Raw genomic sequence first — 56830 nt, forward strand, 5'->3', positions numbered from 1 at the left:
AAAAGGTGGTTATCTGTGAACGTACAGTCAGATGTTAACATAGGTTTAGTTGGTCACGTAGACCATGGTAAGACTACTCTTACTAAAGCATTATCAGGTATATGGACTGATACTCACAGTGAGGAAACAAAAAGAGGTATTTCAATTCGTTTAGGTTATGCTGACATTGAATTTAAAAAATGTCCTAAGTGTGATGAACCTGAATGTTACACTACTTCTGATAAATGTGAAATCTGTGGGAGTGAAACCGAATTAATTAGAAAAGTATCTTTTGTTGATGCTCCGGGTCACGAAACTCTTATGGCAACTATGTTATCTGGTGCTGCAATTATGGATGGTGCAGTGTTAGTAATTGCTGCAAATGAGTCTTGTCCACAACCACAAACTAAAGAACATCTCATGGCGCTTGATGTTATCGGCGTTAAGGATGTTATCGTAGTTCAAAATAAAATTGATATTGTTTCAAAAGAAAGAGCTATTGAAAGTTATAATGAAATTAAGGAATTTGTTAAAGGTACTTGTGCTGAAGATGCTTTAATAATACCTGTATCTGCTCAACAAGGCGCTAACATGGATATCTTAATTGAAACTATGCTTAAGCAAATTCAACCTCCTGAAAGGAATGTTGATGATACCGCATTAATGCATGTTGCAAGATCATTCGATATTAACAAACCAGGTTCTGGCGCTGATAAAATCAAAGGTGGAGTAATAGGTGGTACATTAGTCCAAGGAACCTTCAAACTTGGCGATACCATTGAAATTAGGCCTGGTCCTACTAATAACGGTAAAAGAGTTACCTTGAAGTCTGAGATTATTGGTCTTGAAGCTAATGGTAAGCAAGTTAAAGAGATAGGTCCTGGAGGTCTTGTCGGTATTGCAACTAAATTGGATCCGTCTTTAACCAAATCAGATTCATTATCCGGAACTGTTGCTGGTGAAGAGGGTACCTTGCCGGACGTATTGGACGCTTTTTCAATGGAAGCTAATTTACTTGACCGTGTTGTAGGTACTAAAGAAGAACGTGAAGTTGCTCCAATTAAGATTAAAGAACCGTTAATGATTAATTGTGGTACTACAACAACAATTGGTGTTGTTACTTCAACTAAGAAAAATGATGTAGATGTTACTCTTAAATTGCCGGTTTGTGCTAGCCCTGGCGATAGAGTTGCTTTAAGTCGTAGAGTCGGTGCTCGTTGGAGATTGATCGGTTACGGTATTATTAAGTAGAGGTAAATGATGAACTCTAAAGAAGTTGTGATTGATACCAATTTTTTTATGGTTCCTTTTCAGTTCAATGTTGATATTATCACTGAACTTGAAAATAAATTACCTTCTTATAAATTAACTACTCCAAGCTTTGTTATCAATGAATTGAAGGGTTTAAAAAATAATAATAAAGGTAAAGTAAGGCTGAATGCTAATTTGGCCTTAAAATTAGCTAATTCTTCAAAAGTTGAAATAAAGGATATTTCATTACTTGAAAACGAAACTGTGGATGATGCGTTACTTAGAGTTTCAGAAGTATTAGCTACAAACGATATTGAATTAAAAAATCGTGCAAAAGATAAAGGTATTACAGTTGTGTATTTAAGGCAAAAAAAATATATTGCTGTTGAAGGTAAAATATAATATTAATTAAACTTATTAAAAAAACGAGGGATTATTTTGTATTATAAAACAAAAATTGAGGATACTGTAAGAATACCACCTTACAGATTTGAAAATCCACTTGAAGAAGTTGCTATACAGACCTTGAATGAAACTTATGAAGGTCGTTTAGACAAAAAACTAGGTTTACTTATTTGTGTTAACGCAATAGACGAAATTAGTGAAGGAAGACTCATTATGGGTGATGGAGCATCATATCATAATGTTGTATTCGAAGCTATTTTCTTTAAACCGGAACAACATGAAATCTTTAATGGTGAAGTAATTGATATTGTGGATTACGGTGCTTTTGTAAGAATTGGACCTATGGATGGTTTGATTCATGTTTCTCAAGTTACTGATGATTATATTAATTATGATGCCAAAAGAGGAGCATTGCTAGCAAAAGAATCTAACAAAACCCTTGATGAAGGGGATTTGGTTAGAGCTAGAGCAGTCAGTGTTTCCATTAAAGACGAATCTACTAATAATATTGATAATAACAGGAATTCTAAAATTCCTCTTACTATGAGACAAAATAATTTAGGCAGATTCGAATGGATTGAAGAGGCAAAACAAAAAAGTGTGAAGGGTTAAAAAATGAAAGCTTGTACTGTTTGTAAAATGATTTCAAGTAAAGACCATTGTCCTAGTTGCGGAAACCCAACTTCAGATAATTGGAGTGGTCTTTTAATTATAACTGATCCTGAAGAGTCCAGAATTGCTCGTGAATTAAATATCGAGGTTCCTGGCGAATATTGTTTAAGAGTAAGATAAGGTGTTTTCGTGTTACGTTTAGATGCAGAATTAAATAAAGATATAATAATTGATCTCAAAAAGCCTTTGGGTAAATTATATCCCGACTTTGAAGATGCAATTGATGAGATTAAATCTTCCGAGTTTTTAATTTCTGTTGGTGATGCGACTTTTGCTAATCTTACCGAATACAAATTATATCCTAATATTGGTATAATTGATAATTTAATTCAAAGAAAAAATCATACTCATGAAATTATACTTGCAGATCACATTCTAAAAGCGGATAATCCTGCTGGAACCATAACTGATGATCTATGGGAAACCATAGGCGAGGCTCTTGAATTATCTAACAATGGCGAATGTTATGTAATTGAAGTGGCTGGGGAAGAAGATCTTGCAGTTCTTCCTTGCATCTTAATGGCAAATCCGGAAACTACCATTCTATATGGTCAGCCGAATGAAGGATTAGTGCTTTTAAAAGCTGGTGATTTAAAAAATAAAGCTCAAAAGCTTATTGACGGATTTATTAATGAATAAATTAAATGAGGTTTTATCATGGAAATTGAATTTATTGAAGAAAAAGAAAATAAATTATTTAACAGAAAAGAAATTAAGTTTTATGTTGATTACGATGGAGAAGCAACTCCTAAAGTATTGGATATCAAATCCAAATTAGTTGCTTTATTAAACACTAAAAAAGAATTAATCGTTGTTGACAATGTACAACCACACTACGGTGAACCTAGAGCATTAGGTTATGCTAAAGTCTATGATACAGTAGATGATTTAACTTACATTGAAACTGAACATGTAATTGCTAAAAATGCAGAACCGGAAGAAGAACCGGAAGAAGATGCTGAAGCTGAAGCTGAAGAATAGGTGATATGATGGTAAGAAAATCTGATTTATATGAAGTAGATGGAGACAAAATTGTAAGAAAAAACCAAATTTGTCCTCGTTGTGGTGAAGGTGTATTCATGGCTGACCATGGTGACAGAGTCGCTTGTGGTAAATGCGGATACACTGAAATGAAAAAATAGATTTTTCAAATCTTTATTTCTTTTTTTTATTTATTTTTATTTCTTAATTATTTTTTAGAAGGGATTTTTTTGGATAATATTAGAAATGGTCGTTTTAAAACTGGAATGACTGATGAAGCAGCTATTTACACTTCATCACTTGAAGCAGATAAACTTCTTTTTGAAGCTGATATCAAAACTAACTTTGCACACACTTCAATGCTAAAGCATGAGGGAATCATTGATGAAAAGATTGCAGACAATATTTTATGTGCCCTTGATAGCCTTAGGGAAGAGGGTTACGAGGCATTAGTGTTTGACCCTTCAGTTGAAGATGTTCATATGGCTATTGAAAATTATGTGACTTCTAAAATTGGTCCTGAAGCCGGTTTTATGCATACCGCCAAATCTCGTAACGATCAGGTTGCATGTGATGTCAGACTGGTTTTACGTGAAAAAATCATTGAGCTCCAAATTGGTATCCTAGAGTTCATTGAAGGTATAAATGAAATGGCCGGAGAACATTTGGAAGATGTATTCATTGGTTTTACTCACCTTCAGCATGCCCAGCCGATTACAATTGCCCATCATTTGATGGCTCATGTACAGGCTTTAAAAAGGGATTATGAACGTTTTGAGGATACATATAAACGTGTTAATTTAAATCCATTAGGTTCAGCTGCAATGGCCACCACTAGCTTTCCAATAAATAGGCAATTAACCACTGATTTGCTTGGTTTCGATGCGTATTTGGAAAATTCCATGGATGGAGTTTCAACAAGGGACTTTATTGCTGAAGCAGTGTTTGACATGGTTTCACTTTGTACCACATTATCTAAAATCTGTGAAGAGCTTGTTTTATGGAGCACTTATGAATTTGGCGTTATTGAAATGGCTGATGAGTATTCATCCACTTCTTCTATTATGCCTCAAAAGAAAAATCCTGACGTTGCTGAACTTGCAAGAGGAAAATGTACAATTGTCAATGGGGAATTGGTAACAATTTTAACAATCTTGAAAGCCATTCCGTATACATATAATAGGGATTTACAGGAAATCACTCCTCATTTATGGAATTCCATTAAAGTGACTCAAGACACATTATCTATTGTAACAAAAATGTTGCTTTCTGTTGAATTCAAAATCGATAGGTGCGCTGAGCTTGCAGGCAAAAACTTTGCAACTGCAACAGATTTAGCTGATATCATGGTTCGTGAAAAGGAAATACCATTCAGAACCGCTCACAAGATTGTCGGAAGAATTGTTAATGAGGCTACAGCAAAGGATATGGCTGAAGAGGACATCACTTCCGCATTCATTGATGATATTGCAGTTGAGTTAGGTTTCGATGAATTGAATTTATCAGATGATTTAATTCAGAATGCTTTAAATCCTGCCGAAAACGTTAGAATCAGAGCTGTTCCAGGTGGTCCTGCACCTGAAATGGTTGATATGGCCAGGGATAATATCAAATCATTCTTGAATGATGAATTTGAAAGGAAAGGAATTTAATAATTCCTATATTTTTTTAATTTTAAAAATTATTTAGGTTTACCTAAACTTTAAATACTCTAATAGACAAAAATAGTATTGCTAACATAATCATTGATTATGTGGCATAAGTGGGATATTTTTAGAATTACTTAATAAATTCATAAGTAAGGCTCAGCTTCTATTAATATCTCACAATATTTAAAATCTGATTTTAATTTTTTCATTTGACTTTGTTGAAGCTCCATATTAAATCAAGAGCTTCGCCAGGTTCCAATGCACCTGATCTGGTTTCTCTCAGTATTCTTTGAATTGAAAATTTTCTCATGTGGGGAAACTTTTTGTGAACTTCATAAAGTAGTGGACAACCAAATCCTTTGAATGTCTGTAAATTATAGTTTGCAATTAAGGATTTTATCTCTTGCTTACCAACACTTAAACTTGCCGGAAGGTTCAAGCGATATAATGAATCGTCCTGCAAATTTATGCATTGACTGCCTGTTGCAAGCATATCACCAAAGACAATTATTGGAATTTCGTTATCTTTTGCATATTGCTTCACTAATTTCCCAGTATTTTTAGAACACCTTCCGCAAGGATGCACATTGCCGCTGAAAGATTCGCTTATGATGTCGGAATAATCTGCATTAATGTATTCATGTTTGACATTTAGTGATTCAACCAAAACTCTGATGTTCTTTTTAAATTGGTTTGGCAAAATGATAGTTCCCGGATCAACTGTAACTGCCACAGGGTTAAAACCAAGTTTTTTAGCTAAAATAAGTGAAAAGCTACTGTCCACGCCGCCTGAAAGGGCAACAACAGCTTCAATATTTGATGACTCATCAAATTCGTTTTCACTGAAATACTTATCAAAATTGAAACTGTAAATATTTTCTAATTTATACTCAATAGTTTTTTCCAGGTTCTTCAAACCAACTAAATCCAAATCAAGGTTCCGGATTGTTTTTTTGGATAATTTCAATTTGTAATTCTTATTTAAAAAATCGCCATAAGATTCAACATGTATACTATCCAGGCCTAACTTTTCTTTGAGTTTGCCGACGACCCAACCTCCTTTTCCAATTATTGCTGATTTGTCTGGCCTATCTTCTGTAATAATCCACAATTCATTATTTTCAATGTAAAATTCCTCGATGAAGATATTAACTTCGTCATGACCTATTTCATCTCTAATGGCATTCACTTCATCTAAAATAAATTCTTTAGTATACATCTAATATGTATCTTTAATTTAGAAACTTTTAAAGATTTCTTAAAACATATTTTACATTGAGGGAAAATATGGAATATAGAAAGTTAGGTAACACTGGTATTGAAGTATCTGAAATTGCTTTTGGTGCGGAATTTTTAGTGGAAAGACCATATGAGGATACTGAAGCATTAATTAAGGCCTGTGAAGAGAATGATATTAATTTTGTTGATTGTTGGATGAGTGAACCTGATGTTCGCTCCCATTTGGGCCGTGCAATCAAGCCGAATCGTGAAAATTGGGTTATTCAGGGTCACATAGGATCAACTTGGCAAAACGGCCAATATGTAAGAACACGTGAAATGGACAAGGTAATTCCAGCATTTGAAGATTTTATGGAGCGTTTTCAAATTGATACGCTTGATTTTGGAATGATTCATTATGTTGACCAGGTGGAGGATTATGAAAATATAATGAACGGACCCTTCATTGAATATGTAAGGAAGCTTAAGGATGAAGGAACAATAGCACATATTGGGTTAAGCACTCATAATCCTGAAGTGGGAATATTGGCGGCTAGAAATCCTGAAATTGAACTTTTAATGTTTTCAATAAATCCTGCTTTTGATATGTTTGGGGCAATGGATGATATTGAGGAGTACAGAAAAGAGGATGCCTATAGCGATGATTTGTCAAGCCTGAACCCTTTAAGGGCAGAAATTTATGAAACTTGTGAAAAAAATGGAACTGCATTGACAGTAATGAAGGGTTTTGCAGGTGGAAATCTGCTTTCGGATGAAACTTCTCCTTTTGGAGTGGCTTTAACTCCTGTTCAGTGTATACATTATGCTTTAGAGCAAAAGGGTGTTTCAAGTATTTTTGTTGGTGTTAAAACAGTAGAAGAGCTAGAAGAATCTTTAAAGTATTGTGATTCAACAGATGATGAAAAAGATTATGCTGAAGTTCTAAAAAATGCTCCAAAACATTCATTTGAGGGGCAATGCACATACTGCGGACATTGTGCGCCATGTGCATCTCAAATCGATATTGCAATGGTGAATAAATTGTTTGACCTTGCAAAAAATCAGGATGAAGTGCCTGCAAGCATTCAGGAGCATTATAACAATCTGAAATTTAATGCAACAGATTGTATCGCATGTGGGGAATGTGAACCTAGATGTCCTTTCAATGTTCACATTGTGGATGTTATGCTTGACGCACAAGATTTATTCGGCTTTTAGATGAAGATCTTATAGTTCTCCATCTAACGCATCCCATAAATCCACTGCCCAGCCTTGCTTGCCGTCAATTACCATGTCGAGCAATCTCACTTTGCCGTCTCTAAAACGGAATAGTCTGTAGTCCAGTTGGGGTTTTTTAGCATTGCCTTCTTTGTTGCAGTCAAGATAAATTCCTTCACTATATTCTTCTTCAAAATCTCCTGCCTGTACAAAGTCTCCAACTAATGAATAACCATTTTTTACACTTTTGTCTAATTGATCCACGGTTTTTAACCATCCGCCATGTGCTCTGAATTTTATGTCTGGGTCAATTCTTGTTATTTCATCTTTCCAATTAATTATCATATTAGCAAATCCTTTTTAATTTTAATTTGGAATTTCATATATAAATGAAAAGTGCGAGAGCATTTGAAAAGTAATATTTATAACTATAGTTATATATACTTATATATAAGTTCAAGGATATATTAAATAATAATATTAATATTAAGTCTGGGCTTTAAATGAATTTATTTGAAAAATTTGATATTGAAACTGAAAATGAACATTTATATGAAATTGCATTCACACATGCTTCATATGCAACTATTCATGATTTGGATTACAATTATGAAAGATTGGAGTTTTTAGGAGATTCTGTCTTAAGTTTGATTGTATCTGAATATTTATTTAAAAAATATCCTCATTTTGAGGAAGGAGAATTAACTAAGAAAAGATCAAACTTTGTATGTCAAAATGCGTTAATTTATTACTCTCAAAAGTTAAAATTAAAAGATTATCTTCGTGTTTCTGCCGAAGAGTCAAATTTAACAAAAAATGAGGTAATTTCCATTACGGCGGATATTTTTGAATCATTTTTGGGAGCGATATTTATAGATCAAGGCATTGAATTTGCAAAAGACTTTGTTTCCAAATGGATTTTTAAATATATAGATCAGGAAAGAGTTTTCTTTGAAGATTATAAATCAGCAATGAAAGAATATGGCGATGCTAATGAAATAGCTATCGAATATCAGATTTTAAAGGAATATGGAGTTCCTCATGATAAGACATTCATTATCGCTTGTCTAATAGACGGCCAGGAAATGGGTGTTGGAAGAGGCAAAAATAAAAAAGAAGCTGAACAATCAGCTGCAAAGAGTGCAATGCGTAAATTACGTCTAGGGAGAAATTAAATGAACAAAGAATCTGTTGGTAATGTTGAGACAAAATATTTCCACATTGAAGAACCAATTGACTTGGATAGCGGTGAAGTTCTGGAAAATGTTACTGTAGCCTATGAGACATATGGCGAGCTTAACAAAGAAAAGTCCAATGCTATTTTGATTTGTCATGCTCTTACAGGCGATGCCCATGCTGCAGGATGGCATGATGGGGACAAAAAGCCTGGTTGGTGGGAAATTGTAATAGGTCCCGGTAAAGCCTTGGACACAGAAAAATATTTTATAATATGTTCCAATGTTCTAGGAGGATGTAAAGGAACAACTGGTCCAAGTTCAATAAACCCTAAAACAAAAAAGGAATATGGTCTTGATTTCCCGGTTATTACCATTGGGGATATGGTTAAGGTTCAAAAGAAACTTGTCGATTCATTTGAAATTAATCAGTTGGCTGCCATTATTGGCGGTTCAATGGGTGGAATGCAGGTTCTTGAATGGATGGTTTCATATCCTGAAATGATGAAAAAAGCGATTCCAATAGCTACAGCTGCAATGTCTTCACCACAGCAAATTGCATTCAATGCGGTAGGTCGCCAATCAATATTTTCCGATCCTCATTGGAAAGGCGGAAACTATTATGAATCTGGAGTAATCCCAAGAAACGGATTGTCTCTTGCTCGTATGATTGCTCATATTACCTATTTAAGTGATGAATCAATGGACATTAAATTCGGACGTGGCCTTCAGGATAAGGATGAAATCAGCTATGACTTTTCGGTTGATTTTCAGGTTGAAAGTTACTTGAAACATCAGGGGGAAGCATTTGTAAAGCGTTTTGATGCAAACAGTTACCTGTATATTACAAAAGCGGTTGATTTATTTGATTTGTCAATAAATGACTCACTGATTGACGGATTCAAAGATGTTGAAGCAAAAGTCCAAGTACTTTCTGTTGATTCTGACTGGTTATATCCAACAGAACAGAGCACTGACATTGTAACTGCTCTTAATGCCAATAATGTTGATGTAAGCTTTTCAGAAATTAAATCCAACTATGGGCACGATGCATTCCTGCTTGAAAGAGGCCAACTCAATTATCTTCTTGCTAATTTCTTATCAGAAAATGTTGTTGAAGACATGATGATGGAAAATATTGCAACAATTAAAGCTAATGCCAATGTTCAGGATGCTGCAAAATTGATGTTGGAAAAGCATGTGACACATATTCCTGTTGTCACTGATGAAAATAAGCTTATTGGTATTGTAACAAGTTGGGATTTATCCAAATCCATTGCAACTAATTCAAATCATCTAACCGATATTATGACTACTACAGTCAAATATTGTAATGCTGGAGACACAATCGAGGAAATTGCTCGTAAAATGCGTAAATTTGATATATCCTGTCTTCCAGTTGTTGATGAAGATATGGTTGTTTTAGGTTTGATTACAACAGACCAAATCAGTAATTTACTTAGTTAAATTACATATTTTTTTTAATTTTTTTTGGGGAGATATTATTTCAAGAACTGCTAAATTCATTGATGGTGCTAAAAAGGGTATTCCGATTACTTTTGGATATGTTCCAATGGGTATTGGATATGCTGCAATTGCTATAAAGGCAGGCATGACTCCTCTTGAGACCATATCCATGTCATTTTTAGTATATGCTGGAGCGGGCCAGATTATTGCGGCATCAATGGTATTAAGCGGAGCAACTGCAATGGCAATAATATTGACCAATTTTGTGGTTAACTTAAGGTATTTTGTAATGTCCACATGTGTCCTGAACAAGGTTGAGGACTCAAACACTCCGTTGAATATCCTGGCGGCCCATGTGACTGTCGATGAATCCTTTGCGATGTTTTCGTTAAGTGATGATTCAAGCATATGGACCTATCTTGGAATTGCAATTACTGCATGGCTGAGCTGGTGTTTGGGAGCTGGAATTGGTGTTGTCCTTTTGGATATGCTTCCGGTAATTGTCACAAACAGTTTCAACATTTCATTATATGCTTTGTTTGTAGCTATTTTAACACCGGCCGTTAAGGAATCCAAACAGATTGCGCTTTTGGTATTGATAACTGCGGTTTTAAACATTGTTTTAAGTCAGTTTTTAGGAAACTGGTCTCTAATCGTTTCCACTTTGGTTGGAGCGGCTATCGGAATGTATATAGTTGATGATGAATATCTGATTTCGGGTGATGCCTAATGGATTACATGGCTTTGGTTATTTTAGGCTGTGCAGTTGTAACATTCATTCCAAGACTGATTCCGGCATTGTTCATTGACAGATTGGATTTTCCTCCGAAAGTGGAGAAATTTCTGAATCTGATTCCTTACACAGCTCTTGCGGCATTGATATGTCCGGGGGTCTTGACAGTTGACAATCAGCTATGGTATATCGGTTTGATAGGGGCTATTGTGGCAGCAGGACTTGCCTGGAAGAAGGTTCCGCTTGGGGCTATCGTGATTTTAACTGTGGTAATTTTAATTGCAGTCTATTCAATCGTACCGTTCTTTTAAGTGATTATATGATAATTGGATTGGTTTTTTTGGCATTGTTATTGATTCCGAATATTATTTGGAGCTTCAACAAACCTGATGATTATGACAAATATGTTAAAAATGAAAATAAAATACTGCTGGCCCTTGAAAGAATAGGTCAGATATCAGTAATTGTTTTTACATTGTTTTTCAATAATTATAATAATGATTTTGTCATAACTTTAATTATTGCTGTTGTACTGATGATATTATATGAAATGTATTGGTTCAAATATTTCAGGAGTGAAAGGCGAATGAGTGACATGTATTCGGATTTTTTGAAAATACCTGTTGCGGGAGCCACAATTCCCGTATTGGCATTTTTCTTTTTGGGAATATATGGTCAAAATGTATTTTTGATAATTTCAGTCATTGTTTTAGCGGTTGGACATATTGGAATTCACTTAAGCCACGAAAAGGAGATTTATAATGTTCAGTGAAATTAATGTTGATTTATTTTATTTTTTCAATCACAATTTTCAAAATCCCATTTTTGATGCTATAATGCCAATAGTAACTCATTTTGGAGGATTTAAGCTATTGGCAGTTGTGCTGATTGCAATTATAGCATATGCACATTTTAGGGATAAGAAAACACTTAAAAGACTCAGTATTTTAGCATTGGTCGCATTCTTATGTTCTGACATTGTTACAGCTATCTTAAAGCATCTGATTTGTGAGCCAAGGCCTTTTGCAACTTTGGATAATGTACGTTTGCTGATTACTGAAACTGATCCTCTTTCATTCCCGTCAGGCCATACCACTTCAACGTTATCCTTCGTAACATTTTTTGTATTGAACATGAAAGAACTGGCTGAAAAACATTATAAAATAATAGATGCCATATTAATCATATTTGCGATTGTTATTCCATTTTCCAGAATGTATGTTGGCGTACATTACCCTGGCGATGTCCTTGCAGGTGCCGTTATCGGTATTTTGGGTGCATGGATTGTCAACAGATACAAAACAAAAATTAGGGTTTAGTCCAAGCAGTTTTTTTTAGGGAAAATGGGTTGATAATCATATAAGTTTGATTTGAATTAATCTGCTTGGAACTATTTTTGCAACAAAATCTGTTATAGAAATGTTACATATGTTAAAGATGTATTACCTACTATATAAATGTTTCGCTTATATTTTTTCTTTAAAAAAATAGTAAATCTTTTGTTAAATAATGATTTATTAATAAATATTTATTTTTATTTTAAAATAAATATTAAAGATTATTATTTATAAAATTAATAAGTTTTTTAATGTTTATTTTATTTTTTAAATGATTAAATTAATTTTTATAAAAACCGTTAAGTTTATATACTATGTAATGTAACATTAACATAAGTAATTAGTTTTTAACATAATTACTGAAGTACTTAAATACTTTTTGCAAAAAATTAATTTGTGGATTACTATGAGAACCATGATTAAATATTTAAGACAAGAGCTCAAGATGAGCCAAAAAGAATTGGGTGATAAAGTTGGAGTTACCCGACAGACCATTAATGCACTTGAAAATGGCCGGTACAATCCATCTTTATTTTTGGCTTATGAAATAACCCAAGTCTTTAATAAAATGATGTTTAAAGGAGATCGAGAAAAATACTTTGTTATGGAAGAAATATTTATTTTCGACGATGATTACTATTAGGTGATAAAAATGATTTTAGATATATATAAGGATTCACTGGAATATTCAGCAAAAGACTGGAAAACTCTAGTGATATTGGGAATAATTTGTTTTTTCAGTTTCTTATTGCTTCCAGTATTTCTGATTACTGGTTATAATTATAGGGTTATCAACAATGCGGTACATGGAGTTATCAACGGTAGAGACCCATTGCCTGACTTTGAAGACTTGATAAGTATGTTCATTGATGGTGTAAAGGTTGTGATTGTTCAGATTTTGTATTTGCTCGTGCCAATCATTATCTTTTTTATATTTGCTCTGATTGCAGGACAAGTAAGTAATGTTGCAGGATTAGCAATAATGATTATCGGATGTATACTAACATTTGTCGCTTTTGTTGTTGTAGAGCTGATGATTCAAATTGGATTATGTCACATGGCATATAATGATGGGGCATTCTCAAAAGCATTTGCTATAAGTGAGATAAAAGAGGCCATAGATGAAATCGGATGGTTTGAATGCATTGCAACATTATTGGGATTAATAGTCATAACATGGGTTATTTTCACTGTTGTTTCAATGGTCATAGGAATAATATTTACAGTATTTGGAGTTTCCACTGCTGTTTTAGGTATTGATCCAAGTGCAATATTCCTTTTCGGTGTAATGCTCAACTCATTAGTTGCGATGTTCCTTGTCGGACCATACTTAAGTATATTCAATTCAAGATCAATCGGATTGTTATACACAATGCAGATATAAGGTGATTATGTGGCAAGTATTACTGACTGTGTCGTTGAAGGATTGAAATATCCCTTCAATGACATCAAAAAACTTTTAGGATTTGGAATATTATTTGTAATATGTGATTTGGTTTCAATGGTTTTCACCCTTAAGACTGTTGATATAACCAGAATGATTATGGACACTGTAGAAAAAACCAATGCTACTGCATCTACTTTAAGCCATTCACAGTTGCCTAATGGAGATATCTATCTGGCTTTTGCAATACTTATAGTGGGATTTATTGTATCATTGTTTATAATGGGATATCAGTATAACGTGATCAGCTTCTCAATAGACAGGAAAGATGATCTTCCAGGATTTGGAGATATAGCGGGAATGTTCATCAAAGGAGTCAAATATTTCCTTGTAAGTTTTGTATACAGCATTCCTCCAATGATTGTGGCATTTTTGGCAATAATATTGACAAGCGACTCATCAGCATGGCCAGTCGTAATGATAATTTCTCTCTTACTGATGATAATCTGTTATTTCCTCCTGATTATGGCATTGAACAATATGGTTGCCCATGACAGCCTTAAAAAGGCATTTGACTTTAGGGAAATAACCGACAATATCTCTAATCTAGGATGGGGCAAATATGTTGGAACAGTCATATTTACAGTAATAGTGTTCATGATTATCAATATTGCTATTGGAATTATCATGAGCTTTTTGGCAGTAATATTTGCAGCGACTATTAACAATCAGGCAATAGTCATATCAACAGTCATATCAATTATTCAAGCATTATTCGTAACCTCCTACTGCAGTGTATTCTTCAATAGGGTTTGCGGATCAATATATAGAGAATCAATCAAATAGTTGGAATGCTTTTAACATTCCATTTTCTTTTTTTTTTAAGTGATTTTATAGGGAGTTTTTAACATGGTAGACTACGTTATCGAAACAAACAATCTGTCAAAAACATATTCCAGGAAGAAGGTTGTGAATTCAGTAAATATGCATGTTGAAAAAGGAAAGATATATGGTCTTTTGGGAAAAAATGGAGCCGGAAAAACCACAACAATGTGTATGCTACTGAACCTCACATATCCAAGCGATGGAGAAATATATCTTTTTGGAAAAGATCCTAAAAGATATTCAAATGAAATCTATCCGAAAATAGGTTCAATCATTGAAACTCCGGGATTTTACGAAAATCTGACTGCATATGAGAATTTGAAAATCATTGGAAAAATAAGGGGCGATTATGACCCTCAAAAAATTAGATTAGTTCTTGAAATGGTTAATTTGGTAGATTCAAAATCAAAAATATTCAAGGATTTCTCATTGGGCATGAAGCAACGTTTGGGAATAGCGGCAGCTATTTTGCATAATCCTGAATTACTTATTTTGGATGAACCGATTAATGGTCTTGATCCTTTTGGAATAAAGGAAATCAGAACATTGCTTAAAAGATTGTCCCATGAATTTGGAATAACAATTCTCATTTCATCACATATATTGAGTGAAATTGAAAATCTTGCCGATGTCATCGGTTTTATGGACAACGGTGTTTTAATCGATGAAATATCAAGAGAGGAGTTACATGGCAGGTTAAAAAAGTTTGTTGAATTTGAAGTATCAGACATTAATCTTGCCCTCAGTATCTTTAATGAATTGGAGCTTAAGGAAAATGAGGATTATACATTTGACAACAATATGATTCATCTCTATTCTCATCTGAATATGAGGGATAAATTTAATGCATTGTTTGTTAAGGCAGGAATTGATGTTAGAAAGGTGAATTTGTGTGAAGAAAACTTGGAAGAGTTCTTTACAAGATTCGTTTCCAATAATTGAGGTGATTGGATGTTAACTTTCATAGAAATGGAATTTTTAAAACTTAAAAGGTCAAATATCTTTCTATTGAGTTTAATGGGGGCCATTTTACCTCCATTTCTAATGTTTATAGCAGTTTTTGCATTTGGTGAAGGTCATACTTTTGAATTATTGTTCGATAATGTAAATATGTACATGTCAGCATTATTTGGAGTCCTGCTTTTTGCAATAATGATTTCCTATCTGTTTGGAAGGGAATACAATGAACATACTCTTAAAACAATGTTGACTATTCCAGTATCTCGAGGAAATTTCTTGTTAAGCAAATATGTCATGTTTTTAGTTTGGATTTTAATTTTAACTGTTGTTACAAGTTTATCAACACTTGTCTTTGGTTTTATTGCGGGGCTTGATGGATTTAGCTTAAAATTATTCATTGACAGTTTTATCCAGCTTCTCTTTGCAAACGTGCTGCTGTTTTTAACATTTTCTCCATTTGTATTCTTGTCATTGGTGATTACAAATATGGTTCCAGCAATGGTTGGAGGGGCCGGCTTGGCATTGGTGAACATTTTGATTTACGGACAGGCCTGGGCGCCTTATGTTCCTTGGGTATGCCCATATTTGATTTCCTCTGGTGAAATTGCTAAATATGGTACAGGAATGACAGTATCTTATGGTGTAATCTTGGCAACTTTTGTGATCGGATTACTTATCTCCTATATTTACTTTACAAAAAGAGATGTTACACTTTAACATTACTTTTCAAATGCTCTAAAATATTTTAAATATTAAAAAGTTTAAATAATGGATAGGATGTGATACAATGAACGAATTTGAAAATCAAAAATTCTGTCAATCCTGTGCAATGCCTCTGGCAGATGATGAACTCTTCGGAACCAATGCAGATGGCAGTAAAAACGAAGACTACTGTATATACTGCTTTAAGGATGGAGAATTCACATCAGACATGTCAATGGATGAAATGATGAATTTCTGTATCGATAAGATGGTTGAAGTTCATCCTGAATTTGACAAGGAGCAGGCAAGCGCAATGATGAAAGATGTATTTCCTAAATTAAAAAGATGGGCTAATGATTAGATTGGCTCATGTTATTTTTTTTTTTAAATTTTAAGTATTATTAATTTCATAACATTATATCATGTGTTCAATAGTAGGCCTTCAGGGTAACGTAAAAGCGGATGATATTGTTAAGATGTTGAAAACCTCAAAAAACAGAGGTCCTGATTCATCAGGTCTTTTTTTGGATAAGATTTACACTGACATTGATTTGGATGAATTTGAAGATGATGGCACCTATCCGATAGCTTTTGGCCATAACCTGCTTTCAATCTATGATTTGAATGATAGAGTTTCAGAGCCACAGCCTGTATCAAATGAAAACCTTACTATGGTCTTCAACGGTGAAATATATAATTTCAAGACAATAACCAATCTGCTTTCCAAAGTGGGAGTGCAAAAGGAGATATTATCAGATGCGGAAGCACTTCTTTACCTGATCGACTGTTACAATAAGGGAGATCTTGTCAAGGCTATCCAAATGGCAATCAGATTGGCTGATGGAGATTATGCATTTGCTGTTTGGGATGGTGAAAACTTGGCGCTTGTACGTGATCCTCTTGGAGTGAAGCCACTATTCTATGCACAAAATGATGATTTGAAGGGATTTGCATCATCAAAACAATCCTTGAAAGAAGTTGGATTTGATGAAATCGAAACCTTAAAGCCGGAACATATCCTATTTAACTGGGAGGATATAGCTCCTGCACAGGCAATATATGAGAAGGTCTTTGAAGGTGATGTATCTAAAATAGACAAGATGTTAAAGTTAAGCGTTTCCAAAAGAATTGACGGTTTGACTGAGCTGGGTGTAATATTTTCAGGTGGTCTTGACAGTTCATATCTTGCATTGCTTTTAAAGGAGATTACTGAAAATGTTCCTCTGAAAGTTACTCTTTATGCAGTTGGCGCTGAAGGCTCAAAGGATGTTGAAGCTGCGATTTATGCATCAAAATTCCTTAATCTTGATTTGAAAATCTGCGAAGTAACTGAAGATATGGTTCGCGAAGCTTTGCCTGAAGTTGTCAAAGCCATTGGCGATGATAACCTGATGAAGGTTGGCGTTGGCCTCACCACATATTTTGCAACTAAGATGGTGGCTGAAGATGGTCTTAAAGTAGCATTTTCCGGTCAGGGTGCCGATGAGCTCTTTGGAGGATACAAACGTTATCTTCAAAGCTTTGTTGACGGTACACTCAACTATGATTTGAGGGTTGACATGTCCAACATGTATCATGTAAACCTTGAAAGGGACGATGCATGCTCAATGCTTAACGGCGTTGAGTTGAGACTGCCGTTTTTGGATAAGAATCTTGTGGAGCTGGTCCTGAATATTCCGGACAACAAAAAGATTGTTTCAATGCATGATGATATGAGGAAAAGCATTTTGCGTAAAATCGCTTTTGAAGAGGGCCTTGACTATGAAATAGCCTACAGACCTAAAAAGGCAGCCCAATACGGAACCGGAATCGACAAGATATTGAGAAAGAAAATCATTAAGGACACTGACATTTCCCAATATTTATAATATCTTTTAACTTATTTTTTTTAAATTATTATTCTACTTTTCTTTAACTTTATTAATGTTAAAAAACATAATCAATTATATTATTAATTAATAGGAGTTTATATTAATGACAATCGAAAAAGATGCAGAAGATATTATAGAAAAATTCTCAAAAATATTGGAAGATATTCCAGATTCAGACGAAACCTGGTACATTACCGATAATTTAAATTTAACACGTGAAGACGAAGCTCACGAGAAAAATCCTGAAAAAATATTAAGAAATGCCAATATTGATAAAGATGGAAATCTTATTGTGAAAAGAGCTGATTGGACAAATTAAGAGGGATTTATATGAGAATAAACTTGGTTCTAGAACTTTTAGATTCTCCAGGACAGTTAGTTAAAGCATTGGAACCAATAAGTGTGTTTGGCGCTAATTTAGTAACTGTTATTCATAAAAGAGATTATAAAAACGAAAATGGAAAAGTTCCTGTTCAACTTACTTTGGAAGGGGATCATGAAGACCTTAAAAATGTGGTTGACAGATTTGAAGAATTAGGATTTAGCATTATTGAAATAGACGGTGTTGTTAGGAAAGAAACAATCACTACAATATTCTTTGGCCACATTGTAGACCAAGACTTAAGGGACACCATGGACAGAATAAATGACTTGGAAGGTGTTGTAATTGTGGCATTTGATATTAAATTAAACGGTGAGGAAAAATCCACCGCACTGATTAATATCGAAGCGGATATTGGTAAAAAGCAAATAGTATTTGAAAAGATTGCAGAAATTGCAGAGGAAAAAGAATTGCTAGTGATTAATGAAGTTTAAGTGATGATTATTATGGATGAATGTAAAGTCATTATCATGGGATTCGGTTCAGTTGGTCAAGGTGTTGCCAATGCCCTTTCCATGAAGAAAGATTTAATTAAGGATAAAACTGGTGTTGCAGTAAAGGTAGTTGCAGCAGCAGATTCATCTTCATCTGCAATCTCACAAGATGGCTTAGATGAAGAATTACTCGTAAAGACTAAAAAAGAAGAAGGAAAATTATCAGCATATCCTGAATTCGGGTCTGATAAGAATGGTGCAGATGTTTTAGATGCAGTTGAATACGATTGTCTTATAGAAGCAACTCCTACAAATATCGTTGATGCACAGCCTGCACTTTCACTAACCTTGAAGGCATTTGAACAGGGAAAGGATGTTGTAACCTCAAATAAGGGTCATTTGGCCTTAAAATTCAAGGAAGTTGTTGGTGCAGCTGAAAAGGCTGGCGTGGAATTTAAGTATGAAGCCAGTGTTGGCGGATCAATGCCAATCATCAATTTCACAAAAGATACACTTGCATCCTGCGAAATCAAATCAATCAAGGGTATTCTGAACGGTACCACTAACTACATTTTATCAAGAATGACTTCAGAAGGTTCAGAATATGAAGTAATCTTGAAAGAATCACAGGAATTGGGTATTGCAGAAACCGACCCTACCCAGGATGTTGAAGGTATTGATGCAGCCTGTAAAACCGTCATCTTGGCAAATTCCCTATTGGGAATTGATGCAACCTACAGTGACGTTAAGGTTGAAGGTATTTCAAAAATTAACTCTCAGGCCATCGAGCTGGCCAAAAGGGACGATTACCTGATAAAATTAATTGCTGAAGTATCTCCTGACAATCTGCAGGTGTCTCCTCGTTTGGTTAAAAGAGGAAGTTCCTATGATGTAAGCGGAACCTTAAACATGGCTACAATCAAAACCGATTTGGCTGATGAGGTATCTGTAATTGGACTTGGAGCAGGTTCCCTTGAAACTGCTTCTGCGATGTTGACTGACTTGATTAGTATTTTAAAAAATAAATACTAATTCTTTATTCTTTTTTTGATAATATGAAATATGTAATTTTTATTCCTGATGGTTCCAGTGATTACCCTGTAGATGAATTGGATGGCAAAACCCCTTTGATGGTGGCTAATACTCCAAATATTGACAAATTAGCCAAAAAAGGATTTGGAGGTTTTACAAACAATGTTCCTGAACAGTATACTCCGGGGTCTGATGTTGCAAATATGAGCATTTTCGGTTTCAATCCTGCAGACTACTATACCGGCCGTGGACCTTTAGAGGCAGGCAGTGAAGGCATTCCGACAAAACCTGAAGATGTTATATTCAGATGCAATACAATATTCAGCGAAAGCGATGCAATGGATGACTTTAATGCAGGCCACATTTCCACCGAAGAGGCAGACATGCTGATGAAAGGTCTGAACGAATATTTTACAGAAAAATACCCTGACTTTAAGGGCAAGTTCTACACCGGTGTCAGCTACAGGCACTTGTTCATATATTCCTGCGACAGTATAGAAGATGCAGAAATTCTTTCAAGCATCAAGACAATGCCTCCTCATGACATTGTTGGTGAAAATCTTGTAGATAACATGTTTGGAGAATGCGAATTGGCTGAAGAGATTCAAAACATAATGTTCGAAGCAAGAGAATACTTAAAAGACCATGAAATCAATCAGAAAAGGGAAATTCCTGCTAACATGGTATGGCTATGGGGACAAGGAGTAACTCCAAGCTTGCCTAACTTCGAAGAGACTTACGGAATTACCGCTTCAGTAATCACAGGTGTAGATCTTCTAAAAGGTATCGGAAACTTCGCTGGAATGAACATTATTGATGTTCCTGGAGCAACAGGATATTTCGATACTGACTATAAGCAGAAAGGCGAATATGGTATTGAAGCATTAAAGGAAACTGATTTATTATTGATTCATATTGAAGCTCCTGATGAAGCGGGTCATGCTCAAAATACTGCCGAGAAGGTAAAGGCTATTGAAAGGATTGACGAGTTCATTGTTGGTCCTATCATTGAAAGTCTTGAAGGCTCACCATACAGGGGAGCAATATTGCCTGACCACCCGACACCGATAAGCGTTGGAACTCACACCCGTGACAATGTGCCAATAGTCATATTTGATTCCGAACGCGAAGGTGACGAATGCGAATCCTTTGATGAGGAAGGCGTTAAAAAAGGTTCATTGGAATTCAAAAAAGGACATTTGTTAGTTCAAAGATTGATTGATGGAGATTATTAAAATGAAAGTATTATTGGTAAATGGAAGCCCGCATAAGAACGGATGCACATACACTGCATTAACAGAAGTTGCGGAAACCTTAAAAACACATGACATTGAAACAGAAATATTCTGGATTAAAACAAAACCTATAACAGGTTGCATCGCATGCATGAAATGCGGCGAGAAAGGGCAGTGCACTTTTGACAATGATGTTGTAAACGAATTTGTTAAAAAGGCATATGATGCAGACGCTTTCGTATTCGGCTCACCGGTTTATTATGCCAGCGCAAACGGATCCATGACTTCATTTATGGACCGTGCATTTTACTCAAACTCACATGGGGCTAATGGAGAAGCTTTTAAGCATAAGCCTGGAGCGGTGGTTTGCTCTGCAAGACGTGGCGGTACAACTGCAACTTATGACCAATTAATCAAGTATTTGGGAATCAGCCAAATGCCTATCATTTCCTCATTCTATTGGAATATGGTTCATGGAAACACTCCTGAAGAGGTAATGCAGGATGAAGAGGGATTGGGAACAATGAGACAATTGGCCCATAACATGGCATTTTTCTTGGAATGCATGAAAGCAGGTGAAGAGAAAGGTTTAACCATAACCGAAGAAGAAAAACCACGCACAAACTTTATAAGATAATTTATGAACATATTTAAAACTCCTGAAGGATACTTATATTCAAATAGGGCATTACTTGCTCTATTCATTCCTCTTTTAATAGAATATGGGCTTGAATTCTTTGTAGGATTTGCCGATTCAGTAATGGTAGCCTCATTAGGTGAAGCGGCAATTTCAGGAGTTTCTCTAGTTGACTTTTTAGTTCAGCTTCTTATTTTTTCATTTTCAGCCCTTGCAACGGGCGGTGCTGTTGTAGCAGGGCAATATTTGGGTGACAAACAGATTGACAAGGCACGAAATTCTGCAACCCAGCTTGTTTGGTTTTCAACTATCTTATCAACGGTTTTAATGATATTGGTAGTTCTGTTAAGGCACTTCCTGATTGGAATCCTGTTCGGCCAAATCGAGGCGGACGTGTGGGCAAATGCAGATATGTATTTGTATATTGTTGCACTTTCAATTCCATTCCTGGCCATTTATAATGCAGGTGCTGCAATTTTCAGAACAACCAACAATGCAACCATTCCAATGAAAATCCTACTCATTTGTGATGTATTTAATGTTGTCGGAAATGCATTTTGCATTTACTATTTGGGATGGGATGTTCGAGGAGTGGCTATTCCAACCGTGATATCAAGGGCATTGGCCGCTGTTTTGATAATGTATTTTGCCGTGGACGATAACTATAAATTACATATTAAAAAGACATTAAAACATAAGTTTGACTTCGTTATACTTAGAAAGGTATTACAGGTCGGCATTCCATATGGTATTGAAAATGGACTGTTCCAATTGGGCAGAGTTTTGGTTTTAAGCATCGTTTCAACATTTGGGACAATGGCAATAGCTGCAAACTCTGTCGGTTATGCTATTGGAATATTTTCAGTTCTGCCAGGGTTTGCGATTAATCTGGGCCTTACTGCTGTGATATCAAATTGTGTTGGGGCAAATGACTATGAACAGGCCAGATATTACAATAAGAAATGCTTAGTTATAGTAATCATTTCTCATATAGTCATCAATCTCATGATATTTGCAGGACTGCCTTTGATTTTAGGCATCTACAACCTGTCTGCCCAAACAGCAGCCATGGCTAGTGAAATGATAATCTGGCATGGTATTTTTGCAATAATAATATGGCCATTGTCGTTTACAATACCTGCAACATTCAGGGGTGCGGGAGATTCAAAATCAGTGATGTATATAAGTTTGGCCGTAATGTTTGCATGCAGAATTGGCCTTTCATATGTGATAGCCGATTGGATGGGCATTGGAGTGTTTGGAACATGGATTGCAATGTTTATCGATTGGTATGTTAGGGCGGCAATTTACGTTTACAGATATTTCTCAAATAAATGGACAGAATATAGGGTGGTTTAAATAAGAGTAAAGATAACATACAAAAACACACATACATTTAGCAAAAAAGAGCTTCAGGACTTGTTTTTATCCGTTGGATGGTCTTCAGGCCATTTTCCTGAAAAGCTTGTAATCGCAATGAAAAACTTCGAAACGGTTTACTCCGCATGGGATGAGGATAAGCTTGTTGGAATGATTTGCGTAATGGATGATGGGATAATGAATGCATATGTGCATTATCTGCTTGTTCATCCTGATTATCAGCTAAAGGGAATAGGAAAGGAACTTGTGGAGAAAGTTAAGACTCATTATAAAGATTATATGAGAATTGTAGTTGTTGCATATGATGTGGAAGCAAAATTTTATGAATATTGTGGATTTGAAAAGGCAGAAGATGCAAGTCCGATGTTCATAACCAAATTGTGGACATAGAATGACTTTAAAAAATAATTAACGGATATCTACTGTGGATAAACAGTTTGGATAGTGATATTATGGTTCTATTTAGAGGAGACATTAAGTGCAAAAGCCTGCAGAGACGTACGTCAATCAGCGTAATATTGCCGGCGGACAATATTCACTTTTTACAGGATACAGAAGAGATTGTTCCGAAGCCTTACAAAACTCTGTATCTGCTTCACGGACTTTACGGCAGTGATGACATATTTCTTGCAAATACATCCATTCAGAAGTTTGCCGAAGACAATGGAATAGCTATTGTAATTCCTTGTGGTGAAAACAGTTTTTACGTTGACAATCCTAAGGCTCATGCATATTATGGTGAATATGTGGGTCAGGAACTCTTGGACATTACAAGAAACATCTTTCCGCTTTCCCACAAACGTGAGGATACCTTCATTGCGGGATTTTCCATGGGGGGATATGGTGCGATTAGAAACGGTTTGAAATATCATGAGAACTTTTCAAAAATAGGAATGATATCTGCGGCCTTGATAACAGATGATATTGTAAACTATACTGATGACAGTAATGTTTTGCGCTCTAGGGATTTTTACGAGTCAATTTTTGGTGATTTGGATAAATTGGAAGGTTCAGATATGGATCCGAAAGCATTGATTGGAAACTGTCCGAATATTCCGGACATTTACATGGCCTGTGGAGCAGATGACTTTTTATTCGAAAAGAATACTGATTTTAATGACTATTTAAAAGATAATGGTATTGATGCCACTTTTGTTAGAGCTCCAGGGGAGCATACTTGGGAATTTTGTGACGAGCATATAAAAGAGTTCATTAAGACATTTAGGGGTTAATATGAAATGTCCTAATTGTGGTAACGAGTTGGATGAGGACAACTATTGTGATGAGTGTGTTGAATTTTTCAATGACTTGGATGATGATTCAGAGGATTTTGAATTTGAAGAGGAACCTGATTTTGATTCAATGGTAAACAATGGGGATCAAATATGCCTGAACTGCACCTATTGGAGCGTAAGTCCATATGGAAGGGCTCATGGAATGTATTGCAGAAGAGGCAATGGGCAGACCGAACCTAACGATTCCTGTTTTGACTTTGTCCAGTCCCACAGCTTTGCAAATTATGGCGATGAAGGTCAGTTTCAGTTTGATGAAACATCAAGAGACATTTCAAATAAACTGAATAACTGGAGAAACAGGAGATATTAAAAAAAACTTAGATTCATTCAATTTATTATCAACTATGAGTTGATGATTAAATGTGCTGTAAAGGATTTTTTCATTGGTTTTGACGAATTCGATGAATTCCGTGCTTGCATGTGTACCTGAAGGGATTTTTGGATTTCCCATTAATCGATGAAAATAAGTTAAACGTCAATGACATCATGATATAGGTTTGTTTCCTTCACGGATTATGGAATTATTTATCAATATTTAGGTCTGTTTAATTACTGCATCTTTTTTTTCTTCTTTCATTGGTAAATCTGCATTAACGATAATCATTTTATCATTTTTTTTAAATTAAAATTATTCAGGATTTTAACATATTGATTTTGTCCTTTTTTAAGCAATTTTTACCTCAAATAAATTTTTATATATTATGAATTACTAAAATTATAAATGTAATTTTAATTAGGAGAGGATTTTTCTGACAAAGTATATTATTATAACTGGTGGGGTAGTTAGTTCCATAGGAAAGGGTATAACATCTGCTTCTATGGGAAGAATTTTAAGATCTTATGGTTTAAAAGTTTCAGCTATTAAAATAGACCCGTATTTGAACTGGGATTCTGGAACACTCAATCCATATCAGCATGGTGAGGTATTCGTAACTCATGATGGTATGGAAACCGACTTGGATTTAGGTCACTATGAAAGATTTTTAGATGTTGAACTTGACGGAATTGCAAATATTACTACCGGTAAGGTTTATGAATCTGTAATTGCCAAAGAAAGAGAAGGAGGATATCTTGGAGAATGTGTACAGGTTATTCCTCATATCACTAATCGTATTAAAGAGATGATTAGGGAAAATTCTGAAAGTGCAGATTATGATGTAGTTCTTGTAGAACTTGGAGGTACTGTCGGAGATATTGAAAGCCAACCTTTCCTTGAAGCCTTAAGACAACTCAGAAATGAGGAAGGCAGAGAAAACGTCATGTTTGTCCATGTTACATTTATCCCCTACCTAAATGCAGCTGGAGAATTCAAAACCAAACCTACCCAACACTCTACAAAAGAGCTAAGAAGTGTCGGTATAAATCCTGATGTTATTGTATGCAGATCACAGGTCCACATTGATGATGCTTTACTTGGAAAAGTTGCTCATTTCTGTGATGTTGATGTTAAAGCTGTGGTTAACACTCCTGATGCCGGAACAATCTATGAAGTTCCTCTTGTTTTGGAAGAGCGCAACATAGGAGAGCTAATCGTTAATAGGATAGGTCTGGATGTTGAAGCCGATTCTTCAAAATTGGATGATTGGGCTGAAATTGTCAAATCTTTAAGAATCACTGATCCTCAGGTCACTATCGGTATTGTTGGAAAATATGTTGAACTTGAAGATTCATACATCAGTATCCGTGAATCTCTGCTTCATGCAGCGGCCAGCATAGGCGTAAAGGCCAATATCCAATATTTAAGTTCAGATGTTGAGGAATTGGACCAGGATGCTTTAAGTAAGTATGACGGTATATTGATTCCTGGCGGTTTCGGAGAACGTGGTTTTGAAGGTAAATTGGATGCTATTGATTATGCAATTGAAAATAATGTTCCATTGTTTGGAATCTGCCTTGGAATGCAGTCCATGGTGACCCAATTTGCAAGAAGAAACGGTTATCCTGATGCAAACAGTTCCGAATTCGATGACAATTTGAAATACCCTGTTATCGACATGATGGAAGAGCAAAAGAAAATCAAAAACATGGGCGGAACTATGCGTCTGGGATCATATGACTGTAAAATCATCGAAGGAACCAAAACCTATGAGGCCTATGGTGAAATCGATATTGAAGAACGTCACAGGCATAGATATGAGTTCAACAATGATTTCAGAGATGATTTGCAGGAAAAAGGTTTAATAATTTCCGGTACAAGTCCTGATGACTTTTTAGTGGAAATTGTTGAATTGCCAAATCACCCTTGGGCTATTGGATGTCAATTCCATCCGGAATTTAAATCAAGACCTAATAGGCCACATCCATTATTTAAAGCATTTTTAGAAGCTATTTATGAGTTTTCTAAAAATTAATTTTTCTATTTTTTTTGCAATTTTACAAGTCAAAAGCAATTTAACGAGTTTATTTTCTATCTAATTAATATATTTTGAGTTATAATAGTACTATCATGAATTTTAGTACTATATTTTTGATTCAAATAGTTATTACAATGATATTTTGTATTTTGGCATCAATTTATGATATTCGAGATAATATTGTTCCCAACAGATTATGTTATGTCCTGGCGTTGTTTGGATTGTTATCAAATTTGGTTTTGTCATTAATTACAAGTAACGTTAAATTCATTTTAGCTTCATTTATTTCAATGTTTATCACATATGCTATAACTTATTTGTTATGGAAATTGAAAATGTGGGGTGGTGGCGATGTAAGGTTATTCACTGCAATTGCTACAGTAATACCAACTGGACTAAATATTGATTTTTTGAATATTTTTCCTCAACTGTCAATATATCCATTTTCATTCAGTGTTGTTGTAAACAGTATTCTTGTTTCATTTCCATTTTTGCTGATATTTGTCGGTCACCTAATTATTAAAAATGATGTATTTAAGAATCACCCATTTTATCTGATAACCTTGCTGAATATTGAGAATTTAAGAAAGATAATCCATTCAACTTTAAATAGGACAATACCAATTAAAGACTTAAAGGAAGGAAATATTGTGAATGATTATTATTTCGATGACAAATATATTATTGAGTTAATAAAGGATGTTGACGGCAATTTAGAAGTTTTTGAAAGTAAAAGTGGTGAAGGAAAATATTATTTTAAATCCATAAGTGCTGGAGGAATAACTGAAAAGGATATGTATCTTATAAAGATAATGAGTACTCAGGGATTTATCGGCAAGTACATCTCAATAAAAATTTCATATCCGTTCACTCCGGCAATTTTTGCAGGATTGATGATAGCGGTATTTTATGGGGACATAATAATGTTGTTTACAAAAAATCTGGTTTTGGTGGTGTAAATATGCATGATGACAAAGGACAGGTTTCACTTGAATATCTATTGATATTTGCAATATCATTAATGCTACTGATTGTTTTTACTTTGCCTTTGGCTGATTTAACGATTGGAAATACATTGGATGTATCGGATACCTTAAGTGCAAAATCGGATTTGTCAAAAATATCCCAAGCCATCGAGGAAGTTTATGGGCAGGGTCAGGGATCAAAACAAATGGTCCATGTAGTTTCATCAAAAGATTTGAAGGTTAATGTTGCAAATAACTATATTTCATGCAACTTAAAGCTCAATGGGGGCCAACAAAAATCTGAAAAAATATATTTCAAGTCAACTCTTGAAAAATCTGATATTTATTTAAGAAGAGGTGAAAATTCAATAATTGTGGAATGGCCTGAAAATACTGAAAATATGCAGATATATGTTAAATAACCCTATTTCATACAAAGTTTTTTAAGTATTATAATTTAATATTTAAATATACTTTTAAATGGCGTGTGAAATATATGGATATTTTAAGTGCAATAATTTACATTGTTTTATTTATTATAATGATGGTTTTTGTTTTTTCAATAGGAATGATAAGAAGATACATGCCAAGACGTGAAATTTTATTAGTTTTGGCGGTGGCTTTTTTAATTGGTGCAATTGGAGGAGCATTCTTCTTACAGCCAATATATGAAGAAGTGCCCGATTTGGCAAGTTCTTTTGAAAAAAGCATGCCTAATAATAAAGAAACATTATATCTTGATTTGTCATCTTCAGTCGATACAGATGCCCTTAGGCGTGATGTGTCTGCCATGGAGGGTTTCAAATCATTTGATGAAACATCTATCTCGATACCAATGTGGCATTTTAATGAAGTAGAGCACGATTATTTTGAAGAGATAGTTGGAAATATTGACAGCAATTATAAGAATTATAATGTAACATCAGATAGAATTAATATTGAGCTGGCAGATAATTACACATCTACCGAAGCTTTAAAAACTTTTTCAGATTGGTTTAAATTAGTGTATGGTGAAACACTATCCTATGCACAGATTCATGCAGTTTTAGTTGTTGACTCATCTCATTTGGATGATTTTGAAAAAGCATTGCTTGATAAAGGAATTGTAGCAAGCAGTATTGAAGGGCCAGTCCAGAATACAGTAAATAACACAAACTCCTCAATGTTGTCTAACCTTGAATTTACATTGGTTTGTGGTGGTGTTGGTGTTATTGTAGCATTGATTGGAATTTATATGGATAGCGTTGTTCCAGCATACAGAAGATTTAGGAAATCAATGAAAACCAAACGTAAAAGATAATATGAATGTAGCGATTTTATTTTCAGGAGGTAAAGACAGCACTATGGCTGTTTTTGCCGCTTTAGAAGCGAAAGAAGATGTAAAATATCTTCTTTCAATGAAATCTAAAAATGATGAATCGTATATGTTTCATGTTCCCAACATTCATGTCACTGATTTGCTTTCAGAAGCGATGGATATTCCTATAATGTCTGTTGAAACTGATGGCGTTAAGGAAGAGGAACTTAAAGATTTGAAGGCTGCTTTTGTTGATCTTAAAAATTTAGGTGTTGAGGCAATATACACTGGTGCACTTTATTCCGTTTATCAGAAGTCCAGAATTGAAAAATTGGGCGATGAAGTGGGCTTGAAAATAGTGTCTCCTTATTGGCATGTGGATGAACTGGAGTACATGAACAAAATTGTTTCATTAGGTTTTAAAATAATGATTTGCGGTGTCGCTGCATGGGGATTGGATGAATCCTGGCTTGGACGAATAATTGATGAAAAAGCAATCGATGAGCTTGTGAAACTTAATGAAAAATATCATGTTGACATTGCTTTTGAAGGGGGCGAGGCCGAAACTTTGGCTATTGATGGACCTATTTTTAAAAAAAGACTTGAAATATTAAAATATAAAAAGGAATGGCATCTTGACAGTGGTGTTTTTATCATCGAAGATGCTGTTTTAAAAGAAAAGTAATTATATACCGATTTCACTGAAATATTCATCAATCTTTTCGGTAAAACTTTCCAAATCACTTTCATTGATAATGAGCTTATCTGAAAGTGCAATTACTGTTCCAATTCCAAAACCTAATTCTGTATCGTCTCTTTTTTTGAATTCGGCGTAGTCTTGAGAATCATCTTCTCTCATTCTGAGTTTCAATCTTTCAAAACGTATTTTTGGATTTGTAAAGACTGAAAGGATAATAAAGTTATCGAAGTTTTCTTTAAACATCTCCACTTCGTGAGGGCTTCTTATGCCTTCAACGATTATTAGTTTTTCAATGCCTTCATCTTGAATTTTTTTAATTTTTTTAATTGTAAGTTCTGCCACTATGTATTGTCCATGTTCTGCTCTGAGATTTTTAGCAGTTTCTTTGCTACTTTCTCCTCTTTTTTTAGCTTCTTCTCTTACAATATCGCCCATACTGACAATAAGCGCTCCTTTTTCAGTTGCCATATCAGAAACTATACTTTTGCCAGAACCTGGCATACCAGATATTCCCATTACTTGCATTTTTTCACTCTTTTACTCTTATTTGCGCTAATGATTCTTTAAGGTTTTCCTCGTTGTCAAATTCATTAACTAATTGCATTAATATTTCTTTATCTTGATTTTTTAAATCTTCAGCTATTTTTGTCATGTAGGGTATTGCACGAACAATATTGTCCATAATTGACACATCAGACATCTTGGAAGTTCTAGATAGTGGATTCAAATCAATGGTTATTATATTTTTTCCACTATTTTTAAGTATTTCTGCTCTGTCGCCATCTTCTAATGGTATAAGTATGGTGTCGGCAATGTATATTCCAGTTTTACTTGCTGAAGACCTGCTATTTTTAATTTCATTCAAATATTCCATATCATCATCTAATGATCCTAAAATTTCTTTATATCCATGGTCTTTATATAGTTGAGTAATTATTTTTACTCTATCGTCGGTTCTATAGAATAAATTAATTTCAATTTTTGCATTAACACTTCTGGCCAGTTCGATAATCTCATCGCATGCAAGAGCGGTTGCATTTCCATTGACAGAAATCACAGGGTTGTTTGATAAAAGCAGTGCAGCTACAGCCACATACATCGCTCTTTTTGCAGGATGAGTCGTACGTTCGCCAATTAGATAATCAAATGCTTCGCCTCGGCCATGAGCTATCATGGCTGATTCGGCTAAATAGCCTTCTTTTGATGCTTTGACGATTTTGTCTCTTAATAATAATGATTCGTACCTTGGATGTGATTTTGGTATCATATTTTATCTCCTATTTTAAATCAATATTCATTTGAGCTAAATACCCCAATAATGTTGTTATTAATAATGTTAGAATGCCTATGGAAATAATATGCAAAGGATATGGTCCTGTAATTAATCTCCCCATATGTGGTATCATTGAAAAGGCTGAATCTAGAATAATGTCAATAATGACAAAGAGTATTCCAGCCAGAATTCCTTCAACAACTTCATTGCTTTCTATGTTCCTGATGTAAATTATCCCAAAGAATACAGTTGCAACAATTGTAACAATTGGTGTAATTATGTTGACTTGGGGAAGATTAGGATTGAATATGGGGTTAAAAATTGCTGTAGATAATGAAGTTATAATCCATATTAGAATTCCGCACATTATGCATAATTTCAGTTTCATTTTAAAACCTTAAATGTTAATTAATTATATTTTTAGCTTAAAATATTAAATACTTTTCTAAGGTTTTTTAACAGTTTAATTGCTTTTAATCAAAAAATAGTTTTAGGTTGTTGGGTAGATAATTAAAATAATTAACTATCTACCGACTTGTTTTCACAAGCTTTTAGAGAAATGAATTTTAAAATTTGGCTGTTTTTATCTATCTCTAGGCTACTTTGTAGCCAATTATATTATTTGAAATTTACTATATATAAATTTTATTATAATTTATAAAAATTCAAGTATACTTTATTAAAAAGCTTTATATTAAGGAATTTATAAAGTTTAATTGAATGATGCAAGATTATAATTTTGAGGAATATTTAAGAAAATCATTATCCAATTCCATAAGCTCACAAAATCCATCAGAAACTGCAAAAAATAAGGCGAGAAAGCTGTCCCCCTCTTATTATCGGGATTTAAAGGAAAAACTCTTAATCGAATATGAGGACAAATCACTGAAAGACATAATGGATTGCAAAATATCCACATCATCATTTGGGGACGTATTGAAAATAACCAAAAGGGAAAAAATAAACTTCAATATTGAAGACAATAACTTCAAGCATCAAATTAACAATAATTTAAAATTGCTGCCGAAAATAGGTCTTAAAACAGAACAGAATCTTAAGAATAAGGGTTTTGATACAATAGAATCCCTTAGAAATCATGACAGGTATGGGGATTCGGCATCAAAGTTTTTAGAAAATTTGGATGAACTGTCCTTTTGCGAAATCATGGATCTTTTGGACAGCAACAGATACTCTAAAAAGTGTAGGGATAATGTAATTAAAAGCATCAGTTTGACGGATAAGGAAAACTTCAAATTCATGGATATAGAGACTAAAGGATTATCTAATGTTCCTATAATATTGATAGGAGTTGCAGAAATTAAGGGGAATTCTATCCAAGCGTCACAATATTTCCTAAGGGACTATACAGAAGAGGCAAATATAATTGATGCCTATCTGTCTCATTTGGATGAGGATTCCATTCATGTAACATTCAATGGAAAAACATTTGATGTACCTTTCATAAAAAATAGATGTAGATACAATAGGATTGATGCCAATTTGGATTTGCCCCATCTGGATTTGATGTATTTTGCAAAAAATCTGTGGGGTGAAAAGCTGCCAAATTGCCAACTGCAAACAATAGAAAAGGAATTGTTTGGAATAAAACGTATTGGAGACGTTCCAGGACAATATATTCCAGGATATTATGATACTTATTTAGAAGAGAATAATATAGGTCCCGTAGTGCCAATAATAGAGCACAATGCCCAAGATATTATTTCGCTTGCAAGTTTTTTAGATAAAATGTATAGGGATGTAAATTAAAATGGGATTATTTGACAGATTCAAGAAAAGCGATAGCAAAAAAGAGAAAAAACCGATTGAGGAGAAAGTCATTCCTGATGATTTGGAAATTGATGAGGATCAACTACTCTTAAAAGACATAGCCATAAACAGTAAAGATAGATATGAGAGGGCTGCAGCAGCTGACCAGATTACGGACCAGTATGTTGCACTGGATTTGGCTAAAAATGTTAAGGACCGTGCAATCAGGTTAATTGCAATAAATAATATTAAAGATGAAAAGTTGCTTAGGGATGCGGCTGAAAACTCTCAATTTTTTGATGTGAGAAGCTTTGCGTGGGAAAGGCTTGGCGAAAACAACAAGTCAATTGCTGAAGTTGTAATAAATACAAAAAAGAATCCTCATGTCGATGAGATATTTGAGAAAGTGGTTGATGAAAAGACACTTGAATGGATTGCAATTGATGCTCAGGATAAAAAATACAGAAACGCTGCTGTTGAAAAAATCGATGATGAAGAAGTATTATATGATTTGGTCTTTAAAGCAAAGGACAAATCAATAAGAAAGGCATGTGTGGAAAAGGAAACATTCGTCAGTGAAGAGATGCTTCAAAAGGTAGCAATTGAGGATAAGGATGAATCTGTTAAGATTGCAGCAGTCAAAAAGATTGAAGACGACAAATGTCTGGAGAATATCGCACTGACTGAAGATAATGCGAAGATAAGAACCCTAATTTTTGACAAGATTGATGATATAAATATTTTACGGGACATTGCTCTGAATTCAAAAAAAGCAGATGTAAGATTGGATTTGGTTCAGAAACTGGATGATGAAGATTTATTAAAACAAATAGCTTTAAATGACGCTGATAAGATTGTCAGAAGTGAAGCTGTTAAAAAGATTACCGATGAAAATGCATTGTTGGAGGTAATCTCATCTGATGAGGACAGGTTTGTCCGCCAGATTGCAGTAAAAAACATTTCCAATCCTGAAGACCTTATTAAGATAGCCCTTGAAGATGAGGACCAGTTTGTAAGAAATCATGCAATTACAAACCCTGCATTGACAAGTGAAGATGATTTTACGTATGTTGCAATCAATTCAACTCATGAAGATGTGGCTATCGAAGCCTTAAATCACATCACTGAAGAGAAAAACTTCATAGATATTTTGAAAAATGCCAAATTGGATTCTATAAGCAAAGCCACTCTAGACAATATTGACGATTTGGAAACATTAATCCGGATTGTCCTTGCAAATGAGGACGAGGAATTCTCCCTTAAGGCATTGAATAAAATCAAAGTTGAAAAATGTTTATTTAAAATCTATGAGCAGGGCATATCTGAAAACATATCTGTAAGAGCAGTATCTTTAATCAAAAATCAAAAGATGTTGACTGACATTGCAAGAAACGCCCCATCCTGGAGAATTCGTGAAGTTGCTGTTAAAAAGATAGTAAGTAAAAAGGTTTTAAAGGATATTTCAATCAATGATGAAAACGAATATGTAAGGGAAGTTGCCAAAAAGAGAATGAATCTATAAATAGAATTCAGGCTCTTTTCTTTCGCTATTGGCTTCTTCAAAAGCAGGTTTTTTCGCTTCAAAAGCATCTCCGGAAAACTTACGGGCATTTTCAGGACAAATTGAAATGCAGGCTGTACATCTTGAGCAGATGTCCAGGTCTGTTTCAATCGGATCGTCTTCAGGAATTGCCTTTTCAGGACAGATTGAAACGCAATCATAACAGAATGCACATAAAGTCTCATCACAGCTTATTTCAAATGGCAACTGCTTATAATCAGTATATGGTCTGTTTCCAGGAATTTCAGATTTCAATGATTCTGCGGATTCCAGTTTTTCAATACAGTTTTTAGAAAATTCATCAATTTTTTCCAAATCGCTATCATCCGGTCTTCCGACTGCAACGCCGTCAAAAATTGAATGATGGGAGATTGTTGATGCGGCGGCAATTACATTAAATCCATTTTCATTTAATAAATCGACTAATTCGAGTAGGGAATCAGTTACATGTGCATTACCGTAGTTAACGACTGCAATTGCAGGGGTGTCATTTCCTTTGATTTTTGATAATCTCTCACGTGCAGTTTTTGGAATTCTTCCGGCAAAAACGGGCATCACTACGATTGCAATATCATCACTTTCTAATTGTTTTTCAGATTTAAAAATTAATAAGTTGCAATTCTCCTTTTCTTGGCTAAAATTACATGCTATTTGGTCTGCTACCTTTTGACTAGTCCCTGAAGGACTAAAAAATATTTCGACAATTGACATATTATCACCTATATTATATTCTATAGAAACTATTTAATATTATTAAATTAATAAAAATAATTTGGTGATACGATGGAATTAATGAGAGAGCTATCTTTAGCACCGGGTGTATCCGGCAGTGAAGAAAAAATAGCTGAAATTATTACACGCGAATTAAAAGATGTAGCCGATAAAATCGAAACTGACAGTATGGGAAACCTCATTGCAACTAAAAAAGGTGAAAAAAAGGCACCTAAAGTAATGCTTGCTGCCCATATGGATGAAATTGGCTTAATGGTAAGATACATTGATGATAACGGTTTTATTAAATTCTCAAATATTGGCGGAATTAATGACCAAATGTTGATGAACCAAACTGTAACTGTCCACTCTTCAGTCGGTGAGCCTATTGTTGGAGTAATCGGTTCAAAACCGCCACATGTAACAAGTCCTGAAGAGAGAAAAAAGGTTGTTAAATCTGATGACATGTTCATTGATATTGGGGCAAAAGACAAAGAAGAAGCAGAAAAAATGGTGAGAATCGGAGATAAGATGACTTTCAACTCACTCTTTGCCGAATATCCAAATAATCTGATTATGGGTAAGGCTCTGGACAATCGTGTAGGCTGCTATGTGATGATGGAAGTTCTAAAAAGAGTCGACACCAGAGCAACCGTTTATGGCGTAGGTACCGTACAGGAAGAGGTTGGCCTTAAGGGAGCTAAAACTTCTGCTTTCAAATTGAATCCTGACCTTGCAATTGCACTTGACGTAACATTATCAGGTGACCACCCTGGAATCAAACCGGAAGAGGCACCTGTTGTAATGGGCAAAGGTCCGGCAATTATTTTGGCAGATGCCAGCGGAAGGGGAATTTTGACCCAACAATCAGTTAAGGACATGCTTATTAGCGCAGGGGACGAAAACGAAATTCCATATCAATTAGAGGTAAGTGATGGCGGAACCACTGACGGAACTGCAATACACCTGACCCGTGAAGGAATCCCTACAGGCGTTTTATCAGTTCCTACCCGTTACATACACACTCCTGTAAGTGTATGTAGTATGGACGATATTGAAAATACAATTCAATTAATTACTGAAGCTATAAACAACTTATAGCTTCTAATTTTTCTATTTTTAATTTATTTAAATCGGGCATCTGATTTTTGTGATTTTGCCTTTTGGTGTTTGGTTTCAAACCATCCTATTTTTAGCTCATCAATTGTATCTTCATATAATTGGGGCACATATGGCTTGATGTCAAGAAGTGGTGTTCCGTCTAATATGTCAACGTTTTCTATATGGATGGTATTTCCTTTCACCTTGTTTACTTTTACCACGCTCATTCCGATTCTGTTCGGTCTTTTTGGAGATCTTGTTGCAAATACCCCGTGGGTGTCATTGTCCATGAATGGCTTTACTTCAAGCAGGTATCCCTCCACTTTGTGAAGCAGATATATTAAATGAATGTGTGAAAATTCTTCTAAATCTTTTAGGCCGTCTACATATTTGTCCTTGATTTCAATTGTTCCCTTTATTCCTTTTGCGCCTGTTGGCTGAATTGGCATGCCTTCTATTTTTTTGAATTCGGTATGGATGGTGCCAATTGATTCTAATTCAATATTCATAATTATTATATTCGTCATCCTCATTATTAAAACTTCCTTTTTCGATATGAAGCATTTCAGGTAATCGACTTAAAAATTCTTTATTTGCCAAAAAACGAAACATTTATATACAATTCGATATAACATTATATTGTGTAAAACACATTGAGGTGAAAAAATGAAACTTAGTGCAAGAAATCAATTAGAAGGTAAAATTACAAATGTAGAACTAGGAGCCGTTATGGCTAATATTAAAATCGAAATTTCAGAACCTAATACAATTACAGCTGTTATAACTAAGGAATCCGCTGAAAAATTAGGTTTAGTTGAAGGCGATGATGTTACTGCAATCATCAAATCTACTGAAGTAATTATAGGAAAATAGATTAGGAGTGTTTGATATGAAACTTAGTGCAAGAAATCAATTAGAAGGCAAAATTGTCGGTGTTGACAAAGGTGCTGTAATGGCAAACATTAAAATTGAAGTAACCGAACCTAACACTATTACTGCTGTTATTACCAAAGAGTCTGCAGAAAAATTAGGTTTAGTTGAAGGCGATGATGTTACTGCAATCATCAAATCTACTGAAGTAATTATAGGAAAATAAATTAAAAATATTATCTTTTTTTCATCCGGGGTTTATAAAAAAATAAGATTTGCATGACTTGTTCAAGTCATGAATCAATTATTAAAATTTTTAGGATTAATATCCTATAAATCTTAATAATATCAGAATAACAAAAATAACTATTCCTGCTTTTAAGAGTGTCTTTAAATTTTTTATTACTGCGTAAATAATCAAGAATAAAACAATTAATCTGAGAATTGTAAATAGCATTAATTATCCTCCAGCCAATATGGTTTTAGTGCCTTCTTTGGAAATTTCCTCTTTTTTAAACTCGACATCATATTTTACGGTTTCAATAACTTCTTTGAGTGCATCAAGGGTTTCTCCACGGTGTGCACCAAGCACTGCAACCAAAAACAGCATGTCTCCTGTGTAGAACTCGCCGATATAGTGAACAACGGATATTTCATGAACGTTATATTTTATCTTTGCGTTTTCCACGATCTTTTCGATTTCCTCTTTTGTTTTTTCCTTGTCTGGAGTTGTTAAAATTAACTTTTCCAAATTCATGTTTTCTTCTTTTCCGCGTACAATTCCTTCGAAAGTAAAAATTGCACCTGAATAATCAATTTTAGTATCTTTTTTTAATCCGGCTATTAAGTCTGCCATTGTAACTTTGTCTTCTTTTGCTTCTATTACTCTTACAACCATTGTGTCATCTCCAAGTGATATATTATATTCAACATGATATATAACTATTGTTATAATTCACTTACCTCTCTAACTGATAAATTCTTTAACCTTTCAACACCATCAATCTCATTAATCAAATCAGCGCTGGCTTTAGGGACCAATTCCTCCCAATTTTCATCATTTAAAATACGTCTTCTAACCTCAGTTCCTGACAAATGCAAACGGTCATATAATGGAGGCTGCCTGACTTCATATCCCTCTTCACGGAATAACTGCTTAACCAGAGAGTTGCCTGAATAAACAATTGAAAATGGAGGGGTCAGCATTTTAACATGGGAAACCCAAATTGCATTGAAATTGATGTCCTGCATTGGAATGATATAGTATCTTGACGAATCGATATCCCTTTCAGCAAGGGCCTGGCTCATCATAACTACACGCTCTCCTGCTGTAAATGGGTCTTTGAGCTCATGACTTACCTGAGCGCTGCCAATACCTATGATTATCTCATCAACTTCATCAAGAATTTGTTTGATAACTTCCATATGGCCATTATGAACAGGCTGCATACGGCCAATTAGTATTCCACGAACTTTATGCATACTATCACCTAAGGTGTTAATTCATCTAAACTTTTAATTAAATTCACTGCAGTTTTATGTTTTTGAGATATAGAATCTGTAATGGAGGTTTCAATAAGCAAGGTATTAATTCCTTTGTCCGCTATCGGTTTTGTAACCTTTTCAGGACTAGTTCCCAAATCAAAATTAAAATCAACAAGATTTACATCCTGACTTATCTTGGAAATATATGAATTAATCTTGTCTGTTCTGTTGGAAAGGCTGAATACGAAGTTGGAATACTCATATTCAGGATTTATCTCATGGACATCCACAACAAGAAACGGCTTGTCATTTGTAATATTTGGGACAATGAACTTATTGGCAAGCTCCTCACCGGCCGCCCTGGTCTCTTCCTGGGAGGTTAGGTTATCATTTGTCTTAATGTAATAGATAACATAACGTTTAGTTAGGTTTTGAGGACCGTTTTCCGATGATATTTTATAAATGGTTTTGTTGACTTCCTCGTGAATTTCGTGCTCTCTTGGATGAACGCCCAGAATAATGTCGACTGTTTCATTGGAAGAAGGATTTCCCGCTATGATCTTATATACGGTACCATTATTATTGCCTCCGATTTCAGTAACATTATAAGTATTGTCTGAGAGGTTAGTAACCTCGCCGATAATAAAGGATAGATTAAGTATTACAATAATAAGTAAAACTATCAGTAATATTTGGTACTTAAATTTCTTATTCATAAAATGACCTATTCTGTAAATTATTAATTTAATATCTAACTAAACTTATATTAAAGACTTTTTACTAAAAATATAATAACAAATAATTTATGGAGCATTTTTAATGGAAAATAAAAATTTTATTATAATTGCAGTAGTGGTTGTAATAATTGCTGTTTTGGGAGTTATATTCGCTACTGGAGTCTTAAATAGTGATGATGGAGTTAAAATTACACAAACTACTCCATTCAAAACAGAATTCATGGAAGGCAGTTTTTCTGGAAATGTTAGTTTAGTAAATGACACTGAGGAATTTATGCACTCTTATGAAGATAAGGAAAACAAGATAACATATAACATATCTACAGTAGATGATTCAAAAGCTCTTATGGATATCTATTATGTACAAGGCATAATGCATCCTGAAAAGCGCAGTTTCAATGGTCAAGAGTGGAATATTTACTTCACTCAGGCGGTTCAAGGAAATGATACCAATTCAAGTGATATAATGAACATTGTCATTTGTCAAGCACAAGGCGAAAAGCAGGGATACATTATTTATATGATTATTGATGCAAAATCCAAGGTTAATGCAACACTCAATACATATGGCGAGTCCTACACTAACTTTGTTGAACCATTGCTTAATAGTATTACCTTAAAGGAAAGCAAGAACGTTCCTAAAATCAATGATGAATTCGGTTTGACAGAAGAGCAGTTTGCAGAGCAGATGGATTTGATAAAGCAATTTAAGGCAGGAAATACTTCTGCTATACAACAACAGGAAGAGGCTACTGCCTAATGAGGATTACAGTTTTTCATGCAAACGAGTGCGACAAGAAAAAGTGCACTGCCATCAAACTGGCAAAAATGGGTAAATGTCGACTTGTTGACAATATCAATAAGATTCCCTCAGGTGCAATAGTTCTCAATCCGTATGCTGAAAAGGCTGTATCATATGAAGACTACCGATATGTTCAAAGGAGAGGAATTGTAGGGCTTGACTGCTCATGGAATGAGGTGTCAAGTTCTAAAAAATTCTTTTCACTTTCAAAATACCATCGGTCATTACCGTTTTTAATCGCTACAAATCCTGTAAACTATGGAAAGGCATGTATTCTTTCCACTGTTGAGGCAATCAGTGCCACACTCTACATAACACGTTTTAAAGAGGAGGCCATTGATTTGATGGAGGGTTATAAATGGGGTCATACTTTCATTGAACTTAACCATGATCTGCTTGAGGCATACAGTGAAGCTGACACCAGTGCCGAAGTTGTGAAAGTTCAAAATGAATTTTTAGATCAACACTAAAGTTCTTTTTTAAATCGTTTATTTAAGAATTAAATTATTTTCATAATCTAATTTTTTCTTAATTTAACTCATTTTTACTAAACCTTTAAATACTATTAAATCAAAATAACTAATTAATAGTTATGTATAGCATAACAATTTAGTTTTATTCAATTTTCACGATTATTAAGGAGGAGTTATTAATGGCAAGATTTGAAGAAGCAGAAAACAGAATGTTCAATGTTAAAATCTGCTTAAAATGTAATGCTCGTAACCCTGCTGGTGCTACAACTTGCAGAAAATGTGGTTACAAAGGTTTAAGATTCAAAGCGAAAGAACAAAGAGGATAAACATATTCTCTTTTATTTTTACTATTTTTTTCTAAAACATTAAATATTATTTTATACAAAACTATTTTTAGGTATTCTTATGAAAGACGTTGAAAATTACATTAGAGATATTTTGAAAACAAGAAAACTTCATTTTACTTTAATCGATCCTGACGAACAGACACCTGAAGAGGCTTTGGATATTGCCACTCAAGCTATTGAAGGTGGAAGTGACGGAATCATGATTGGAGGGTCCACTGTCAACGGGGACGATGTGGACAACACCTGTAAAATCTTATCTGAAAACATTGCAGTTCCAATTATCATTTTCCCAGGAAATACAAGTAGTGTAAGTAGTTATGCTGATGCAATATTTTATATGAGCTTTGTTAACTCCAGAAATCCTTATTGGATTAACGGTGCTCAGGCATTGGCCGCACCTGCTGTGAAAGCTTCTGGAATGGAAATCCTGCCAATGCATTATATGGTGATTTCCCCAGGTGGAACTGTAGGTTGGGTTGGAGATGCCAATCTGGTGCCTAGAAACAAACCTAAAATACCTGCAGTCTATGCAATGTCTGCAGAACTTTACGGCATCAAGTTCTTCTATCTTGAAGCGGGTTCAGGTGCACAGGAACCGGTTCCTGCTGAAATGGTTGCATACTCCAAAAAGGCAGCACCTAAAAACATTTTGGTTGTCGGTGGAGGAATCCGTGACGGCAAGGCAGCTTATATGGCTGCAAAAGCAGGCGGAGACATTATTGTTACCGGTACTGTTGTAGAAGAAGTTGATGATATCAAATCCAAAATTCAAGAAATTACTGGAGCTATCCTAAAAGCTTCAAAAGAGTAGTCCCATACTGCTCTTATTAAACTTTTTTTTTTCTTAGATTAGTTTTCAAATGCTCTCTCATTTGATTTAAATAATTTAATGGTTATAATTATACTTAGTGATATTATGTTAAATTCATTGTATGAAAAGGCCATCGCCAAAAGAGGATTCAATTTTGATATTGAACCAACAGCCGATATTGAATCCCAACTCGAACATAAATGGTTTGACCGGACAATCGGTGAAAGCAAAGATGATTTTTCGATTGCCGCCGGTGACGGAAGCTTCAACAAAAAGAAATTCCTCACCACCAATTTCTGTGCAGTTGGTGCTGAATCTATTATTTACGATGGTGAAATTAAAAAAATTGACGATTCGGACATTTTTGACATTCCTCATGTGTCCTTTTTGGATGAGCTTTTAAGTAATTACATGGCCATATATGAGTTGAAATGCGCCTTAAGGACGCTTAATGATTATAATGTTGACTATTACATGCTTGACGGATCCATTCTTGGGGACTTGCAGAATGCATTTCCAAGAGGTGCAAAGCTGCCTTTAAAAATAAAGGAAAACCTGGATGATTCATTGCTTGAGGAATTTCGCTCAAGGCTTAAGGTCAGGCATTACGGCTTGCTGTTTCCCAGCATCAGAGATGACTTTAAGTTGATGGAGATGCCTAAAAGTGAGAATTCAAACATTTTAAATGAAACCAATCTTCATCTGGCTTCAATTGAAAAGATTATTCTGTTATATGAGATTTTGCAGTTCAGAAAAAAAATCATCTCAATTTCAAAAACATCATCAGACAATGACCTGTTTCATTGGAATATTCCGGATATTGCATTTCTGGACAAGTTCACCAAAAAGCAGGGAATGACATTTATAAAATATAGGCAAGTTCATGAAAACGCTGCCTTTCCATATTTCAATGACTTTTTCAAAAGTCTGACTTTTACGGTATTTTATGTTCGACTGCAGGACAACAAGAATGTTTTGAAAGTGGAATTGCCTTACAGGGCCACAAAGGAAGAGGTTTTTGAAATCATCAGAAAGATTAACATATTGTCGGTTCAGGGATATCCTTACCTTTTGAACAAGGCCCATAATGATGTGGTGATAACCGACAGGAACATGAAGGAATTGATGAAAATAGCTAAGATTTACGAGACAACAAATAGGGAAGTGATGTCATGGTAGTAGGAATCTGCGTAGGAGAAACTAATTTAAACGAAGTAACTTTCATTTCAAATGAAATGCCACAGGTTGGCCAATATGTAACAATTGAATATGACGGAAAAAAGGTATTGGGAATGGTTGAAAATCTTGTCAGGGGAAACGATGCATTGAATGTGGACATCAATGACTTCAAGGCAATCCAGAAAATCTCCAAGATTGGGGTGGAAGATAACTACATTCGAGGCAAAGTCAAAATCCTTGGAGATGTCAATGATGATTTGAGGATTCCAAGAACACCTGTGCTTCCCGGAACAGAAATTCAGCTTGCCGATGCAGACATGTTGAATGAAATATTCAAGGTAAAAAATCCAATCAAGCTTGGAACATTGGTCAATCAAAATGAAGTGGATGTGAATGTCGATGCAAACCCTATACTGTCAAGACATTTGGCAATTCTTGCAATGACTGGAGCGGGTAAATCAAACACAGTTTCCGTATTGATTGATCAATTGCTGTCATATAATGTGCCTGTATTTGTATTTGACATGCATGGGGAGTATAAGGGTGCGGAATTCCCGAACGGCAATGTCAATGTGATAAAACCAAAAATCAACCCTACATACATGTCTTTTCTTGAGATAAAAAGTCTTGTGAATATTCCGACAAATGCCTATCTTCAGGAGCGTTATTTTAGAAAGGCATTCAAAGAGGCTAAAAAGAAAGTTGAAGATGGAACTGCTCATGAAAAGGATTTTTTACAGTTGATGTATGATATTCTGGAAATAGACTCTCTTGAAGAGGGATCAGATAAAAGAATAGTTGATGTAATGAATAAGATTGATGATTCTATGGACAAATATTCAAACTTATTCGACCAGTATACCGGAAACATACTGTCCAGCATTAAAAAAGCCCATGTAAATGTCTTGGATTTATCTCAAGTTGACGAATCAGTTGCAAGTGTGCTTGTAAGCCATATATTGAGAAATTCACTAAAAAGGTCTAAAAAGGCGGCCCATAACGGAAATAGGGAAGAACTGCTTGAAAATTCAGTATTCTATATTCTGGAAGAGGCTCACATTTTAGCTCCAAATAAACGTGACAGCGATTCAAAACGTTGGATTCAAAGGGTTGCAAGAGAGGGACGTAAATTTGGATTGGGATTGTGTCTGGTAAGTCAGTCACCGAAAACAGTTGACCATGATGCATTATCACAGATGAACAACATGATAATCCTAAGACTTGTAGAACCTGAAGACCAAAGGCATGTCCAGTCCGCAAGCGAAAGCCTTTCACAGGATTTGATCAATCAACTTCCTTCTTTGAATGTTGGGGAAGCTATTGTCTTGGGTTTGATGACAAAGGTGCCTACTCTTGTTAAGATAGACAAATTCCAGGGTCGTACTCACGGTGATGACATGGACATTGTCTCTTTCTTTAAGGATTCAGTGAAAAAGGAAGCTGAAGAAATTGAAAGGCAGGAAGATGAGCTAATGGATATGGGGTATGATTACTAACCATATCTTATTTTCACTATTTTTTTTAATTAATCTATTTTTTTGTTTTCAAATATTTTTTTACACTTTAAAATCAATATTGATTAGTTTTCAAATGCTCTCTTGGCAAACTATTAAATAATAGTTGATAATATACTATTACACATTAAATGCTTAAAATAGTGTTTAAATTGGTTATATACATAAAATAAAAGAAGGTAATATAATGAAATTTGCACATTTGGCAGACACTCATTTAGGTTACCGTCAATATGGATTGTTTGAACGGGAAAAGGACTTTTATGAAGTGTTTGATAAGGTTATTGATAAGATAATTGAAGAAAAAGTAGATTTTGTAATACATAGTGGTGACTTATTTGAGACCGCAAGGCCTTCACCTATGGCTCTCTTAACCTTCCAGAAAGGTTTGCTGAAGCTGAAAGGTGCAGGAATCCCTATGTATGCAATAGCAGGAAATCATGATGTGGTAATGAGAAAAGGTTCCATACCTCCACATGTTATTTTTAAGAAATTGGGCCTAAAAGTCATCAGCACCATTAACCCCACCTATATGCATGGAGACATATTCATAGCAGGTCTTCCTTACTATCCGGCTTCACATGGAAAAGCCTTAAAAAGCAAATTGGCGGAGCTATCCAAAAAGGCGAGCCGCCATGAAAAATCAATCCTGGTTCTTCACCAGGGAATTGACAAATATTTCAGCATCAACTATGAATTGGAGATTGGTGAAATCCCAGACAACTTCGATTACTATGCCTTAGGACATATTCACAAATATGTCAATGATGCTTATGGTAAAGGCAGACTGGTCTATCCGGGATCTGGTGAAATATGGAAAACATCAGAACTGCCGGATTATAAAAAGAATGGAAAGGGTTTTGTTGTGGTTGATTTTGACGGTTCAAAGCCTATTGTCAAAAGGGTAACTGTTGATGTTCCTCGCGAATTCATAGAGAAAACCATTGACTATAACGATTTGGAAAGCGGCATTGCAAGCATCAAAGATGTTATCAAAGGATTTGATAAAAAGCCAATATTAAGGATAACCATCAAGAATGTTGATTCTGATACAAGCAGGGTCTATGAAATTATAAAAGAGGAGCTTGGAGATTTGGCTTTGATGATAAGGCCTACCTTTGTAATGGCAGGTGAAGACATTGAACTTATTGAAGTTGAATCTAAAAATATAGGTCCTGAACAACTCTTGGAAAGTCAGCTTGAAGGATATGGCAGTAGTGAAGTCACAACTCTTGCAATAGATTTGTATCATTTGCTTTCAAAAGAAAAACTTGATGAATCCGGGGAGTTAATTGATCAGTACTTCAATGACCATTACTCTGATGATGTTGAAGATGCGGAGTTTAAAACTGAGGAATTGAAAATGGAGCAACCTCCAGAAGAAAAAGAGGATGTGCAGGTAACATTTGACAAGGAGGTTTCAGAATGATTTTCACAAGATTAAAATTAAATAACTTTAAATCACATGAACATAGTGTAATTTCATTTGATAAAGGAATTAGCGTAATTGTTGGTGAAAATGGTGCTGGAAAATCAACAATATTGGAAGCAATCAGTTTTGCATTATTCAAACAGCACACTGGTAAGAAAATTGATGATTTGGTCAGGAATAATGCAAATACAATGTCTTTAGAGTTGGAATTCACTTCCAATAATAGGGATTACAAAATTGTTCGTGAAAAAAAGTCCACTTTAAAATCATCCCTGTTTAAGAGAACCTCTTCAGAAGGGGGATATGTGCATGTTTGCACAGGAGATAAGGAAGTTGCAAGTGAAATTCGCCAAATTCTGGACATTGATTCAGATTTATTCTTAAATGCAATTTACATTAGGCAAGGGGAAATTGCAGAATTGGTTGATAAGACTCCTGCTGAGAAAAAACAATTAATCGGTAAATTGTTGGGAATTGATTCTTTGGAGAAGGCATGGAAAAACTTATTGCCTTTCATCACTGACTATGAATCCCAACTTGCTGAGCTTAGCGGTAAGTTATATAATTCAAATGAGCTGATGGAGAATTATAAAAAGAAAAAAGATGAGCTTGAAAGCCTTAAGGATAGGGGTCATGAACTTGAAGAGCAAATTGAAGAAGTTGATGGCTTGCTTAAGGATATCTCTGAAAACAAACGTAATATGGAAAGGGAAAAAGAAATCTATGAAACACAAGTAAACAATTTGGAGATAGAGGAAAAAACTTTTGCTAAATTGGAAGAGGAAAAACGTAGAGTCCAAGAAGAATTAGATAAAATCAGAGAAGCCGAAGAAGAAATAGCCAGGCTCGAAAAATTTGTTTCAAAATTGGAAGTTTATCTTGACTTTGAAAAGTCAGTTACAAGCATTCAAAGACTAAAGCAGGATGAGGCGGAAATTGAAGAAAAATTGGATTCTATTGCTGAGCAAAAGGAGATTGTATCCTCTAAAAAAGACGGTTATAATAAGTATCTTTCATCTGATGAAGAAATCAACAAGTTGTCTGACCAGAAAAATAACCTGGAAAAAGAGTTGGCTACAATGGCTAAGCTTGAAAAGGATAAAAAGGAATTGTTGAAAACCATTGAAGATGAAAGAAACGACATTGACAAATTCTTCTCAAGATCTAAGGAAAGGTTGGATGATTATGGTTTGGACCAAGACAAGTTAGCTAAAATTGATGATTTTAACCATCTTGAAATGTCCACTAATGATTTTATCAATGAAACTTCCGCTAAAATTGATGAGTTATCTAAGGATATCATTAATAAAAATGAAGATATAGTTGTATACAATCAGAATATTAAAGCCTGTGAAAAACCTTTAAACGATTTAGAGGGAATTGATAATAAATGTCCAGTTTGCCAATCTGACATTAGTTCTTATAAGAAAAAAGAATTGACAAAACATTATACTGGAGAGATTAATGAAAATAAAAAATTAATACTCCAAAATGAGGAAGCAGTTCGCTTATTGACTAAAAATAAAAAAAGTTTTGAAGAAAAACTTCAAAATCTTACAGAACTGTCTAAAAGCATCATTGAGTATAAGCAGAAATTTGAGCATTTGCAGAATGAACTTATCAGATTAAATAAGATGGATGAAGACCTTGAAGCTAAGGAGTATATCAGCAATAAACTTGGTGAGCTTATTTTACTCATAGCTAATAAAAAAGAAGAACGCGAGTCATTCAAACAGGACCATGATTCATTTATTCAATCTAAAGGTGCTTTGGAGGTTTTAGGCAGTGAAACTGAAACTCAATATAAATTGAAACAGGTTCAAAATGAAATCGATAATCATGTGGCCAACATTAAATTGGCCATAGATCAAGATCCTCATTTGACCGGTGACATCAGCACCACCGAACTTAAGAATCGTATTGATGATTTGAAACAGAAAAATGAAGAATTTAATCAATTAAAAGGTTATGTTCAAAATAAAAATTCATACATGACCCAATTGGATTCCATTAAAGAGGATATTGGTGTTTCAATTAATCAAAGGGACATTATAGAGAATAAGATTAACGCTTCACTGTATGATGAGGAAAGGTATGAACAGATTTTATATAATTTCGAACGCTATGAAAGAAGGAAAAACACTTTCAATGAAGAGCTTTTCGAGATTAAAGGTAGGGCAAAAGAGTCAATTGTAAGCCTTCAGGATTTAACTGACAAAATAAAAATGGCGAATAAATTCAAACAGGAATATGACAATATAAATGAGTATATTGGTATTCTGAAACATATTCGTGAGTTATACAGTCGTGGAGGTATTCAAAAAGATTTGAGAAATATTTCACGTCCTGCCATACAGAAACATACAAAGGAATACTTCAAGGAGTTCAATTTCAACTATTCAGATTTGACAATTGATGAAGATTATGAAGTGACTGTTTACGGTCCTGAAGGCGAATCATCAATGAGCATGGTGAGTGGTGGTGAAAAAATAGCTATTGCACTTGCTTTAAGATTAGGTATTACTCAAGCAATGGCCAATGGTGAATTGGACACTATTTTATTGGATGAACCTACAATTCATTTGGATGCTTCAAGAAGGCATGAATTAATCAACTTATTAAAAGAAATGTCTTCATTGCCTCAAATGATTATTGTAACTCATGAAGCTCAACTTGAAAATGCTGCTGATAATCTGATAAAAGTCGAAAAAGAGAATGGTATTTCAAAAGTAATAATGTAGACACATTATTACCTTTTATTTTTTTTACATGGTTTGAGGTGCGTCTTTGATTGAATCCAAGATGCAATTTGCATTCCAGCCAACAATGGTTGCAGCATGTTTTTCCAATATTTCCGGAACTTCCTCTAATCCGTATGGTCTTACAAGAACGATTGGTATGTTATATTTTTCACTGGCATCTAATAAATCATGGAACAGGTCTTTATTGTCATTGTAAAGGCCAGCTAACATAATGATTCTATCCACTTTTTTATAAAATTCTTCACTGGCTGTTGCATATGCTCCGGATATTGATTCTTTCCACCTAAAATCAACTTTTGAGTATAATTTTTCTGTAAATTGTCCGTATTCGTTGTTTTTATCAAAACCGTTAGTGATAATTAAATTGTAAATTTTGTCATCCCGTTCATCTTCAAACATGTCATTCACCTTGCTTTAATTATAACTCTTATGGTATAAAAATATTTATTAATTCTAAAAATTAAGAATATATTATTAGAATTAATAAGGAATTATTTTTTATGAAAGCGGCAGTAATTGGATTGGGTGTAGAAGGTAAAAAGGCTGTAAACTCTCTTTTAAATCATGGTTGGGAAGTTTATGCCACTGATTTGAATATTAATGTTGATTTGTCCGGTTTGGATTTGCCAATGCTATCAATGAATATGATTGAGGATAAGGAGACCGTTTCAATAGTCGGTGAAAATATCACTGTTGATTTGGGTTTCACCAACTCCTATGCTATTGAAAATTGTGATGCAATAGCAATTAGTCCTAGTATGTTTGGAGGAGCATTTGCTGAAAGATTGCTTGAGGATGGAGAGCTTTTGAGTGATGTTATAACCGAACACAAGGACATTTTTACAATTGGAATCACCGGAACCAACGGCAAAACCACTACAGTTCACATGTTGAAAAATATTTTAGAGGATGCGGGCAAGAAAGTATTGGTTGGCGGAAACGGTGGAGGAGGCTTTTCCGGTTATTATGACTTGATTCTTGAGGCACATGATGGAGATTATGACATTTTGCTTGTTGAAGTATGTGACATGACCCTTGACTTTGCAAATTATTGCTTTGACTTTGACATGGTCGGATTAACAAATATCGGCAATGATCATATGGATGTTCACAAAACCATTGCCAATTATAAGAACTCCCTAGTCAGATTTTTTACAGATAAAACCATTTTCACATCATTCAATCAGGATTTCAACAGTGACTTTAAGGAAGCCGCTAAAACCGCAATCCCTTATTTCCCCTATCAGGATGAATTGAGATTAGTGGGAAAATTCAATTTGCTCAATGCAGGTCTCGCAACTGCCATTGCACGGGAGCTTAAGGTTCCAAAGGATGTGACCAAATCAACACTTGCTGATTTCAAAGCTGTTGAAGGCAGATTGGATGTTTATAAAATCAATGATGCTGAAGTTTATGTGGGCAAGACAGACAATTCAGATGCATTGGCCTCTGTTTTATCTGAAAAGAACTTTTATGCACTGTTCATTGGCACTCCTAGACATAATGAAGTGCATAGGTTGGATATATTGGATGTTGCTGTAAAGTACAATCCTGAAGTTATAGTTCTGTTTCCGGGTTTGGATGATACTCTGGACATTGCAATCTATAGGCTTAATTCTTTAGGTTACATGGGCAATATTATCACTGTAAATACACTTGATCAGATAATTGAGTTAGTTGCGGAATATTCTCATGAGGAAGCTATTCTTATAGGCGGTAATGGTCAGGATGTGATTATTGAAATTCAAGACAGGATTAAACAAATTTCAGAAAAATTGTAACCAATCAATAACCTTTTTATAATAGTATATGCATATTTATGTATGTATTATTATTTTAGGTGTATTATATGAGTCATGGTTGGAGAAAAATTTCTATTGTATTATTTATCGCATTAATCGCTTTAAGTATTATGCTTGCATTATTTGGTTCTGCAAGCGCTAATTATACAGCAGAATCCGTAGCTAATGACTATAATCTTCCAATTGGCCAATCAATGTTTGAAAATCAATCTATTACAGGTACTTCAAATCCGGTTCAAGTTCCTTTGGTTAGTAATTTTGGATTTTTAGTACATCAGCTTCAGGCATTTGATTTACATGGTATTTTAATGGCCTTGTCAACAGGAGTTGTTCCATTTGATTTTAGCACTGTTGCAGGAGAAGGTATAGATTCCTACGGAAATGTAGTTGATGTTCAAGGTCCTGGGTTTTTAACTTATGCCGGTGATAAATTGATTGTAAAAGAGCCAGATCATTATGTTTGGGCTTATAGTGCTCCATCTAAATGGTTGCAAAAAACAAAATCTGGTGTTGACGTTTATGATAATGGAAAAAAAGTAAAATCTGTTCCTGCAAGTGAAATTAAGAATTTGGAATATAAAAATGAGTATTATAATGCTTCCACAATTGCTGATTGGTATAATTATGATGCACAAGAAGGTTCCCAATTCACTTTAGAAAAAGGAATGGTTGGCTTTTCAGATGGAAGAAATAATATCAGTGCTGACGATGTGCCTAAGATATTCGGTCAGGATGTAGTGGATTATGCATCAGAATATCCAACAGGATCCCCTATTTTATTATATGCAGGTAATTATACCCAACAGGCTGGAGAAGCTTACGGAACTGATTTAGGTTCCCACCCTGAGTATGGTGATGACATTAGGGAAATTAATGCAAAACAATTTGTGGATGCATGGAATGGAACCGTTATCCCGCCTCAAACATCCGCCAGTGGTAAAGATTATGTTTACTTCGAATCTGCCAGTGATGCACAGGCACCTGGTGGAAGTGCAGCACACGGTGTATGTCCACCTGCAAGAGCTTTAAGGGCAGCTGTTACTGCTGAAGGATTTGACCTTCCGGTTGGTATGTGTTGGGATGAAGATGCTGTTTTATTCGGATATAACCCTGCACAAGACATTACAGTGTATAATAATCATACATATCCGGTTAAAATTAACATGTGGACCGACGGTGATGGTACCGGAATGGGTATCTATGGTCAAATCGTAAGATATGTTCCTAACTGAACATGTCTTTAATTTTCTTTTTTTTATGTCAGTTTCAACAATAATTACCGCTGCTGGTAAGAATTCCAGAATGAGGAAAGACCAGATTTCACGCGGTATGGAATTAACAAATAAACTTATTTTGCCATTTAACAATAAAACGGTTATAGAGACCACAATTGACAATGCATTATCATTGGATATAGATGAATGTATTGTGGTGCTTGGCCATTATGCTAGTGAAATAAAAGAAGCTATTTATGATAATTATAAAAGAGATGTGAAATTTATTGAGAATAATCCTGTTGATGTAGGTTTGTCGACTTCATTATATAATGGTTTATCAAATGTCTCTTCTGATTTTGCATTATGCATTACTGCGGACCAGCCAACTGTTTTGCCTGAAACTTTTGAAAAAATGATAGATGTAAGTCAGACATCAAAAGACCCTTACAGAACAATATCAATTTTGCGCAGAAGAAAAACCGGATTGTTGGATACTGCCGAAGGCCTTGGCATGCCGTTTGTTGCACCACGGGAAAACCTGATGAAATATCTGAAAAATGAAGATGATAACCTGAATCCTATATTGAGAAAGATATTTGATGATGGGTATGTTTTTTATGGAATAAAAGAAAAAAATGAAAAAGAGTTATTAAATATTAACCATTATGATGATTATATAAAACTCTTAGATTGATTCAAGACCTGAAATAACTTCTTCGATTTTAGCCTTGCTGATTCCGACTGTCATTTCATTATCTTTAATGTCAGCCGCTTTTCTGGAACCGTCACATCCTAATGTGAAATTCACACCATCTGAAAGATATGGGTTTGAAAATGCATCACCGCATAATGATTGGATACCTGCAAATGAAGGAGTGATTTTTTCACCTGTCTTGTAAACGATACTTTGTGCAAGTTTCATTCCGCCAACAGGTTCGGTTATAATTTGTATAACGTCAGCTTCAAAATCGGCTTCATCCAAAGGAGAATATAATATTCCCCAGCTGATGTCCTTGATGATGGAAAGTTTGCTGGTTAATTTTTTAGCGGTTTCTAAATCCTGGAATCTTCCTAATGAAAAGTATTTTTCACCGTTTGCCAATTTTTCAGGCATGTCCCTGAGTCCGATGGCTCCGGCACCGCCTAAACATAATTGCTGATCAATGGTTGAGTAGAATTTGTCTCCAAGGGAAGCTTTCCTGACCATTTCACAGTGTCTGATTTTTTCATCAATCAAATCAATGCCTTCAGGCAATTCATCTTCTGTTTTGATTAATTTCATTGCAACAGGTTTTGCGTCAAGCTTGATTTTGCTTTCAATGGCTTCACAATACTTTTTGTTTATCTCTAAATTATCAGTCATACAATCACCTTAATTAATTATTTGGATTATGGAATTTTAATATCTTTTGTTTTAACGCTGTTATTTTTACAAAATGACCTAAAATCACATGCAGTGCAAGTTCTCTCGTCAGAATCCGCTTTCCAAGCCTCTTGAATTTTACAGCCTTTCATCTCTTTAATTAAAGAACTTTCAATGTTGAATACGACACTGTCAAATTTGTTAAGTGAATCTTCAATCTCTTTATCGTCGATGTTGATGATACGGATTGACCTTGCAATCTTGAACTCTTCGCTCAGATTAGGTGCCTTGTCGTCTTCGTTCCAATTCATTATCAGTTCGACATCTCGTGAATATTTGCCATAGTCAATGGCATCATCGGTTAGGTCATGGGCAATTTCATCTTGAATTAAAAGCAAATCCTCCTTTGAAGGCACAAGTTCGTTCAGATAAAATATGATTCCTGCAAAAATAGGTTTTGAATCTTCCTGTTGGCTTCTAAGCCATGAATATGTTAGAATCTGCTGCTTGTGATTTTCCCAGGGATTGTTGAACTTGTTATTGTTTGTTTCCGGTGGTCTTTTCATGCCCTTGTAGTCAATTATGATTTCATACTCGTCGCCCTTTGAATAATTGGATATTTTCTTTCGAAATTCAGGGTCTTTTCTAAGAAATTCGATGATTTTATTGTTAAAATTGTCCAAATTGCTTTGGCTGATGTTTCTGTTAATTTTCATGGAGCTCAAAACGTCAACAACACCATTGATTCCATAATAATTGGATCTGCTGACCTTTTCATTATAGTTGGGCATGTTCCTGATGCCCTTTATTAGAAGTTCAGTGGAATCAATAAGGGGAAATAGGTGAGGTCCCCAAATATTAATCGCCCTTTCTGCCCTTGCGCTGGCTAATTTCTTATGGTCATGCTCATTCAAATCCTCAAAGGACAATTCACTGTTCAATAGACTGTAGAACAGGTCCTCGTCATAGGGGTATAGTCCATCTACTTGCAGCCTGATGTCAATCATGTCTTCTATTGGTCTGATGTCAGTTTTCCAGTCCCATGGGAATTGCTTATTGTCGGACTCCCATTGAAGATAAGCCTCTTCTAGAACTCCATGAATGAACTCTCCAAACCATCTCTGGACAGGCTTTGAAGGTGGAAGGGTTCCTTTGTTTTGATATCTGTATTGAAGATTGCATGTTAAAAATGACAGTAAGTCTCCAGTCAGGCTGTATTCTGGAATCATATATGCTTTTGATCTTGACGGCAATTTCATTTTTTCACCTATATTAAATAAATTTCATTAAATCCAACATATTTTTCATCTCTGCTCCATCCAAGAGCGACATTAGGAATATTGAAATGGTCTTTTTTACGGGGATATCCTTCGATTGCTGAGTTAAGGCCAACTAACAATAATACACATTCTGCTCTAGAAAATGCGACAAAGTAAAGGCGGGTCAAATCGTCAAATGACCTGTCCTTTTCGCTTCTTTCAGACTCTCCAAGCTCACTGAACTGCCGTATGCTATCCTCAATTGTGATGTTTTTGGGAGGTTTTTTTGGAAATCTCAATTTTTGTGTTTTGACATTGTTGTCCTTGAATTTGGAGCCCACATCCACAATTACTAGTGGGAATTCCAGTCCCTTTGACTGATGGATTGACAGGATGTTCACCCTATCGTCAGGCAATGTCTCAAGAAGTGACTCGTCAATCTGTATCCCTCCTGTTGCAAGAGGTATGAATATGTTCCAGATGGCCTCGAGGACAGATTCCTTCTCGGCATGCTTGTTTGCAAATGATATGTGTGAATAGTATTTGCTGAAAAATCCTGTCTGTGTAATGGATTTTGTAATCGCCTCAAGATATACGATTCCTTCAGCGTCATCCTGCAGCTCTTCAATCCATGTGACCAATTTATATGCGAGTTCCATTAGGCTTGCCTTTTTAGGCCAATATTTTGTTCCCCTAGGTATTCTGTTCTGCCAATAAAGTACAAATTGGCTCAGATTAATTGGCTCATGAGGTTCGGGATTTTCTTTGATGTATTCTCGCGCTTTCACTCTCCATCTTGTCATGGTTACCTTGGCCAGATTGGGAATGCTTTTGTCGCTAATTTGAATTTTGCTTTCAGGGTCAATGCATTCAAGTATAAGTCCGCAGAATATTTCCACAATCTCGACCTTTTGAAGCTCAATTCCCCTTGGATTGAATACCTCAATAGGTTTTCTTTGCTTTTTCAGATGTTTTCTCAAGTAATATAATAATGAATTGTTGCCGAATTGCTTTTCCTTTGGGGAATAGGACAATATTGCAATATCGGATGCGGAACCGTATTCGCTATCCAATTTCAAGGTTAGTCGCTCGATGTGTTTTCCTTCCCGTTCCTTTTCGGCATTGACCTGTTGAAATTTAGCGATATCAATTTTTCCATTCAGCTGTTTGAAGTATTCCTCATCAAGGACCTTCAGAACCTTCGGCCTCACTTCGCCTTCATTAATCAGCTTTGCAATCAGATTGGCCAATGATTTGGAAAGCATTTCAACATTGTTCCTAAACATTCCTAACACTGGCATTTTATCCTTGTCGAAATCGGGAGCAATGATTTTAGGCTTGTTTTTAACTCTTGCTGATTGATATTCGTCATCTATTTCAACGAACTGGTTGCAAAGGTTGATGATGTTTTCTGTGGAACGGTAGTTTGTCTTCAGATTTATTTCCAAAACGTCAATGCCCAGCTTATCTTTTACGCGTTGTTTATAGTTGGTGAAAAGGTCCACTGTTGCTCCCCTGAATCTGTAGAGAGACTGGTCGTCATCCCCTACAACGGTAATGTTTCCGTTGTTTTCAAGGGCGGATTTGGCGATTGTGAAGTAGATGTCCTCCTGAATCAGATTGGTGTCCTGATATTCGTCAATAAGAACAATTTTTATATTGTCTAAAAACATGTCGAGTTTGCCCTGCTTGAGCAGCTTCAGGAATCTTGATTCGAGCATTGCAAAATCCATGGTGTTTCTTCTAATCAGGATGTTTTCATATTCCTGAATGCAGTCTAGGATTACGCACATTCCCTTATCGCTTTCGAATTCCTCATATAATTTGGTCATATCAATTTGGTCATGAAAAATTCTGTCCTTGATTTCAATTAGGATTCCGCTCATCTTTGACGGTTCGTCAAGCTTTTCCCGACCGGTTAATCTTTTAAGGCATTCTTTTAAGTTCTCATCCTTATACCTTTCGTTTTCACTGAGTATCTTTATCATTGCGGAATTCGAAACAAAGTTTTCGATTATAATCGGGTGGTTTGTTCCAGGCTCCTTGTGCTGCTTCATTATCTCTTCGGCCAGTTTGTCAGTTGTGCCGACCTGAATCTGATTGAAGTCTATCCGGGCAATCTTTTCAAAGATTTCAAAATCATCCGATTCGTCAATGATGTGGTTTTTGATTTCATCTCCCCATCCCAGAATCCTTGAATACAGCTCTTCGGCAGCCTTTTTGGTAAATGTTGTTGCCAATATCTCGCTTGGATTTATGTCATCGACAAAAATGAACTTCAATATTTTCAGCACCATGACTGTGGTCTTGCCGCTTCCAGGGCCTGCTACTAGGAATAATGACTGATTGGGTTGGGATAGGATGGCGTTTTTTTGGTCTTCATTCGAGGAAATGTCCCTTTCAAGAACATTCACTACAATTTCTTCAAATTCTTCATTTGAAATCATTTTTTCCCTCATTATAATATAATTAAATGTATTTGCCCTTATCATTAATAAAGTAATTGAGAGAGCATTTGCAAACTAATTGGACAAACATTTTTGATTTAGAACTATCAATGAAAAAAGATTTAATTATGTAATTAACATAGTAATATATATGGGAGTGAAACTTCCATAATATGCATAAGTTAGGAACGTTTTCGTTTCTAACTTAAACTAATTATTTTTCCTTTGATGGTGCTTTTTTTTGAGCTCCTGAAATATTCTGTTGAAAATTAGGTTATATTATTTTAAAAGAGATTACTTTTCAAATGCTCTCTCTTTA

67 protein-coding genes are annotated in these 56830 nt (G+C 34.9%); 52 read left to right on the forward strand and 15 right to left on the reverse strand.

What is annotated here, in order from left to right:
• Window positions 1–15: 15 nt before the first annotated feature.
• The 8 genes from ACJMML_RS06545 to argH all read left to right on the forward strand — a co-directional run bounded on the left by ACJMML_RS06545 (window position 16) and on the right by argH (window position 4940).
• Window positions 16–1230: a translation initiation factor IF-2 subunit gamma gene (locus ACJMML_RS06545; RefSeq protein WP_405306681.1), complete on the forward strand. Its 1215-nt coding sequence runs from the start codon at window positions 16–18 to the stop codon at window positions 1228–1230.
• A gap of 9 nt (window positions 1231–1239) precedes the next feature.
• Window positions 1240–1632, forward strand: coding sequence for a PIN domain-containing protein (locus ACJMML_RS06550; RefSeq protein ID WP_296784930.1), 393 nt, complete (start codon window positions 1240–1242; stop codon window positions 1630–1632).
• A gap of 36 nt (window positions 1633–1668) precedes the next feature.
• Window positions 1669–2247: a DNA-directed RNA polymerase gene (locus ACJMML_RS06555; RefSeq protein ID WP_303739421.1), complete on the forward strand. Its 579-nt coding sequence runs from the start codon at window positions 1669–1671 to the stop codon at window positions 2245–2247.
• Between the two features lie 3 nt (window positions 2248–2250).
• Window positions 2251–2427 carry a transcription elongation factor subunit Spt4 gene (gene spt4, locus ACJMML_RS06560; RefSeq protein ID WP_303739422.1) on the forward strand — a complete coding sequence of 59 codons (177 nt, stop codon included), beginning with the start codon at window positions 2251–2253 and terminating at the stop codon, window positions 2425–2427.
• A 9-nt stretch (window positions 2428–2436) separates the two neighbouring features.
• The gene (locus tag ACJMML_RS06565; RefSeq protein ID WP_303739423.1) at window positions 2437–2946 is read left to right on the forward strand and encodes a GTP-dependent dephospho-CoA kinase family protein; all 510 of its coding nucleotides are present in this window, start codon (window positions 2437–2439) and stop codon (window positions 2944–2946) included.
• Between the two features lie 18 nt (window positions 2947–2964).
• The gene (locus ACJMML_RS06570) at window positions 2965–3288 is read left to right on the forward strand and encodes a 30S ribosomal protein S24e (RefSeq protein WP_405306539.1); all 324 of its coding nucleotides are present in this window, start codon (window positions 2965–2967) and stop codon (window positions 3286–3288) included.
• A gap of 8 nt (window positions 3289–3296) precedes the next feature.
• Entirely contained in the window at window positions 3297–3449 is a 153-nt protein-coding gene (locus tag ACJMML_RS06575) for a 30S ribosomal protein S27ae (RefSeq protein WP_067042875.1), read from the forward strand.
• A 69-nt stretch (window positions 3450–3518) separates the two neighbouring features.
• Window positions 3519–4940 (forward strand): argininosuccinate lyase, encoded by a 1422-nt coding sequence (gene argH / locus ACJMML_RS06580; protein WP_405306540.1) that lies wholly within the window; start codon window positions 3519–3521, stop codon window positions 4938–4940.
• 202 nt (window positions 4941–5142) lie between these two features.
• Here the strand turns inward: argH and ACJMML_RS06585 are convergent, their stop codons facing one another.
• Window positions 5143–6156 carry an ATPase gene (locus ACJMML_RS06585; protein WP_405306541.1) on the reverse strand — a complete coding sequence of 338 codons (1014 nt, stop codon included), beginning with the start codon at window positions 6154–6156 and terminating at the stop codon, window positions 5143–5145.
• A 68-nt stretch (window positions 6157–6224) separates the two neighbouring features.
• Here ACJMML_RS06585 and ACJMML_RS06590 point away from each other — a divergent pair, with 68 nt between their 5' ends.
• Complete coding sequence (locus ACJMML_RS06590; RefSeq protein WP_405306542.1) at window positions 6225–7373, forward strand: aldo/keto reductase; 1149 nt, start codon at window positions 6225–6227, stop codon at window positions 7371–7373.
• A 9-nt stretch (window positions 7374–7382) separates the two neighbouring features.
• On the opposite strand, the gene ACJMML_RS06595 is transcribed toward ACJMML_RS06590, so the two are convergent.
• Window positions 7383–7718 (reverse strand): hypothetical protein, encoded by a 336-nt coding sequence (locus tag ACJMML_RS06595; RefSeq protein WP_405306543.1) that lies wholly within the window; start codon window positions 7716–7718, stop codon window positions 7383–7385.
• Between the two features lie 158 nt (window positions 7719–7876).
• On the opposite strand from ACJMML_RS06595, the gene rnc reads away from it, so the two are divergent.
• Both rnc and ACJMML_RS06605 read left to right on the forward strand, forming a co-directional pair.
• Complete coding sequence (rnc, locus tag ACJMML_RS06600; protein ID WP_405306544.1) at window positions 7877–8548, forward strand: ribonuclease III; 672 nt, start codon at window positions 7877–7879, stop codon at window positions 8546–8548.
• Window positions 8549–10015 (forward strand): homoserine O-acetyltransferase, encoded by a 1467-nt coding sequence (locus tag ACJMML_RS06605; RefSeq protein ID WP_405306545.1) that lies wholly within the window; start codon window positions 8549–8551, stop codon window positions 10013–10015.
• Here the strand turns inward: ACJMML_RS06605 and ACJMML_RS06610 are convergent.
• Complete coding sequence (locus ACJMML_RS06610) at window positions 10004–10186, reverse strand: hypothetical protein (RefSeq protein ID WP_405306683.1); 183 nt, start codon at window positions 10184–10186, stop codon at window positions 10004–10006. The genes ACJMML_RS06605 and ACJMML_RS06610 overlap by 12 nt on opposite strands.
• Here ACJMML_RS06610 and ACJMML_RS06615 point away from each other — a divergent pair.
• From ACJMML_RS06615 to ACJMML_RS06735, 25 genes are all read left to right on the forward strand, one after another.
• Window positions 10122–10745 carry an AzlC family ABC transporter permease gene (locus ACJMML_RS06615; protein WP_405306546.1) on the forward strand — a complete coding sequence of 208 codons (624 nt, stop codon included), beginning with the start codon at window positions 10122–10124 and terminating at the stop codon, window positions 10743–10745. The two genes, ACJMML_RS06610 and ACJMML_RS06615, sit on opposite strands and share 65 nt — an antisense overlap.
• The gene (locus ACJMML_RS06620; protein ID WP_405306547.1) at window positions 10745–11059 is read left to right on the forward strand and encodes an AzlD domain-containing protein; all 315 of its coding nucleotides are present in this window, start codon (window positions 10745–10747) and stop codon (window positions 11057–11059) included. The genes ACJMML_RS06615 and ACJMML_RS06620 overlap by 1 nt, the downstream gene beginning before the upstream one ends.
• Window positions 11060–11067: 8 nt before the next feature.
• Window positions 11068–11520 carry a hypothetical protein gene (locus tag ACJMML_RS06625; protein ID WP_405306548.1) on the forward strand — a complete coding sequence of 151 codons (453 nt, stop codon included), beginning with the start codon at window positions 11068–11070 and terminating at the stop codon, window positions 11518–11520.
• Between the two features lie 64 nt (window positions 11521–11584).
• The gene (locus ACJMML_RS06630; RefSeq protein ID WP_405306549.1) at window positions 11585–12067 is read left to right on the forward strand and encodes a phosphatase PAP2 family protein; all 483 of its coding nucleotides are present in this window, start codon (window positions 11585–11587) and stop codon (window positions 12065–12067) included.
• Window positions 12068–12491: 424 nt separating this feature from the next.
• Complete coding sequence (locus tag ACJMML_RS06635) at window positions 12492–12728, forward strand: helix-turn-helix transcriptional regulator (RefSeq protein ID WP_116591747.1); 237 nt, start codon at window positions 12492–12494, stop codon at window positions 12726–12728.
• Window positions 12729–12737: 9 nt separating this feature from the next.
• Window positions 12738–13469, forward strand: coding sequence for a DUF4013 domain-containing protein (locus ACJMML_RS06640; RefSeq protein WP_405306550.1), 732 nt, complete (start codon window positions 12738–12740; stop codon window positions 13467–13469).
• A 9-nt stretch (window positions 13470–13478) separates the two neighbouring features.
• Complete coding sequence (locus tag ACJMML_RS06645; RefSeq protein ID WP_405306551.1) at window positions 13479–14315, forward strand: DUF4013 domain-containing protein; 837 nt, start codon at window positions 13479–13481, stop codon at window positions 14313–14315.
• Window positions 14316–14378: 63 nt separating this feature from the next.
• Window positions 14379–15296 (forward strand): ABC transporter ATP-binding protein, encoded by a 918-nt coding sequence (locus ACJMML_RS06650; protein WP_405306552.1) that lies wholly within the window; start codon window positions 14379–14381, stop codon window positions 15294–15296.
• A gap of 9 nt (window positions 15297–15305) precedes the next feature.
• The gene (locus tag ACJMML_RS06655; RefSeq protein ID WP_330026839.1) at window positions 15306–16031 is read left to right on the forward strand and encodes an ABC transporter permease; all 726 of its coding nucleotides are present in this window, start codon (window positions 15306–15308) and stop codon (window positions 16029–16031) included.
• 70 nt (window positions 16032–16101) lie between these two features.
• Window positions 16102–16377 (forward strand): zinc ribbon domain-containing protein, encoded by a 276-nt coding sequence (locus ACJMML_RS06660; protein ID WP_405306553.1) that lies wholly within the window; start codon window positions 16102–16104, stop codon window positions 16375–16377.
• A 61-nt stretch (window positions 16378–16438) separates the two neighbouring features.
• Window positions 16439–17884 carry a carbapenam-3-carboxylate synthase domain-containing protein gene (locus tag ACJMML_RS06665; protein WP_405306554.1) on the forward strand — a complete coding sequence of 482 codons (1446 nt, stop codon included), beginning with the start codon at window positions 16439–16441 and terminating at the stop codon, window positions 17882–17884.
• Window positions 17885–17990: 106 nt separating this feature from the next.
• Window positions 17991–18206, forward strand: a complete 216-nt coding sequence (gene gatC / locus ACJMML_RS06670; protein ID WP_292603333.1) for an Asp-tRNA(Asn) amidotransferase subunit GatC — start codon at window positions 17991–17993, stop codon at window positions 18204–18206.
• A gap of 11 nt (window positions 18207–18217) precedes the next feature.
• Window positions 18218–18703 (forward strand): amino acid-binding protein, encoded by a 486-nt coding sequence (locus ACJMML_RS06675; RefSeq protein ID WP_405306555.1) that lies wholly within the window; start codon window positions 18218–18220, stop codon window positions 18701–18703.
• A 12-nt stretch (window positions 18704–18715) separates the two neighbouring features.
• Complete coding sequence (locus ACJMML_RS06680; RefSeq protein ID WP_405306556.1) at window positions 18716–19735, forward strand: homoserine dehydrogenase; 1020 nt, start codon at window positions 18716–18718, stop codon at window positions 19733–19735.
• Between the two features lie 23 nt (window positions 19736–19758).
• Entirely contained in the window at window positions 19759–20970 is a 1212-nt protein-coding gene (locus tag ACJMML_RS06685; protein ID WP_405306557.1) for a cofactor-independent phosphoglycerate mutase, read from the forward strand.
• Window position 20971: 1 nt separating this feature from the next.
• Window positions 20972–21607 carry a flavodoxin family protein gene (locus ACJMML_RS06690; RefSeq protein WP_296872409.1) on the forward strand — a complete coding sequence of 212 codons (636 nt, stop codon included), beginning with the start codon at window positions 20972–20974 and terminating at the stop codon, window positions 21605–21607.
• 3 nt (window positions 21608–21610) lie between these two features.
• Window positions 21611–22966 (forward strand): MATE family efflux transporter, encoded by a 1356-nt coding sequence (locus ACJMML_RS06695; RefSeq protein WP_405306558.1) that lies wholly within the window; start codon window positions 21611–21613, stop codon window positions 22964–22966.
• A 60-nt stretch (window positions 22967–23026) separates the two neighbouring features.
• Window positions 23027–23377, forward strand: coding sequence for a GNAT family N-acetyltransferase (locus ACJMML_RS06700; protein WP_405306559.1), 351 nt, complete (start codon window positions 23027–23029; stop codon window positions 23375–23377).
• A 62-nt stretch (window positions 23378–23439) separates the two neighbouring features.
• Window positions 23440–24219: an alpha/beta hydrolase gene (locus ACJMML_RS06705; protein ID WP_405306560.1), complete on the forward strand. Its 780-nt coding sequence runs from the start codon at window positions 23440–23442 to the stop codon at window positions 24217–24219.
• Window position 24220: 1 nt separating this feature from the next.
• Window positions 24221–24592: a hypothetical protein gene (locus ACJMML_RS06710; RefSeq protein WP_405306561.1), complete on the forward strand. Its 372-nt coding sequence runs from the start codon at window positions 24221–24223 to the stop codon at window positions 24590–24592.
• Window positions 24593–25031: 439 nt separating this feature from the next.
• On the forward strand, window positions 25032–26633 hold the full coding sequence (locus ACJMML_RS06715) for a CTP synthase (protein ID WP_405306682.1): 1602 nt from the start codon (window positions 25032–25034) through the stop codon (window positions 26631–26633).
• Between the two features lie 137 nt (window positions 26634–26770).
• Window positions 26771–27595, forward strand: a complete 825-nt coding sequence (locus ACJMML_RS06720) for a prepilin peptidase (RefSeq protein WP_405306562.1) — start codon at window positions 26771–26773, stop codon at window positions 27593–27595.
• 2 nt (window positions 27596–27597) lie between these two features.
• Window positions 27598–28023 (forward strand): class III signal peptide-containing protein, encoded by a 426-nt coding sequence (locus tag ACJMML_RS06725; RefSeq protein WP_405306563.1) that lies wholly within the window; start codon window positions 27598–27600, stop codon window positions 28021–28023.
• Between the two features lie 119 nt (window positions 28024–28142).
• Window positions 28143–28901: a hypothetical protein gene (locus ACJMML_RS06730; RefSeq protein WP_405306564.1), complete on the forward strand. Its 759-nt coding sequence runs from the start codon at window positions 28143–28145 to the stop codon at window positions 28899–28901.
• A gap of 1 nt (window position 28902) precedes the next feature.
• The gene (locus ACJMML_RS06735) at window positions 28903–29583 is read left to right on the forward strand and encodes a TIGR00289 family protein (RefSeq protein ID WP_405306565.1); all 681 of its coding nucleotides are present in this window, start codon (window positions 28903–28905) and stop codon (window positions 29581–29583) included.
• Here ACJMML_RS06735 and ACJMML_RS06740 read toward each other — a convergent pair whose 3' ends face one another.
• The 3 genes from ACJMML_RS06740 to ACJMML_RS06750 are packed head-to-tail and all read right to left on the reverse strand — an operon-like array spanning window position 29584 to window position 31259.
• On the reverse strand, window positions 29584–30123 hold the full coding sequence (locus ACJMML_RS06740; protein ID WP_405306566.1) for a nucleoside monophosphate kinase: 540 nt from the start codon (window positions 30121–30123) through the stop codon (window positions 29584–29586). It lies immediately after the preceding gene.
• A 4-nt stretch (window positions 30124–30127) separates the two neighbouring features.
• On the reverse strand, window positions 30128–30865 hold the full coding sequence (locus ACJMML_RS06745) for a 4-phosphopantoate--beta-alanine ligase (protein ID WP_405306567.1): 738 nt from the start codon (window positions 30863–30865) through the stop codon (window positions 30128–30130).
• A gap of 10 nt (window positions 30866–30875) precedes the next feature.
• Complete coding sequence (locus tag ACJMML_RS06750) at window positions 30876–31259, reverse strand: hypothetical protein (protein ID WP_405306568.1); 384 nt, start codon at window positions 31257–31259, stop codon at window positions 30876–30878.
• Between the two features lie 332 nt (window positions 31260–31591).
• Between ACJMML_RS06750 and ACJMML_RS06755 the strand changes: the two genes are divergently transcribed.
• Window positions 31592–32638 carry a ribonuclease H-like domain-containing protein gene (locus tag ACJMML_RS06755; RefSeq protein WP_405306569.1) on the forward strand — a complete coding sequence of 349 codons (1047 nt, stop codon included), beginning with the start codon at window positions 31592–31594 and terminating at the stop codon, window positions 32636–32638.
• Window position 32639: 1 nt separating this feature from the next.
• Window positions 32640–34160, forward strand: a complete 1521-nt coding sequence (locus ACJMML_RS06760) for a HEAT repeat domain-containing protein (protein ID WP_405306570.1) — start codon at window positions 32640–32642, stop codon at window positions 34158–34160.
• On the opposite strand, the gene ACJMML_RS06765 is transcribed toward ACJMML_RS06760, so the two are convergent.
• On the reverse strand, window positions 34155–34910 hold the full coding sequence (locus tag ACJMML_RS06765) for a ferredoxin (RefSeq protein WP_405306571.1): 756 nt from the start codon (window positions 34908–34910) through the stop codon (window positions 34155–34157). The two genes, ACJMML_RS06760 and ACJMML_RS06765, sit on opposite strands and share 6 nt — an antisense overlap.
• Window positions 34911–34982: 72 nt before the next feature.
• Between ACJMML_RS06765 and ACJMML_RS06770 the strand changes: the two genes are divergently transcribed.
• Window positions 34983–36011, forward strand: a complete 1029-nt coding sequence (locus ACJMML_RS06770; protein ID WP_405306572.1) for a M42 family metallopeptidase — start codon at window positions 34983–34985, stop codon at window positions 36009–36011.
• Between the two features lie 23 nt (window positions 36012–36034).
• Here ACJMML_RS06770 and tsaA read toward each other — a convergent pair whose 3' ends face one another.
• The gene (tsaA, locus tag ACJMML_RS06775) at window positions 36035–36520 is read right to left on the reverse strand and encodes a tRNA (N6-threonylcarbamoyladenosine(37)-N6)-methyltransferase TrmO (protein ID WP_405306573.1); all 486 of its coding nucleotides are present in this window, start codon (window positions 36518–36520) and stop codon (window positions 36035–36037) included.
• 157 nt (window positions 36521–36677) lie between these two features.
• Between tsaA and ACJMML_RS06780 the strand changes: the two genes are divergently transcribed.
• Window positions 36678–36884 carry a molybdopterin-binding protein gene (locus tag ACJMML_RS06780; RefSeq protein WP_405306574.1) on the forward strand — a complete coding sequence of 69 codons (207 nt, stop codon included), beginning with the start codon at window positions 36678–36680 and terminating at the stop codon, window positions 36882–36884.
• Between the two features lie 16 nt (window positions 36885–36900).
• The gene (locus ACJMML_RS06785) at window positions 36901–37107 is read left to right on the forward strand and encodes a molybdopterin-binding protein (RefSeq protein ID WP_405306575.1); all 207 of its coding nucleotides are present in this window, start codon (window positions 36901–36903) and stop codon (window positions 37105–37107) included.
• Window positions 37108–37341: 234 nt separating this feature from the next.
• Here the strand turns inward: ACJMML_RS06785 and ACJMML_RS06790 are convergent, their stop codons facing one another.
• Genes ACJMML_RS06790 through ACJMML_RS06800 form a run of 3 tightly spaced genes read right to left on the reverse strand, consistent with a single transcriptional unit; the run spans window position 37342 to window position 39082 of the window.
• A complete protein-coding gene (locus ACJMML_RS06790) occupies window positions 37342–37779 on the reverse strand; it encodes a molybdenum cofactor biosynthesis protein MoaE (protein ID WP_405306576.1) in 438 nt (145 codons plus the stop codon).
• 50 nt (window positions 37780–37829) lie between these two features.
• Window positions 37830–38363, reverse strand: a complete 534-nt coding sequence (locus tag ACJMML_RS06795) for a nicotinamide-nucleotide adenylyltransferase (RefSeq protein WP_405306577.1) — start codon at window positions 38361–38363, stop codon at window positions 37830–37832.
• An 8-nt stretch (window positions 38364–38371) separates the two neighbouring features.
• Window positions 38372–39082, reverse strand: coding sequence for a hypothetical protein (locus tag ACJMML_RS06800; protein WP_405306578.1), 711 nt, complete (start codon window positions 39080–39082; stop codon window positions 38372–38374).
• Window positions 39083–39185: 103 nt separating this feature from the next.
• Here ACJMML_RS06800 and ACJMML_RS06805 point away from each other — a divergent pair, with 103 nt between their 5' ends.
• The 8 genes from ACJMML_RS06805 to ACJMML_RS06840 all read left to right on the forward strand — a co-directional run bounded on the left by ACJMML_RS06805 (window position 39186) and on the right by ACJMML_RS06840 (window position 48402).
• Complete coding sequence (locus ACJMML_RS06805) at window positions 39186–39863, forward strand: hypothetical protein (RefSeq protein ID WP_405306579.1); 678 nt, start codon at window positions 39186–39188, stop codon at window positions 39861–39863.
• Window positions 39863–40375, forward strand: a complete 513-nt coding sequence (locus tag ACJMML_RS06810) for a DUF367 family protein (RefSeq protein ID WP_405306580.1) — start codon at window positions 39863–39865, stop codon at window positions 40373–40375. The genes ACJMML_RS06805 and ACJMML_RS06810 overlap by 1 nt, the downstream gene beginning before the upstream one ends.
• Before the next feature lie 182 nt (window positions 40376–40557).
• Window positions 40558–40704, forward strand: coding sequence for a 50S ribosomal protein L40e (locus ACJMML_RS06815; RefSeq protein WP_116591610.1), 147 nt, complete (start codon window positions 40558–40560; stop codon window positions 40702–40704).
• Between the two features lie 79 nt (window positions 40705–40783).
• Window positions 40784–41536 (forward strand): geranylgeranylglyceryl/heptaprenylglyceryl phosphate synthase, encoded by a 753-nt coding sequence (locus ACJMML_RS06820; protein WP_405306581.1) that lies wholly within the window; start codon window positions 40784–40786, stop codon window positions 41534–41536.
• Window positions 41537–41641: 105 nt separating this feature from the next.
• Window positions 41642–42715: a DNA double-strand break repair nuclease NurA gene (locus ACJMML_RS06825; RefSeq protein WP_405306582.1), complete on the forward strand. Its 1074-nt coding sequence runs from the start codon at window positions 41642–41644 to the stop codon at window positions 42713–42715.
• Window positions 42709–44211 carry a helicase HerA-like domain-containing protein gene (locus ACJMML_RS06830; RefSeq protein WP_405306583.1) on the forward strand — a complete coding sequence of 501 codons (1503 nt, stop codon included), beginning with the start codon at window positions 42709–42711 and terminating at the stop codon, window positions 44209–44211. Before ACJMML_RS06825 ends, ACJMML_RS06830 begins: the two co-directional genes overlap by 7 nt.
• A gap of 205 nt (window positions 44212–44416) precedes the next feature.
• Window positions 44417–45658, forward strand: a complete 1242-nt coding sequence (locus tag ACJMML_RS06835; protein ID WP_405306584.1) for an exonuclease SbcCD subunit D — start codon at window positions 44417–44419, stop codon at window positions 45656–45658.
• On the forward strand, window positions 45655–48402 hold the full coding sequence (locus ACJMML_RS06840) for an AAA family ATPase (protein WP_405306585.1): 2748 nt from the start codon (window positions 45655–45657) through the stop codon (window positions 48400–48402). Before ACJMML_RS06835 ends, ACJMML_RS06840 begins: the two co-directional genes overlap by 4 nt.
• Before the next feature lie 24 nt (window positions 48403–48426).
• Here ACJMML_RS06840 and ACJMML_RS06845 read toward each other — a convergent pair whose 3' ends face one another.
• Complete coding sequence (locus tag ACJMML_RS06845; RefSeq protein WP_405306586.1) at window positions 48427–48822, reverse strand: nuclease; 396 nt, start codon at window positions 48820–48822, stop codon at window positions 48427–48429.
• A 101-nt stretch (window positions 48823–48923) separates the two neighbouring features.
• Between ACJMML_RS06845 and ACJMML_RS06850 the strand changes: the two genes are divergently transcribed.
• The 3 genes from ACJMML_RS06850 (at window position 48924) to ACJMML_RS06860 (ending at window position 52136) form a co-directional block, all read left to right on the forward strand.
• Window positions 48924–50204 (forward strand): Mur ligase family protein, encoded by a 1281-nt coding sequence (locus ACJMML_RS06850; protein WP_405306587.1) that lies wholly within the window; start codon window positions 48924–48926, stop codon window positions 50202–50204.
• Window positions 50205–50272: 68 nt separating this feature from the next.
• Window positions 50273–51457 carry a hypothetical protein gene (locus ACJMML_RS06855; RefSeq protein ID WP_405306588.1) on the forward strand — a complete coding sequence of 395 codons (1185 nt, stop codon included), beginning with the start codon at window positions 50273–50275 and terminating at the stop codon, window positions 51455–51457.
• Between the two features lie 25 nt (window positions 51458–51482).
• A complete protein-coding gene (locus ACJMML_RS06860) occupies window positions 51483–52136 on the forward strand; it encodes an NTP transferase domain-containing protein (RefSeq protein ID WP_405306589.1) in 654 nt (217 codons plus the stop codon).
• On the opposite strand, the gene ACJMML_RS06865 is transcribed toward ACJMML_RS06860, so the two are convergent.
• From ACJMML_RS06865 to ACJMML_RS06875, 3 genes are read right to left on the reverse strand one after another with little or no spacing between them, the layout of a single operon-like run.
• Window positions 52128–52805 (reverse strand): DUF169 domain-containing protein, encoded by a 678-nt coding sequence (locus tag ACJMML_RS06865; RefSeq protein ID WP_405306590.1) that lies wholly within the window; start codon window positions 52803–52805, stop codon window positions 52128–52130. The two genes, ACJMML_RS06860 and ACJMML_RS06865, sit on opposite strands and share 9 nt — an antisense overlap.
• A gap of 26 nt (window positions 52806–52831) precedes the next feature.
• Window positions 52832–54064, reverse strand: coding sequence for a hypothetical protein (locus ACJMML_RS06870; RefSeq protein WP_405306591.1), 1233 nt, complete (start codon window positions 54062–54064; stop codon window positions 52832–52834).
• An 8-nt stretch (window positions 54065–54072) separates the two neighbouring features.
• Entirely contained in the window at window positions 54073–56511 is a 2439-nt protein-coding gene (locus ACJMML_RS06875; RefSeq protein ID WP_405306592.1) for a UvrD-helicase domain-containing protein, read from the reverse strand.
• Window positions 56512–56830: the final 319 nt, after the last annotated feature.

Origin of the sequence: Methanobrevibacter sp. (genome assembly GCF_045130115.1) — an archaeon.
Taxonomy (GTDB): Archaea; Methanobacteriota; Methanobacteria; order Methanobacteriales; family Methanobacteriaceae; genus Methanocatella.

Bases quoted from the DNA above. Each gene is read 5' to 3' on its own strand.
- gatC (WP_292603333.1), top strand. From the start codon at position 17,991: ATGACAATCGAAAAAGATGCAGAAGATATTATAGAAAAATTCTCAAAA.
- ACJMML_RS06840 (WP_405306585.1), top strand. From the start codon at position 45,655: ATGATTTTCACAAGATTAAAATTAAATAACTTTAAATCACATGAACAT.
- ACJMML_RS06595 (WP_405306543.1), bottom strand. From the start codon at position 7,718: ATGATAATTAATTGGAAAGATGAAATAACAAGAATTGACCCAGACATA.
- ACJMML_RS06845 (WP_405306586.1), bottom strand. From the start codon at position 48,822: ATGTTTGAAGATGAACGGGATGACAAAATTTACAATTTAATTATCACT.
- ACJMML_RS06665 (WP_405306554.1), top strand. From the start codon at position 16,439: ATGTGTTCAATAGTAGGCCTTCAGGGTAACGTAAAAGCGGATGATATT.
- ACJMML_RS06550 (WP_296784930.1), top strand. From the start codon at position 1,240: ATGAACTCTAAAGAAGTTGTGATTGATACCAATTTTTTTATGGTTCCT.
- ACJMML_RS06850 (WP_405306587.1), top strand. From the start codon at position 48,924: ATGAAAGCGGCAGTAATTGGATTGGGTGTAGAAGGTAAAAAGGCTGTA.
- ACJMML_RS06640 (WP_405306550.1), top strand. From the start codon at position 12,738: ATGATTTTAGATATATATAAGGATTCACTGGAATATTCAGCAAAAGAC.
- rnc (WP_405306544.1), top strand. From the start codon at position 7,877: ATGAATTTATTTGAAAAATTTGATATTGAAACTGAAAATGAACATTTA.
- ACJMML_RS06615 (WP_405306546.1), top strand. From the start codon at position 10,122: ATGGGTATTGGATATGCTGCAATTGCTATAAAGGCAGGCATGACTCCT.
- ACJMML_RS06685 (WP_405306557.1), top strand. From the start codon at position 19,759: ATGAAATATGTAATTTTTATTCCTGATGGTTCCAGTGATTACCCTGTA.
- ACJMML_RS06570 (WP_405306539.1), top strand. From the start codon at position 2,965: ATGGAAATTGAATTTATTGAAGAAAAAGAAAATAAATTATTTAACAGA.
- ACJMML_RS06745 (WP_405306567.1), bottom strand. From the start codon at position 30,865: ATGATACCAAAATCACATCCAAGGTACGAATCATTATTATTAAGAGAC.
- ACJMML_RS06735 (WP_405306565.1), top strand. From the start codon at position 28,903: ATGAATGTAGCGATTTTATTTTCAGGAGGTAAAGACAGCACTATGGCT.
- ACJMML_RS06815 (WP_116591610.1), top strand. From the start codon at position 40,558: ATGGCAAGATTTGAAGAAGCAGAAAACAGAATGTTCAATGTTAAAATC.
- ACJMML_RS06830 (WP_405306583.1), top strand. From the start codon at position 42,709: ATGGTAGTAGGAATCTGCGTAGGAGAAACTAATTTAAACGAAGTAACT.
- ACJMML_RS06695 (WP_405306558.1), top strand. From the start codon at position 21,611: ATGAACATATTTAAAACTCCTGAAGGATACTTATATTCAAATAGGGCA.
- ACJMML_RS06740 (WP_405306566.1), bottom strand. From the start codon at position 30,123: ATGCAAGTAATGGGAATATCTGGTATGCCAGGTTCTGGCAAAAGTATA.
- ACJMML_RS06605 (WP_405306545.1), top strand. From the start codon at position 8,549: ATGAACAAAGAATCTGTTGGTAATGTTGAGACAAAATATTTCCACATT.
- ACJMML_RS06725 (WP_405306563.1), top strand. From the start codon at position 27,598: ATGCATGATGACAAAGGACAGGTTTCACTTGAATATCTATTGATATTT.
- ACJMML_RS06720 (WP_405306562.1), top strand. From the start codon at position 26,771: ATGATATTTTGTATTTTGGCATCAATTTATGATATTCGAGATAATATT.
- ACJMML_RS06730 (WP_405306564.1), top strand. From the start codon at position 28,143: ATGATGGTTTTTGTTTTTTCAATAGGAATGATAAGAAGATACATGCCA.
- ACJMML_RS06680 (WP_405306556.1), top strand. From the start codon at position 18,716: ATGGATGAATGTAAAGTCATTATCATGGGATTCGGTTCAGTTGGTCAA.
- ACJMML_RS06795 (WP_405306577.1), bottom strand. From the start codon at position 38,363: ATGCATAAAGTTCGTGGAATACTAATTGGCCGTATGCAGCCTGTTCAT.
- ACJMML_RS06650 (WP_405306552.1), top strand. From the start codon at position 14,379: ATGGTAGACTACGTTATCGAAACAAACAATCTGTCAAAAACATATTCC.
- ACJMML_RS06710 (WP_405306561.1), top strand. From the start codon at position 24,221: ATGAAATGTCCTAATTGTGGTAACGAGTTGGATGAGGACAACTATTGT.
- ACJMML_RS06765 (WP_405306571.1), bottom strand. From the start codon at position 34,910: ATGTCAATTGTCGAAATATTTTTTAGTCCTTCAGGGACTAGTCAAAAG.
- ACJMML_RS06835 (WP_405306584.1), top strand. From the start codon at position 44,417: ATGAAATTTGCACATTTGGCAGACACTCATTTAGGTTACCGTCAATAT.
- ACJMML_RS06825 (WP_405306582.1), top strand. From the start codon at position 41,642: ATGTTAAATTCATTGTATGAAAAGGCCATCGCCAAAAGAGGATTCAAT.
- ACJMML_RS06860 (WP_405306589.1), top strand. From the start codon at position 51,483: ATGTCAGTTTCAACAATAATTACCGCTGCTGGTAAGAATTCCAGAATG.
- ACJMML_RS06705 (WP_405306560.1), top strand. From the start codon at position 23,440: ATGGTTCTATTTAGAGGAGACATTAAGTGCAAAAGCCTGCAGAGACGT.
- ACJMML_RS06870 (WP_405306591.1), bottom strand. From the start codon at position 54,064: ATGAAATTGCCGTCAAGATCAAAAGCATATATGATTCCAGAATACAGC.
- spt4 (WP_303739422.1), top strand. From the start codon at position 2,251: ATGAAAGCTTGTACTGTTTGTAAAATGATTTCAAGTAAAGACCATTGT.
- ACJMML_RS06635 (WP_116591747.1), top strand. From the start codon at position 12,492: ATGAGAACCATGATTAAATATTTAAGACAAGAGCTCAAGATGAGCCAA.
- ACJMML_RS06855 (WP_405306588.1), top strand. From the start codon at position 50,273: ATGAGTCATGGTTGGAGAAAAATTTCTATTGTATTATTTATCGCATTA.
- ACJMML_RS06690 (WP_296872409.1), top strand. From the start codon at position 20,972: ATGAAAGTATTATTGGTAAATGGAAGCCCGCATAAGAACGGATGCACA.
- ACJMML_RS06810 (WP_405306580.1), top strand. From the start codon at position 39,863: ATGAGGATTACAGTTTTTCATGCAAACGAGTGCGACAAGAAAAAGTGC.
- ACJMML_RS06750 (WP_405306568.1), bottom strand. From the start codon at position 31,259: ATGAAACTGAAATTATGCATAATGTGCGGAATTCTAATATGGATTATA.
- ACJMML_RS06770 (WP_405306572.1), top strand. From the start codon at position 34,983: ATGGAATTAATGAGAGAGCTATCTTTAGCACCGGGTGTATCCGGCAGT.
- ACJMML_RS06590 (WP_405306542.1), top strand. From the start codon at position 6,225: ATGGAATATAGAAAGTTAGGTAACACTGGTATTGAAGTATCTGAAATT.
- ACJMML_RS06780 (WP_405306574.1), top strand. From the start codon at position 36,678: ATGAAACTTAGTGCAAGAAATCAATTAGAAGGTAAAATTACAAATGTA.
- ACJMML_RS06755 (WP_405306569.1), top strand. From the start codon at position 31,592: ATGATGCAAGATTATAATTTTGAGGAATATTTAAGAAAATCATTATCC.
- ACJMML_RS06785 (WP_405306575.1), top strand. From the start codon at position 36,901: ATGAAACTTAGTGCAAGAAATCAATTAGAAGGCAAAATTGTCGGTGTT.
- ACJMML_RS06625 (WP_405306548.1), top strand. From the start codon at position 11,068: ATGATAATTGGATTGGTTTTTTTGGCATTGTTATTGATTCCGAATATT.
- ACJMML_RS06630 (WP_405306549.1), top strand. From the start codon at position 11,585: ATGCCAATAGTAACTCATTTTGGAGGATTTAAGCTATTGGCAGTTGTG.
- tsaA (WP_405306573.1), bottom strand. From the start codon at position 36,520: ATGAATATTGAATTAGAATCAATTGGCACCATCCATACCGAATTCAAA.
- ACJMML_RS06660 (WP_405306553.1), top strand. From the start codon at position 16,102: ATGAACGAATTTGAAAATCAAAAATTCTGTCAATCCTGTGCAATGCCT.
- ACJMML_RS06790 (WP_405306576.1), bottom strand. From the start codon at position 37,779: ATGGTTGTAAGAGTAATAGAAGCAAAAGAAGACAAAGTTACAATGGCA.
- ACJMML_RS06610 (WP_405306683.1), bottom strand. From the start codon at position 10,186: ATGGATATGGTCTCAAGAGGAGTCATGCCTGCCTTTATAGCAATTGCA.
- ACJMML_RS06675 (WP_405306555.1), top strand. From the start codon at position 18,218: ATGAGAATAAACTTGGTTCTAGAACTTTTAGATTCTCCAGGACAGTTA.
- ACJMML_RS06820 (WP_405306581.1), top strand. From the start codon at position 40,784: ATGAAAGACGTTGAAAATTACATTAGAGATATTTTGAAAACAAGAAAA.
- ACJMML_RS06585 (WP_405306541.1), bottom strand. From the start codon at position 6,156: ATGTATACTAAAGAATTTATTTTAGATGAAGTGAATGCCATTAGAGAT.
- ACJMML_RS06760 (WP_405306570.1), top strand. From the start codon at position 32,640: ATGGGATTATTTGACAGATTCAAGAAAAGCGATAGCAAAAAAGAGAAA.
- ACJMML_RS06865 (WP_405306590.1), bottom strand. From the start codon at position 52,805: ATGACTGATAATTTAGAGATAAACAAAAAGTATTGTGAAGCCATTGAA.
- ACJMML_RS06875 (WP_405306592.1), bottom strand. From the start codon at position 56,511: ATGATTTCAAATGAAGAATTTGAAGAAATTGTAGTGAATGTTCTTGAA.
- ACJMML_RS06620 (WP_405306547.1), top strand. From the start codon at position 10,745: ATGGATTACATGGCTTTGGTTATTTTAGGCTGTGCAGTTGTAACATTC.
- ACJMML_RS06805 (WP_405306579.1), top strand. From the start codon at position 39,186: ATGGAAAATAAAAATTTTATTATAATTGCAGTAGTGGTTGTAATAATT.
- ACJMML_RS06575 (WP_067042875.1), top strand. From the start codon at position 3,297: ATGGTAAGAAAATCTGATTTATATGAAGTAGATGGAGACAAAATTGTA.
- ACJMML_RS06655 (WP_330026839.1), top strand. From the start codon at position 15,306: ATGTTAACTTTCATAGAAATGGAATTTTTAAAACTTAAAAGGTCAAAT.
- ACJMML_RS06800 (WP_405306578.1), bottom strand. From the start codon at position 39,082: ATGAATAAGAAATTTAAGTACCAAATATTACTGATAGTTTTACTTATT.